At 60.5% G+C, this 57,671-nt stretch carries 49 protein-coding genes (1 of these 49 only partly in view); 16 read left to right on the top strand and 33 right to left on the bottom strand.

Features of this window, described 5'->3' with window-relative positions; genetic code table 11:
• The 3 genes in view from ACP7E0_RS17985 to ACP7E0_RS17975 are tightly spaced (at most 10 nt apart) and all read right to left on the bottom strand, a layout consistent with a single transcriptional unit that may run on beyond the window.
• Nucleotides 1-624: the start of an acyl CoA:acetate/3-ketoacid CoA transferase gene (locus ACP7E0_RS17985; RefSeq protein ID WP_426126508.1), read on the bottom strand. Its footprint begins 990 nt before the window's first position; the window shows 624 of its 1,614 coding nt (coding positions 1-624); the start codon lies at nucleotides 622-624; the stop codon falls past the left edge of the window.
• 10 nt (nucleotides 625-634) lie between these two features.
• A complete protein-coding gene (locus tag ACP7E0_RS17980; protein ID WP_426126506.1) occupies nucleotides 635-1,636 on the bottom strand; it encodes a Gfo/Idh/MocA family protein in 1,002 nt (333 codons plus the stop codon).
• Nucleotides 1,633-2,682, bottom strand: coding sequence for a LacI family DNA-binding transcriptional regulator (locus ACP7E0_RS17975; RefSeq protein WP_426126505.1), 1,050 nt, complete (start codon nucleotides 2,680-2,682; stop codon nucleotides 1,633-1,635). The genes ACP7E0_RS17980 and ACP7E0_RS17975 overlap by 4 nt, the downstream gene beginning before the upstream one ends.
• A gap of 332 nt (nucleotides 2,683-3,014) precedes the next feature.
• On the opposite strand from ACP7E0_RS17975, the gene ACP7E0_RS17970 reads away from it, so the two are divergent.
• Nucleotides 3,015-4,178, top strand: coding sequence for a dihydrodipicolinate synthase family protein (locus ACP7E0_RS17970; RefSeq protein WP_426126504.1), 1,164 nt, complete (start codon nucleotides 3,015-3,017; stop codon nucleotides 4,176-4,178).
• A 184-nt stretch (nucleotides 4,179-4,362) separates the two neighbouring features.
• On the opposite strand, the gene ACP7E0_RS17965 is transcribed toward ACP7E0_RS17970, so the two are convergent.
• From ACP7E0_RS17965 to ACP7E0_RS17925, 9 genes are all read right to left on the bottom strand, one after another.
• Complete coding sequence (locus ACP7E0_RS17965) at nucleotides 4,363-5,451, bottom strand: protein-glutamate methylesterase/protein-glutamine glutaminase (protein WP_426126503.1); 1,089 nt, start codon at nucleotides 5,449-5,451, stop codon at nucleotides 4,363-4,365.
• A 52-nt stretch (nucleotides 5,452-5,503) separates the two neighbouring features.
• Nucleotides 5,504-6,358, bottom strand: a complete 855-nt coding sequence (locus tag ACP7E0_RS17960) for a CheR family methyltransferase (protein WP_426126501.1) — start codon at nucleotides 6,356-6,358, stop codon at nucleotides 5,504-5,506.
• Nucleotides 6,359-6,368: 10 nt separating this feature from the next.
• Nucleotides 6,369-6,863, bottom strand: a complete 495-nt coding sequence (locus tag ACP7E0_RS17955; protein ID WP_426126498.1) for a chemotaxis protein CheW — start codon at nucleotides 6,861-6,863, stop codon at nucleotides 6,369-6,371.
• A 2-nt stretch (nucleotides 6,864-6,865) separates the two neighbouring features.
• A complete protein-coding gene (locus ACP7E0_RS17950; RefSeq protein WP_426126497.1) occupies nucleotides 6,866-8,686 on the bottom strand; it encodes a methyl-accepting chemotaxis protein in 1,821 nt (606 codons plus the stop codon).
• Between the two features lie 197 nt (nucleotides 8,687-8,883).
• Complete coding sequence (locus ACP7E0_RS17945; protein ID WP_426126495.1) at nucleotides 8,884-10,578, bottom strand: methyl-accepting chemotaxis protein; 1,695 nt, start codon at nucleotides 10,576-10,578, stop codon at nucleotides 8,884-8,886.
• Between the two features lie 55 nt (nucleotides 10,579-10,633).
• Nucleotides 10,634-11,140: a chemotaxis protein CheW gene (locus ACP7E0_RS17940; RefSeq protein ID WP_426126493.1), complete on the bottom strand. Its 507-nt coding sequence runs from the start codon at nucleotides 11,138-11,140 to the stop codon at nucleotides 10,634-10,636.
• Nucleotides 11,137-13,134: a chemotaxis protein CheA gene (locus ACP7E0_RS17935; protein ID WP_426126686.1), complete on the bottom strand. Its 1,998-nt coding sequence runs from the start codon at nucleotides 13,132-13,134 to the stop codon at nucleotides 11,137-11,139. The genes ACP7E0_RS17940 and ACP7E0_RS17935 overlap by 4 nt, the downstream gene beginning before the upstream one ends.
• A 56-nt stretch (nucleotides 13,135-13,190) precedes the next feature.
• On the bottom strand, nucleotides 13,191-13,559 hold the full coding sequence (locus ACP7E0_RS17930) for a response regulator (RefSeq protein WP_113312484.1): 369 nt from the start codon (nucleotides 13,557-13,559) through the stop codon (nucleotides 13,191-13,193).
• Nucleotides 13,556-13,885, bottom strand: coding sequence for an STAS domain-containing protein (locus ACP7E0_RS17925; RefSeq protein ID WP_426126491.1), 330 nt, complete (start codon nucleotides 13,883-13,885; stop codon nucleotides 13,556-13,558). The genes ACP7E0_RS17930 and ACP7E0_RS17925 overlap by 4 nt, the downstream gene beginning before the upstream one ends.
• 378 nt (nucleotides 13,886-14,263) lie before the next feature.
• Here ACP7E0_RS17925 and ACP7E0_RS17920 point away from each other — a divergent pair, with 378 nt between their 5' ends.
• Nucleotides 14,264-15,994 carry a chemotaxis protein gene (locus ACP7E0_RS17920; RefSeq protein ID WP_426126684.1) on the top strand — a complete coding sequence of 577 codons (1,731 nt, stop codon included), beginning with the start codon at nucleotides 14,264-14,266 and terminating at the stop codon, nucleotides 15,992-15,994.
• Nucleotides 15,995-16,027: 33 nt separating this feature from the next.
• On the opposite strand, the gene ACP7E0_RS17915 is transcribed toward ACP7E0_RS17920, so the two are convergent.
• The 17 genes from ACP7E0_RS17915 to ACP7E0_RS17835 form a co-directional block, all read right to left on the bottom strand.
• The gene (locus ACP7E0_RS17915) at nucleotides 16,028-16,888 is read right to left on the bottom strand and encodes a TIGR01459 family HAD-type hydrolase (RefSeq protein WP_426126490.1); all 861 of its coding nucleotides are present in this window, start codon (nucleotides 16,886-16,888) and stop codon (nucleotides 16,028-16,030) included.
• The gene (locus ACP7E0_RS17910) at nucleotides 16,885-18,174 is read right to left on the bottom strand and encodes an FGGY-family carbohydrate kinase (RefSeq protein WP_426126488.1); all 1,290 of its coding nucleotides are present in this window, start codon (nucleotides 18,172-18,174) and stop codon (nucleotides 16,885-16,887) included. The genes ACP7E0_RS17915 and ACP7E0_RS17910 overlap by 4 nt, the downstream gene beginning before the upstream one ends.
• Nucleotides 18,171-19,226: a class II aldolase/adducin family protein gene (locus tag ACP7E0_RS17905; RefSeq protein ID WP_426126486.1), complete on the bottom strand. Its 1,056-nt coding sequence runs from the start codon at nucleotides 19,224-19,226 to the stop codon at nucleotides 18,171-18,173. The genes ACP7E0_RS17910 and ACP7E0_RS17905 overlap by 4 nt, the downstream gene beginning before the upstream one ends.
• Nucleotides 19,227-19,241: 15 nt before the next feature.
• Nucleotides 19,242-20,756 carry a glycerol-3-phosphate dehydrogenase gene (locus tag ACP7E0_RS17900; RefSeq protein WP_426126484.1) on the bottom strand — a complete coding sequence of 505 codons (1,515 nt, stop codon included), beginning with the start codon at nucleotides 20,754-20,756 and terminating at the stop codon, nucleotides 19,242-19,244.
• 156 nt (nucleotides 20,757-20,912) lie between these two features.
• Nucleotides 20,913-21,584, bottom strand: a complete 672-nt coding sequence (locus ACP7E0_RS17895) for a class II aldolase/adducin family protein (RefSeq protein WP_426126482.1) — start codon at nucleotides 21,582-21,584, stop codon at nucleotides 20,913-20,915.
• 10 nt (nucleotides 21,585-21,594) lie between these two features.
• Nucleotides 21,595-22,632 (bottom strand): 2-hydroxyacid dehydrogenase, encoded by a 1,038-nt coding sequence (locus ACP7E0_RS17890; RefSeq protein ID WP_426126480.1) that lies wholly within the window; start codon nucleotides 22,630-22,632, stop codon nucleotides 21,595-21,597.
• Nucleotides 22,633-22,642: 10 nt separating this feature from the next.
• The gene (locus ACP7E0_RS17885; protein ID WP_426126478.1) at nucleotides 22,643-24,205 is read right to left on the bottom strand and encodes an FGGY-family carbohydrate kinase; all 1,563 of its coding nucleotides are present in this window, start codon (nucleotides 24,203-24,205) and stop codon (nucleotides 22,643-22,645) included.
• The gene (locus tag ACP7E0_RS17880) at nucleotides 24,205-25,329 is read right to left on the bottom strand and encodes an ABC transporter ATP-binding protein (RefSeq protein ID WP_426126476.1); all 1,125 of its coding nucleotides are present in this window, start codon (nucleotides 25,327-25,329) and stop codon (nucleotides 24,205-24,207) included. The genes ACP7E0_RS17885 and ACP7E0_RS17880 overlap by 1 nt, the downstream gene beginning before the upstream one ends.
• The gene (locus ACP7E0_RS17875) at nucleotides 25,326-26,444 is read right to left on the bottom strand and encodes an ABC transporter ATP-binding protein (RefSeq protein ID WP_426126474.1); all 1,119 of its coding nucleotides are present in this window, start codon (nucleotides 26,442-26,444) and stop codon (nucleotides 25,326-25,328) included. The genes ACP7E0_RS17880 and ACP7E0_RS17875 overlap by 4 nt, the downstream gene beginning before the upstream one ends.
• Nucleotides 26,445-26,447: 3 nt before the next feature.
• Nucleotides 26,448-27,305, bottom strand: a complete 858-nt coding sequence (locus ACP7E0_RS17870) for a carbohydrate ABC transporter permease (protein WP_113245064.1) — start codon at nucleotides 27,303-27,305, stop codon at nucleotides 26,448-26,450.
• A 10-nt stretch (nucleotides 27,306-27,315) separates the two neighbouring features.
• Nucleotides 27,316-28,239 (bottom strand): carbohydrate ABC transporter permease, encoded by a 924-nt coding sequence (locus ACP7E0_RS17865; RefSeq protein ID WP_426126472.1) that lies wholly within the window; start codon nucleotides 28,237-28,239, stop codon nucleotides 27,316-27,318.
• A gap of 154 nt (nucleotides 28,240-28,393) precedes the next feature.
• Nucleotides 28,394-29,830 (bottom strand): extracellular solute-binding protein, encoded by a 1,437-nt coding sequence (locus ACP7E0_RS17860; RefSeq protein ID WP_426126471.1) that lies wholly within the window; start codon nucleotides 29,828-29,830, stop codon nucleotides 28,394-28,396.
• A gap of 200 nt (nucleotides 29,831-30,030) precedes the next feature.
• Complete coding sequence (locus tag ACP7E0_RS17855; protein WP_426126469.1) at nucleotides 30,031-30,996, bottom strand: sugar-binding transcriptional regulator; 966 nt, start codon at nucleotides 30,994-30,996, stop codon at nucleotides 30,031-30,033.
• Between the two features lie 216 nt (nucleotides 30,997-31,212).
• The gene (locus ACP7E0_RS17850) at nucleotides 31,213-32,196 is read right to left on the bottom strand and encodes an ABC transporter permease (RefSeq protein ID WP_426126467.1); all 984 of its coding nucleotides are present in this window, start codon (nucleotides 32,194-32,196) and stop codon (nucleotides 31,213-31,215) included.
• A 6-nt stretch (nucleotides 32,197-32,202) separates the two neighbouring features.
• A complete protein-coding gene (locus ACP7E0_RS17845) occupies nucleotides 32,203-33,201 on the bottom strand; it encodes an ABC transporter permease (RefSeq protein ID WP_426126465.1) in 999 nt (332 codons plus the stop codon).
• Nucleotide 33,202: 1 nt separating this feature from the next.
• A complete protein-coding gene (locus tag ACP7E0_RS17840) occupies nucleotides 33,203-34,699 on the bottom strand; it encodes a sugar ABC transporter ATP-binding protein (protein ID WP_426126463.1) in 1,497 nt (498 codons plus the stop codon).
• An 84-nt stretch (nucleotides 34,700-34,783) separates the two neighbouring features.
• Complete coding sequence (locus ACP7E0_RS17835) at nucleotides 34,784-35,767, bottom strand: ABC transporter substrate-binding protein (protein WP_426126461.1); 984 nt, start codon at nucleotides 35,765-35,767, stop codon at nucleotides 34,784-34,786.
• A gap of 239 nt (nucleotides 35,768-36,006) precedes the next feature.
• Here ACP7E0_RS17835 and ACP7E0_RS17830 point away from each other — a divergent pair, with 239 nt between their 5' ends.
• Together ACP7E0_RS17830 and ACP7E0_RS17825 are read left to right on the top strand one after the other, a co-directional pair.
• Nucleotides 36,007-37,020, top strand: coding sequence for a LacI family DNA-binding transcriptional regulator (locus ACP7E0_RS17830; RefSeq protein WP_426126459.1), 1,014 nt, complete (start codon nucleotides 36,007-36,009; stop codon nucleotides 37,018-37,020).
• 83 nt (nucleotides 37,021-37,103) lie between these two features.
• Complete coding sequence (locus tag ACP7E0_RS17825; protein WP_426126457.1) at nucleotides 37,104-37,967, top strand: FkbM family methyltransferase; 864 nt, start codon at nucleotides 37,104-37,106, stop codon at nucleotides 37,965-37,967.
• Between the two features lie 38 nt (nucleotides 37,968-38,005).
• Here ACP7E0_RS17825 and ACP7E0_RS17820 read toward each other — a convergent pair whose 3' ends face one another.
• On the bottom strand, nucleotides 38,006-38,488 hold the full coding sequence (locus ACP7E0_RS17820) for a class I SAM-dependent methyltransferase (protein WP_426126456.1): 483 nt from the start codon (nucleotides 38,486-38,488) through the stop codon (nucleotides 38,006-38,008).
• Nucleotides 38,489-38,689: 201 nt separating this feature from the next.
• On the opposite strand from ACP7E0_RS17820, the gene ACP7E0_RS17815 reads away from it, so the two are divergent.
• On the top strand, nucleotides 38,690-39,868 hold the full coding sequence (locus tag ACP7E0_RS17815; RefSeq protein WP_426126454.1) for a DUF3095 domain-containing protein: 1,179 nt from the start codon (nucleotides 38,690-38,692) through the stop codon (nucleotides 39,866-39,868).
• Between the two features lie 6 nt (nucleotides 39,869-39,874).
• On the opposite strand, the gene ACP7E0_RS17810 is transcribed toward ACP7E0_RS17815, so the two are convergent.
• On the bottom strand, nucleotides 39,875-41,218 hold the full coding sequence (locus tag ACP7E0_RS17810) for a nucleotide sugar dehydrogenase (RefSeq protein WP_426126452.1): 1,344 nt from the start codon (nucleotides 41,216-41,218) through the stop codon (nucleotides 39,875-39,877).
• 264 nt (nucleotides 41,219-41,482) lie between these two features.
• On the opposite strand from ACP7E0_RS17810, the gene ACP7E0_RS17805 reads away from it, so the two are divergent.
• From ACP7E0_RS17805 to ACP7E0_RS17770, 8 genes are all read left to right on the top strand, one after another.
• A complete protein-coding gene (locus tag ACP7E0_RS17805; RefSeq protein ID WP_426126450.1) occupies nucleotides 41,483-42,832 on the top strand; it encodes an adenylate/guanylate cyclase domain-containing protein in 1,350 nt (449 codons plus the stop codon).
• 258 nt (nucleotides 42,833-43,090) lie between these two features.
• Nucleotides 43,091-44,992: an ABC transporter ATP-binding protein gene (locus tag ACP7E0_RS17800; protein ID WP_426126448.1), complete on the top strand. Its 1,902-nt coding sequence runs from the start codon at nucleotides 43,091-43,093 to the stop codon at nucleotides 44,990-44,992.
• Nucleotides 44,989-46,890 carry an ABC transporter substrate-binding protein gene (locus ACP7E0_RS17795; RefSeq protein ID WP_426126447.1) on the top strand — a complete coding sequence of 634 codons (1,902 nt, stop codon included), beginning with the start codon at nucleotides 44,989-44,991 and terminating at the stop codon, nucleotides 46,888-46,890. The genes ACP7E0_RS17800 and ACP7E0_RS17795 overlap by 4 nt, the downstream gene beginning before the upstream one ends.
• Before the next feature lie 2 nt (nucleotides 46,891-46,892).
• On the top strand, nucleotides 46,893-47,891 hold the full coding sequence (locus ACP7E0_RS17790) for an ABC transporter permease (protein ID WP_209855591.1): 999 nt from the start codon (nucleotides 46,893-46,895) through the stop codon (nucleotides 47,889-47,891).
• Nucleotides 47,888-49,063: an ABC transporter permease gene (locus ACP7E0_RS17785; protein ID WP_426126445.1), complete on the top strand. Its 1,176-nt coding sequence runs from the start codon at nucleotides 47,888-47,890 to the stop codon at nucleotides 49,061-49,063. Before ACP7E0_RS17790 ends, ACP7E0_RS17785 begins: the two co-directional genes overlap by 4 nt.
• Before the next feature lie 72 nt (nucleotides 49,064-49,135).
• Nucleotides 49,136-50,356 (top strand): glycosyltransferase family protein, encoded by a 1,221-nt coding sequence (locus ACP7E0_RS17780; RefSeq protein ID WP_426126444.1) that lies wholly within the window; start codon nucleotides 49,136-49,138, stop codon nucleotides 50,354-50,356.
• A complete protein-coding gene (locus ACP7E0_RS17775; protein WP_426126442.1) occupies nucleotides 50,353-51,600 on the top strand; it encodes a glycosyltransferase family 4 protein in 1,248 nt (415 codons plus the stop codon). The genes ACP7E0_RS17780 and ACP7E0_RS17775 overlap by 4 nt, the downstream gene beginning before the upstream one ends.
• Entirely contained in the window at nucleotides 51,597-52,742 is a 1,146-nt protein-coding gene (locus ACP7E0_RS17770; RefSeq protein ID WP_426126440.1) for a glycosyltransferase family protein, read from the top strand. The genes ACP7E0_RS17775 and ACP7E0_RS17770 overlap by 4 nt, the downstream gene beginning before the upstream one ends.
• A 7-nt stretch (nucleotides 52,743-52,749) precedes the next feature.
• Here ACP7E0_RS17770 and ACP7E0_RS17765 read toward each other — a convergent pair whose 3' ends face one another.
• Nucleotides 52,750-53,427: a class I SAM-dependent methyltransferase gene (locus ACP7E0_RS17765; RefSeq protein WP_426126438.1), complete on the bottom strand. Its 678-nt coding sequence runs from the start codon at nucleotides 53,425-53,427 to the stop codon at nucleotides 52,750-52,752.
• Nucleotides 53,428-53,465: 38 nt separating this feature from the next.
• Between ACP7E0_RS17765 and ACP7E0_RS17760 the strand changes: the two genes are divergently transcribed.
• The 3 genes from ACP7E0_RS17760 (at nucleotide 53,466) to ACP7E0_RS17750 (ending at nucleotide 57,391) form a co-directional block, all read left to right on the top strand.
• Entirely contained in the window at nucleotides 53,466-54,065 is a 600-nt protein-coding gene (locus ACP7E0_RS17760) for a hypothetical protein (RefSeq protein WP_426126436.1), read from the top strand.
• 8 nt (nucleotides 54,066-54,073) lie between these two features.
• Nucleotides 54,074-56,791: an ABC transporter transmembrane domain-containing protein gene (locus tag ACP7E0_RS17755; RefSeq protein WP_426126434.1), complete on the top strand. Its 2,718-nt coding sequence runs from the start codon at nucleotides 54,074-54,076 to the stop codon at nucleotides 56,789-56,791.
• Between the two features lie 123 nt (nucleotides 56,792-56,914).
• Complete coding sequence (locus ACP7E0_RS17750) at nucleotides 56,915-57,391, top strand: cyclic nucleotide-binding domain-containing protein (protein ID WP_426126682.1); 477 nt, start codon at nucleotides 56,915-56,917, stop codon at nucleotides 57,389-57,391.
• A 62-nt stretch (nucleotides 57,392-57,453) separates the two neighbouring features.
• Here the strand turns inward: ACP7E0_RS17750 and ACP7E0_RS17745 are convergent, their stop codons facing one another.
• Entirely contained in the window at nucleotides 57,454-57,624 is a 171-nt protein-coding gene (locus ACP7E0_RS17745) for a VOC family protein (protein ID WP_426126432.1), read from the bottom strand.
• Between the last annotated feature and the right edge of the window lie 47 nt (nucleotides 57,625-57,671).

Below are 57,671 nucleotides of genomic sequence, written 5' to 3'. Positions count from 1 at the left end.
TGCCTGATCGAGACCACCAAGAGTGGCGCCCTCGTGCTCATAGGTCAGGTTGCCGCGCTCGTCGGCGGTCGTCGCCCGGATGATCGCCACCTGCGGTACGATCGCCTTGAAATAGAGCCATTCCTCGCCCTCAAACTCCAACTTCTTGACGACCGGTTCGGCTGCGGCCGACGCGTTCATGGCGCAGCCTTGCCGGGCGGGATCGACGAATGTATCGAGGCCGATCTTGGTCAGTACGCCCGGACGCTTGGCGGCGGCTTCGCGGTGCATGTCGAACAGCACGCCAGACGGGATGTTGTAGGCGGCGACCTCGTTACTGCCGATCATCTGCCAGATCAGCGGCGGCTCGGATGTCGATGGGCCGGACGGGTAGGACCCGCCGATGATCTTTTTCAACAGCCCCTTCTTGGCGATGTAATCCACGCCCTTGATGCCGCTCATGTCGCCGGCGGCAATCGGATGCAGCGTCGTCAGGTGACGCGGATGGCCGGAGGCATCAAAACGCTCGCCGATCGCCTTCAGCATCAAATCCGGGCAGCCAAGTCCGCTCGACGACGACACGGAAACGATCGCGCCATCGGGGATCAGGGCGGCAGCCTCGGCCGGGGTGATATGCTTGCTCATGGAAATGCTCTCAAAGTCCGGTTTCAATCTTGACCGTGTCGCCGGTCTGCGCTGATTTCATCACCGCAAGCCCCGTGGCCAGCGACCAGATCCCGTCCTCGCCGCCGCAGAGCGGCTTGCCCTTGCCGGCGATCGCGTCGTCGAAGGCGATCAGCGTGTTTTCGTAGAGATTGCGGTGGTCGAGCGGCAACTCCGTTTCGCCATCGGCGTTGCGCAGGGTCACGGTACCAATCGCTTTCTGGGTCATGCAGTTGCGGGCGATCAACGATCCCTCCGAGCCGTGGACTTCAAAGCCGGTAACGGCATATTTGGTGGTAAAGCCATCATGGAACTGGGCAATCAAACCAGACTTGAAGCGCAGCACGCCCATCGCCGCATCCTCAAGCCCGGCCTTCGCCATGCCGCCATATTGACCAAGCGCCACCGCTTCGACCGGATCGTCGCCGAGCACGAAGCGCAGGGTATCGGTGTCGTGCACGGTGATATCGAGAATGACGCCGCCGCCCGCCTCCGGCCTGTCGAGGCGCCAGCCCTGCAGATGCGGCGGCAGATAACCGGCATGGCAGACGCGAGCCGCGAGCGGCTGGCCGATCCGGCCTGCGGCAATTGCATCGCGCATTGCCCGGTGGGACGCTGCGCCGCGCAGATGATGGTTGGTTGCCATGACAACGCCCGCGTCCCGGGCAGCCTTGACCATGATGCGCGCATCTTCCAGCGACATCGCCAACGGCTTCTCGCAGAGAATATGCTTGCCGGCCTTCGCCGCCGCGATCACCTGGTCGCGGTGCAATTCATTGGTGGTCGAGATATAGACAGCCTGAACGTCGGGATCGCCGACAAGCTCGGCAATACTGGTCACCGATTTGGCAATGCCATGATCGTTGGCATATTTGGCGCCGCGCTCGGCGCTGGTGCTCATCACCGAAACGATCTCGCCGCCGACAGCGCGGATCGCGTCGATCACCCATTCATGGGCAATCGTGCTTGCCCCGATCAAACCCCAACGTGTCATAACAAGGATAGCCTTTCGCGCTTATCGATGGCGGCGCCACAGCTTTGGCGCACGACCAGCCGCACCGAACTAACGATCGCTTCGGCGTCCGCCCGTCCGGCATTGATCTGTTTCAAAAGAAGCTGTGCTGCCCGGCGGCCCATGCCCTGCGGATCGACGGAAATCGTCGTCAGCGCCGGCACCGCCGTCTGCGCCTCGATCACATCGTCGAAACCGATTACGGCAAAATCCTCACCCGGATCGAGACGATGGGCGCGCAAGCCGTCGCAGACACCAAAGGCGACCGCATCGTTGAAGCAGACGGCGGCCGTCGGCCGCTCGCGCAACATGAGCGCCCGCTCGATGGCGGCAACGCCCCCTGCCCGGGATGGCGCCGAACTGATAACAAGCTCGTCATGCACGGCCAGGTCCATATCCGACAGCGCGTCGCGATAGCCCTGCATTCGCTCGTTGAACACGGCCGTATCGGGAAAACCGCCGAGAAAGGCAATGCGGTGATGGCCAAGCCCGGCCAGATGGCGGACCGCATCGCGCATGCCGGCATGATTATCGGATACCAGCGAAGAAACTTTTGCGCCGGCAACCTGCCGTACGACATTGACGACCGGGATGCCGCTTGCCACCAGCGGCTTCAGATCGGCCGCATCCGTACCGCGCGCCGGCGACAGGATCAGGCCGGAAATGCCGTGCTCGCGCATCGAGGCGATGACCTCGCGCTGGCGATCGACGCTTTCGGCGGTATTGGCGAGGAACTGCACGTAGCCGGCCGATTGCACGACCATATCGACGCCGACGGCAAGCTCGGCAAAGAAGCTGTTGGTCAGGTCGTTGACGACAATGCCGATAATTTTCGACTTGGAATTGGACTGGCGCAAGTTGGCCGCACCGCGATTATAGACATAGCCGAGATCGCGGATGACGGCGTTGACCTTGGCACGGGTGACCTCGTTGACGAGCGGACTTGCCTGCAGCACGAGCGACACGGTCGACTTCGACACGCCGGCGGCATGCGCAATATCGATGACCGTCACCCGTTCTTTACCCACATTTTCCTCCCGGCGAGGTCTTCGTGCCTCAGCGCTGCCTGCAAAATAATTGGAACGTTCCAATTTTGTCAAGCGGGTTTCGTAAAATATGCCGTGCCGAACTCATCGTGATCGGAAACCAAAGCACAGGGACAAAATCAAGAAAGTATAATATATTGATATTGAACGATATTTATCTGAATCGACATTAGAGAGAGATAGACGACGGGGCCTGATCCGTGCGTTAATGCCCTCTCCCAACGGCGCCGCAGTGAAACTTATCCACCAAATTATCTCTTGAAATTTGGAACGATCTAAATTATTCGGCTTGCAATACCCAAGGAGGAGCCCGCATGTCCGCCACCCTGTCGCTGCCGCGCACCGATGGTTCGCTTGAGATTTACCGCTTGACGGGGACGCCGATCGCGCGGCCGAAAACGGCCCCGGTCTTCAACCGTATCGCCTATGCGGCTGCCCACGTCGTCTCCGATCCCTTGCGCGATCTCGACCCATGGGGCTGCCCCGCGATCGACTGGGAACGGACGATGGCGTTCCGCCATCATCTCTGGGCGTTGGGCTTCAAAATCGCCGAGGCAATGGACACGTCGCAGCGGGGCATGGGGCTGGATTGGGTGGGAGCACAGGAACTGATCCGCCGGTCGCTGACTGAAGCCCGCAGCGTGCCGGGCGCCGATCTGGCCTGTGGCGCCGGCACCGATCATCTTTCACCCGCCGATACCCGCTCGCTCGACGACGTCATCCGGGCCTATGAAACCCAGGTCGGTTTCGTCGAACAGCAAGGCGGCCGGTCGATCATGATGGCAAGCCGGGCGCTCGCCCGCATCGCCGCATCGCCGGATGATTACCGCAAAGTCTATGGCCGCATCCTGTCACAGACCAAGGACAAGGTCGTGCTGCACTGGCTCGGCGACATGTTCGATCCGCAGTTGAAAGGCTATTGGGGTTCGGAGAATTTCGACACGGCACTCGAAACCGTCCTGTCGATCATCGAGGAGAACAAGGCGAAGGTCGAAGGCATCAAGATCTCGCTGCTCGACAATGCCTGCGAAGTCGCGCTGCGCAACCGCCTGCCGGACGATGTGCTGTGCTTCACCGGCGACGATTTCAATTATGCCGAACTGATCGAAGGCGACGGGCAGAAATACAGCCATGCCCTGCTCGGTATCTTCGACGCCGTCGCACCCTCCGCCTCAAAGGCGCTGGCCTCGCTGGCATCAAATGATGTCGCAACATTCCGCGCAGTGATCGAGCCGACCGTGCCCTTGTCACGAAAGATCTTCGAAACGCCGACGCAATATTACAAGGCGGGCGTCGTGTTCCTTGCCTGGCTGAACGGCCATCAACGGCATTTCACCATGCCGGCCGGCATGCAGTCGGCGCGCGGCGTGCTGCACTATGCCGATATCTTCCGCCTCGCCGACCACGCCAATGTTCTGGATATGCCGGATATGGCAGTAGAGCGGATGAAGGCGTTTCTGGTGACGCAGGGGATTTGAGGGGTACAAATCCCCTTGAGTTTGCGGGAGCGAACAACAAACTCCCTCTTCTCCCCAGCGGGGAGAAGTGCCGAGCTATGCGAGGCGATGAGGGGGCCGTTCGGCACATTCTGAGTTTGTGGCTCCCCCTCATCCGGCCCTTTGGGCCACCTTCTCCCCGCTGGGGAGAAGAGAGAGCGCACCGTCAAAACCGCGACTGCGCCATCAAGATCTCGCGGGCGATCTGGTCGAGCGGCACCACCCGATCGACGCCGCCGCGCGCAATCGCCTCTTTCGGCATACCGAAAACGATCGAGGTTGCCTCGTCCTGCGCCACCGTAAACGCGCCGGCCTGTTTCATTTCCTGCATGCCGCGCGCACCGTCATCACCCATGCCGGTCATGATGATGCCCATGGCATTGCCGCCGGCGGCGCGGGCGGCTGAGCGGAACAGCACATCGACCGACGGCCGATGGCGCGAGACCAGCGGACCGGTCTTGACCGAAACGTAGTAGCGCGCGCCCTGCCGCTCCAACAGCATGTGCTGGTCGCCCGGCGCAATCAGCACATGGCCGCGCAGCACCGGATCGCCATCGACTGCTTCCTTGACTTCGACTTCGCACAGGCTATTCAGCCGCTTGGCAAAGGCGGCACTAAACTTTTCCGGCATATGCTGGACAATGACGATACCCGGCGCATTGGCCGGCAATGCCTCGAGCATCTCCCTCAACGCCTCTGTTCCACCCGTGGACGCGCCGACGCAGACGACCATTTCGGTGGTCTTGGCCATCGCCCGGCCAGTCGGCGGTGGCAGCATGGCATCCGCTGTCAGCCGGGCGTTCGGATTGGACGCGCCTGCCTGGGCCGCCGATCGCCGAACGCCGGAAACCCGCGCCTGCGCTGCACTTTTCACCACCTCGCAAATGCGCATGCCGCTTTCCGCCAAATGGTCGGCGGCGCCAATCTTCGGCTTCAGAATGATGTCGACCGCCCCAGCTTCCAGCGCCTGCAGCAGCGTTTCCGATCCGGCCTCGGTCAGCGACGAGCACATCACCACCGGGATTGGATGTTGCGCCATCAGCTTGCGTAGGAAGGTAATGCCGTCCATGCGCGGCATTTCCACATCGAGCGTGATTACGTCGGGGATATCCTCAGCGATCTTGCGCGCCGCCATGAACGGATCGGATGCCACGCCCATCACCTCGATATCGGGATCCTGCTGCAGCACCGCCGTCAGTGCCTGGCGGACGCTGGCGCTGTCGTCGATGATCAGAACGCGGATTTTCTTTCCCATATCGGCCTGTCTTTTCAGAGGATGGACCGGAAGGCTGTTCCGGGATTGCGGATCACGTGCGTTGGAAGACTGTATTGGAGACCTGCTTCAGCGGCAAATCGATGCCGGTGATGGATTCGGAATGGCCGATGAACATGTAGCCGCCGGGCAAGAGGCAATCGCACAGCCGCGTCAGCACATCCGATTGCGTCGGCTTGTCGAAATAGATCAGCACGTTGCGGCAGAAGATGATGTGCATGGGATTGCCGACCGGATATTTGGCATCCATCAGGTTCATGCGGCCAAAGCCAACCCTCGAGCGCAGTTTTGAAACGATGCGAACCTCGCGGCGACCCTGCTCCTTGGCCGTCATCACATATTTCTTGCGCAAGGCGGCAGGCACCGGTGCCACGATATCGTCGGCATAGATCCCCTGGCGGGCAACCTGCAGAACCTCGGTGGAAAGGTCGGTGGCGAGGATCGAATAGTCGACATTCGATCGCCCTTCGGCAAACTCCGCCATCACCATGGCAATCGTATAGGGCTCGGCACCGGTCGAGCAGGCCGAACTCCAGACCCGCAGATTGTGGTGCCCCTTGTTGACCAGCGCTGGCAGGGACACATCGCGCATGAAATCGAAATGCTTGGATTCACGGAAGAAATCCGTCTTGTTCGTCGTCACGGCGTCGATCAGGTAGACGGCTTCCTGCTCGATCCCGTCCTCGTTGAACAGGAAATCGCAGTAATCGTCGAAACTGCCGATATTCGTTGCCCGAAGCCGCCGGCGAAGGCGGCCTTCAAGCATCGTCAGCTTGCTATGCGGCATCTTGATGCCGCTATAGTCATAGATGAACCGCGCGAGGCGATCGAAATTGCGCTTGCTGATTTGATCGGAAAGCGACTGGGTCTGACGGACGGCGACATTCATGCGGATAACCTCAGGCGGCGTGCCCTGCCGCACCCGGCGGGGTCAGCAAGGCCGTCTCTTCTCTCGAAAGCAGGCTGGCGAGGTCGATGATGACGACGAACCCGCCTTCCCGCGGCACAACACCAGCGATGTAGCCCGAGCGCCAGCGGATGCCGATATCGGGCGCCGCCTCGATCTGGTCACGCCTGAACGGCGTGACTTCGAAGACGCGGTCGGCAACGAGACCGAGGGAAAGGGTCCGGCTTTCCAGAGGAATATCCATCACCAACACCCGCGTATGGGGTGTTGGCACGGTTTTCGACAGGCCAAGCTTCAGCCTGAGATCGATGGTCGGCACGCCCTGCCCGCGCACGTCGCGCAGGCCGAGCAGATAGTCGGGGCCGTTCGGGATCTTGAAGGCTTCCTCATAGTCGAGGATTTCCCGGACCACCTCGACGGGGACGGCAAAGACCTCCTCGCCGAGGCTGAACGTGACGAATTGCGATTCAAGCGACGCTGTTGCCATGATCAAGCGCTTTCCCGGAAATCGGCATCGGCTGCATCCGGCCCGCCCATCGACAGGTCGAGAGCAAAGCCCTTGGCGCGTGCCTGCTGGGCGGAAATGCTGTTATGCGAAGCGGCCGGTGCCGGCGCCTTGCGGGCAGCGGTATGGCTAAAGCTACGGGCAGCAGGCTTCTGCGACTGCTTCTTGTTCCCGACGCGAACACCGGCGCCGTCGACCTTGAAGAAGGCAATCGAGGTCTGCAGTTCTTCAGCCTGGGCTGCCAGCTCTTCAGATGTTGACGACATCTGCTCGGAGGCACCGGCATTCTGCTGGGTCACCTTGTCGAGCTGCTGGATCGCTTCGTTGATCTGGCTGGCGCCGATATCCTGCTCGCGGCAGGCAGCCGAGATTTCAGAGACCAGTTCGGCGGTCTTGCGGATATCCGGAACCAGGCGGTTGAGCATATCACCGGCTTCGGCAGCAGCCTTGACGGTATCGCCGGACATCTGACCGATTTCAGCGGCAGCCGACTGGCTGCGTTCGGCAAGCTTGCGAACTTCGGAGGCAACGACGGCAAAGCCCTTGCCATGCTCGCCGGCACGGGCCGCTTCCACAGCCGCGTTCAGAGCGAGAAGGTCGGTCTGGCGGGCGATTTCCTGGACGATACCGATCTTTTCAGCGATCGTGCGCATGGCGCTGACAGCGCGGGCAACAGCTTCGCCGCTGGCTTCGGCATCCTTCGACGACTGGCGGGCGATCTTCTCGGTCTGGGCGGCATTATCGGCGTTCTGCTTGATATTGGCCGCCATCTCTTCCATCGAAGCGGAGGCTTCTTCGGCAGACGCCGCCTGTTCGGTCGCACCTTGGGAAATCTGCTCGGAGCTTGCCGACAGTTCCTGGCTACCGGCCGAAACATTGTCCGAGGCCGAAAGGGCATCGGCAACGACGCCGCGCAGGCGCTCGACCATGCGCTGCAGCGCCAGACCCAGCGTATCCTTTTCCGAAAGCGGTGCCGGCTCGACCGTCAGGTCGCCGTCGGCAACCTTGTCGGCAAGGCTCGCCGTGTTGCGCAGGTTGGCGGTCATGACCTGCATGGAATTGACCAGATCCTTGATCTCGTCATTGCTCTTGTGGGCGATTTCATAGTTGAGATCACCAATGCTGACGGCATCGGCAAGCTCGACGGCACGGCGCAGTCCGCGCGAGATGTTCAGCGAAATCCAGACAGCTGCAGCAAGCGAGAACAGCGTCAGCGCGATGGTCGCCGAGATCAGCAGCATGCGCGAGTTCAGATACTGAACATCGGTCGCCTCGTCGGTTTCCTGAACATTGCCGGTGACAACGATATTGACTTCGTCGATGACCTTCAGCGCCTTGTTCATGAAGTCGCGGCCAGCACCCATGGTCAAAGCTGATGCCTGACTGTTGGATTCCACTGTGTTCTGCAAAGCAAGATCTGCGACCCGCAGCTGAAGCGGCATATATTGGTCATAGATCGCTCGGATCTCGGTTGCCTTAGCCTGGACATCCGGATCTGCCGACTTTGAAAGTGTGGCGATAAAGCCATCCAGCTGTTGCTGGCGTTCCTTCATCGACTTGACGAATTCAGCGATCTCCACCGAATTTTGGTTGAGGATCGCGTTCTTTTCCGCGCGCACGGTTCCGTTGAAGGCACCGCTCAAATCGGCGACGGTCTTCATGTCGACGATCGGTCCAGTGACCATCTGCGTAATCGCGGCGTTCAGAGAGGAGAGATTGAAGACGGCCAAGGTGGCCATCCCGCCGGTCAATAGAATGATGACGGCAAATACTATTGCGAGTTTCAGTTTGATAGTTATGCGCACCGTAAGGGTCCTTACATTGGGGTCGGAAACACACGGGCATCCAGAACGGGTGCCCAATTGGAGGAGTGTCCGAGCCAGCAGGGCGGTGCGGTGAGTGATTCACGTCCGCGAAACCGGTAGTTTCGGAAAATTCCTACCCGCGCCTACACACGCGGACACTGCGGCGGCCCCTGTCAGGGGCGCCGGATTACGATCGGCTATGCGCTCTCGCGAAAGTTCTGGTCCTCGGCGTCCGGGCCGCCCATTGAGAGATCAAGAGCAAAGCCCTTGGCGCGTGCCTGCTGGGAGGCCACAGAATTTCCGGCGGCCGCCGGCCTGCGGTTTGCAACCGGCTTTGTCGTGGAAACCTTGGTTATCGCCTTCGGGGCAACAACCTTCCGGACGCTGGTGCCGTGGTTTGTGGCATCGACCTTGAAGAAGGCAATCGATGCCTGCAGTTCTTCCGCCTGCGCTGCCAGCTCTTCAGAGGTCGCGGACATCTGCTCGGATGCGCTGGCATTCTGCTGGGTCACCTTGTCGAGCTGCTGGATCGCCTCGTTGATCTGGCTCGAACCGATATCCTGCTCGCGGCAGGCAGCGGAGATTTCAGACACCAGTTCGGCGGTCTTGCGGATATCCGGAACCAGACGGTTGAGCATGTCACCGGCTTCGGCGGCGGCCTTGACGGTATCGCCGGACATCTGACCGATTTCGGCGGCTGCCGACTGGCTGCGTTCGGCTAACTTGCGAACTTCGGAGGCAACGACGGCAAAGCCCTTGCCATGCTCGCCGGCACGGGCTGCTTCCACAGCCGCGTTCAGAGCGAGAAGGTCGGTCTGGCGGGCGATTTCCTGGACGATGCCGATCTTTTCGGCGATCGTGCGCATGGCGCTGACAGCGCGGGCAACGGCCTCGCCGCTGGCTTCGGCATCCTTCGACGACTGGCGGGCGATCTTTTCGGTCTGCGCCGCATTGTCGGCGTTCTGCTTGATATTGGCAGCCATCTCTTCCATCGAAGCGGATGCTTCTTCGGCAGAGGCTGCCTGCTCGGTCGCGCCCTGACTGACCTGCTCGGAGCTTGCCGACAGTTCTTGGCTACCGGCCGAGACATTGTCGGAGGCCGACAGAGCATCGGCAACGACGCCGCGCAAGCGTTCTATCATGACATTGACGTTACCGAGAAGGGCACCAATCTCATCGCGATTGGTGATTTCAGCGAGCTTTGTCAGATCGCCATCGGCGACATCGGCAACGGCAGTCGTTGCACGGCGCAGGCCCTTGCTGATGGTCAGGGAAATCCAGATGGCGGCGGCAATCGCAATCAGCATGGCAAGACTTGCCGCTGCAGTCATCATCAACCGCGTGTCCTGATAAAGTGCATCGGCTTCCGCCTGCGCTTCCGTCAGACGCGTTTCTTCAAGCTTGACGATCTCTTCGAGAATTGCGTCCATATCATTGGCGCTCTGGCGCGCGGTAGTGACGGAAATGTTCTGGGCTGCCGGCGCATTGCCGGCATCGAGGAACTTGCGGATCTGGCTTTCAGCCTCGTTGGCTTGAACCGAGAGCGCCTGGAGTTTCACCCAGCGCGGCTTGCCCTGCTCGGTCGCCTTTGCCGCAGCTTCGGTCAGCGTCTCGTCGAAAAGCTTGCGATTGTGATCGCCCTTGATGCGCGCATCCATCGATTCCTTTTCCGATGTCGCAGCCAGAAGGTTCTTCTGCTGGCGGATCGCCTGCAGCTGGTAGATATTGATCTGCTGGGCGAGCTTCAACCGCTCGGCCGGGCCCTGCAGCACATCCTCGACCGTCAGGTTGAGGTTGCCGAGGCTTAGAATGCCGTAACCGGCCGTTCCGAGCAAAAGGGTTATGACGAACCCGAAAGCGATCGCCAGTTTGAACTTAATGGTAAATCGCATTGTCAAATTCCTTGAATATGAACCTGCGCACATGCCGTATGCAGCCTGCGCGGCGCTAGGTTTCTTTTCTGAATGAGAAAATCGCCTGCAGGTTGGGAAGGATGATAAATTGCCCTCCCCGCTTGACCAGGCAATTGATGTAGTCCGGCCGCCAACGCATTCCGACGCTGGGAGGCGCCTCACTGGATGCCTTGGCAAGCGTGGTGACTTCATTCACCTTGTCTGTTCGAAGGCCGACCAGTGTCGGCTCGCCTTGAAGATCGAGCTCGATCACGATGATGCGGCTGTCGATCGTGGTTTCCGCCGCTTCCATACCAAAAGCCAGCCGGATATCCGCAAGCGGGATGACCTTGCCGCGGAAATTGATGACGCTGCCGACAAAGGGCATGGCGCCTGGAACCATCGTTTCCGGTAACAGGTCGAGGATTTCCTGAACCATCGTCGCTTCGAGCGCAAACGTCTCGCCGTGAAGGTCGAATGTCAGCACCTCCAGTTCGCCGTCGCTGTTCCAGTGCGTGTCGGATTGCAGCTGTCTGTCGTTCGTCTGAACCGCTTCGATCATCCTGCCGCGCGCACCTGCGCCTCCTGTTGCTGACCGGCCGCCACCAGATGGGCGACATCGAGAATGAGAGCGACGCTGCCGTCGCCAAGAATGGTCGCACCCGAGAAGGTCGCGACGTCATGATGCAGCTTCGACATCGACTTGATCACCGTCTGGTGGTCGCCGATGATCTGGTCGACGACCATGCCGACGCGCTCGGTGCCGGTTGAAATGACCACCACCTTCTGATGCGCATCCGGCTTGGTGCCGGTGCGGAACAGATCACGCAGCCGCAGGAAAGGCACCAGGCTATCGCGCAGCGAGATGAAGCTGCGTCCACGCGAACGCAGATCCTCCTCGAGCGACAGTTCCAGGCACTCCTCCACCGCCGAAAGCGGGATGACATAGCGCCCCGTTCCGACACGGACCAAAAGGCCGTCGATGATCGCCAGTGTCAGCGGAATGCGCAGCGATACATCCGAGCCTTGACCGGCATAGCTGGTGATATCGATTGCACCGCGCAGGGTTTCGACCGTCTTCTTGACCACGTCCATGCCGACACCGCGGCCGGAAAGATTGGTGACCTGTGCCGCCGTCGAGAAACCGGGAGCAAAAATCAATTGCAGCAGGTCCTGATCCGAAAGGACCGCGCCGGGCTGGATGAGGCCGGAGGATTCCGCCTTGGCCCGCACCCGCTCGCGGTTAATGCCACGGCCGTCGTCCTTGATGGTGATGATCACTTCGCCACCGGCCTGGCGAGCCGACAGCATGATCTTGCCGGCTTCATTCTTGCCGGCTGCAAGGCGTTCTTCCGGGGTTTCGAGACCGTGGTCGATCGAGTTGCGCACCAGATGCACCAGCGGATCGGCCAGCCGTTCGATCACCGTCTTGTCGACTTCCGTGGTCTCGCCTTCGGTGACCAGCTCGATGACCTTGCCGGTTTCGCGGGCGAGATCATGTACCAGGCGCCGGAACCGCCCGAACAGACTGCCGACCGGCACCATGCGCAGAACCATCATCGTGTCGCGCAATTCGCCGGAGAGACGCTCGATTTCTTCGGAGACCGAGCGCAGCTGCAGATCCATGCTGGAGCTGGCAAGCTGCCGCAACCGCGATTGCGCGATCACCAGCTCCCCAACCCGGTCCATCAGCTCATCCAGACGTTCGGCGGGGACACGGACATTTTCCGCAGCCTTTGCCTGGCGCGTATCATTGGCGCTTGGCACTTCGCGCTCGATGGCCGGTACCAGCGGTGCGGAAACAGGCGCTGCCGACACTGCAGGAGCGACGGCCGCGACCGGCAGAGCGACCGGTGCAGGCTGTTCTGCCTGAACCGTTGGCTCAGCAGCGGTGGGGGCGCCATCCGTCAGCGTCTCGACGTCAAGCTGCATATCGTCGAGCACGAAGATAAAGACATCGTCGATCGCCGAACGCGGCTGATCGGTCGTCACCGTGACATCCCAGGACAGATGCAGGTCGGTCGGGACCAGCACATCCAGCGACGGCACGGCGGACGTATTCACGGCGATGCGGCATTCGCCGAGATCGCGCAACTCATCCAGCAGCCCCAGCGGATTGGTACCGTTGACCATCGCGTTGACCGGCAGGCTGAAACGGATACGCCAGGTATTGGCACCGCTTTTTGCAGCTGCAGCCGATGGTGCCGCTGGCACCGCCTGCGCGGCAGCTGGCACCGGCACATCGCCTTCGACCGCGCGCTGCAACTGGCTCAAATGAACGTCGCCGATATTGCCATGGTCGTCCGTCGGCCGGTCGACCAGCGCCCGCATATGATCCTGTGCTGCCAGAACGGCGGCAATCAGCTCGCTTGTCGCCGGCTTTTCGCCCTTGCGGACCCGGTCGAAGGCGGTTTCGCAGTGATGGGTAAAGGCCGCGAGCGCGTCGAAGCCGAACATCGCACCCGATCCCTTGAGTGTGTGAAGGCCGCGAAAGACGGCGTCGATCTGGTCCTTGTCGTCGAGGCGATGGGTCAGATCGAGCAGGCCGGCCTCGATCTGCTAAAACAGTTCCGCCGCTTCCATTCGAAACACTGCAATGGGATCGGTCATGCTCATCTTCCGACAACCTTCCTGACAATCTTCACCAGGTTTTCCGGGTCAAACGGTTTTGTCAGCCAACCGGTGGCACCGGCAGCCTTGGCCCGCGCCTTGAGGTCAGCATCGGATTCCGTTGTCAGGAAGATGATCGGCACGCCCGTGTGAGCGGGAAGCTTGCGCAGTTCCTCGATCATCGTCAGGCCGTCCATGACCGGCATGTTCAGGTCGGTGACGATCAGGTCAAACTGTCCCGATTTTGCCTTTTCCAGGCCTTCAGCGCCGTTGACGGCTTCGGTGATCTCGTAGCCCGCGTTGGACAAGGTAACCTTTGTCGTCAAACGGATGCTCGCCGAGTCATCGACGGTCAATATTCTCGCGGTCATTGTATTGCCTCTTCATGCAACCAGAATTTCTTGTCTTCGGGAGAGAAAGCTTCGCTGAACCCACCCCTTTTCAGGACGGAAAGAACAGATCCCTCTACCGGTTTAGACATGAGAACATGTGTACCGGACGATTTTGCTTGTATACGCGCGGACTCGATAAGCTGTATAAAGCTTAAATCGGCCTCTGCACCATCTGGTATGGAAATCAATATAGCTTTTCCGGATTTTATATTTTGGTGAAGCACCTCGTAAACATTAACTATATTTCTAATATTCAATTTATCCGGCAGAGTAACCGATTGATATTCATTAAATAATGCGGTCATTTCAGTCCTATGAAACGATGAATACTGTTGTCTCCTTCAATGGAATCTCATGCCAGCCTTAACATGGTGTAAAGACAAGTTGTAGGAACCTGCACTTATTACGAATCTGTTCACTATGAATTTTTACCCTGAAGATTTCATAGAAGGATCTAACTAGCCACTAAAATAAATTCAAAATCATATAGTTAGAGATAAATGCGGCACATTGGAAAATGCTTGCAAAGAGTGACTCGCGCTAAAAGTGCGACGAGGCGCAACGGCAACAGTGCAACGCAGGCGAGTCCCGCGTTTAACCAGACATTTCCATCCTTGCACTAAGGCTGTCGCCAAGATCGCACATGTTTCGAGTTGAGGGCTATTTTGACATACAGCACAGCTTTGGCCCACCAGACCGGCGCCCACCCAACCGGCGTTGCCACCGTCACCGATATCGGCCGCAAGCTGGAAGCGGCGCGAACCCAAGTCGAGAAGCGCTTTCTCGAGGGCGGCAGCGTTCTCCTCGCCGTCATGGACGTTCTCAACAGCCTGCTTGCGTCGCTGGATAATGTCACAAGGACGCTCGACGCCGGCGCTGCCACAGACACGACGGCCGACCTGCTCGCAACGGTGAAGAACCTTTCCGAGCTGCCGCAGCTTGAAAGCATGCGCCAGAGGAACCTCGACATTCTGTCCAGTTCCGGCGCCGGCCTGCGCACGCATGTGGCCGACATGCAGGAGACGATGCGCTATCTGCAGACCTTTGCCGTAACAGTGAAGATCACCGGAGCGGGCATTACCGAGTTTGCCGGTTTTGCCGAAGAAATCCTCGATCGCATCCGGTCCGGCACCAGCGAAGTAAACAATTTCGCCGGCCAGCTCAATTCACTGGAGAAAGAACTGAAGGTCGCCCAGACCTTCGGGTCCGGCATCGCGCAACGCTATGAGCAGACGGTACCGGCCGTGGTCGGCGCCCTGCAGCGGGATGCACAGACAATCAGCGGACACCGCAAGAAACTCGGCGAGATCGCCAAGCAGGTCGGCGTCCTCGCTCGTGGAGTTCAGGGAAAGGTCGCAACCACGCTTTCGGCGCTCCAGATCGGTGACATCACCCGCCAGCGCATCGAGCACGTGCAATCGACACTGACCATCCTGGATGAATTCCTGGGCAGTGACGAAGGCCGCACTCTTGATCGCGATGCGCAAGTGCGGTTGGAAAACCTCGTCCATCATCTCGCCGCCGCGCAGATGGTCGATATGGTGCACAACTTCCAGCGGGATTCCCGCAGCGTCGTCGAAACCATCGCCAGCTTCAGCCACGATACGCAGGACATTCTCAACCTGCGGGCCGAGATGCAGAGCGAGGACGATGCCAAGGGCGGCAATTTCATGCGGGCACTGGAGGAAAGCGTTTCAGCGGCGCACGCCATTGTCAAACAGGTCGAGACCGCCAGCCTGCAGGCCAACCATGTCAGCCAATCGACCACCGCGACCGCCGCCAACCTTTTGACGGGTATCGAGAATATCCGCGCCGTCAAGATGGACATCCACTATATGGCGCTCAACACCAACCTGCGCTGCAGCCGCATGGGCGAGGAAGGCCGGTCGATCAACGTGGTCACCGGCGAACTGCGCATCTTCGCCGCCAAGCTCGACGAATCCGCCGATGCGATCGTCAACGGGCTGACGGGTTTCGAAGATGCAGCATCCGCGATTGCCGCCACCGACAGTTCCGGCGGACCGGGTCTTGCCGAACGCCTGAGCGACGCCGTCGGCAATATCCGCGCGGCAGCCAACGCCATGGAAACCGAACTGACCATTCTCTCCGAACATGGCCGGGAAGTCGCCAGCAAGATTGGCGTGTCGATCAGCAAGTTGGATTTCCAGAACGATCTCGGCGAGGTACTCGCCACCTGTGCCGACGATCTCTGCGATCTCGCCGGTGACACAATGCCTGATATCAACGATCTCGGCGATGTTTTGGGCGGCCTTGGCCCGCGCATCTTCAAGCTCTACACGATGGCGCAGGAGCGTAACGTCCACCAGGCCATCATTCCAGCCGGTACCGTCGTCGCAACGCCGGTCGCTGCCGCTGCCAATGACGACGACCTCTTCGCCGACGCGCTGTTTTGAGCAGAAGCTCAGGCGGCGTGAACGCGGTAAGCCTTACCTCTCCGACCAGATGAATGACGGCAGAATGAAATCGGGCGTGGCGCCGTGCGCGGCAAACAGCGTCTGACGATCGGCATCTGTCGCGGTTTCCAGAATACCGGTCGTGACCAGGATCGATTTCAGCCCGGCACCCGCAGCGCCGGCGATATCGTGTTCGATACTGTCGCCGATACAGCAGATTTTTTCCGGCGCGATCGATCCGAGAAAGTCTCGCGCCGTCGCGTAGATATCGGGGAACGGCTTGCCGATCCAGCGCACCGTGCCCCCCAGTTCTTCGTAAAGCTCGGCGATGCGCCCTGCCCCGAAGGCTGTACCCTCCTTCGTCAGCATGATCTTGTCCGGATTGGTGCACAGGCATGGCACACCGCGCGCGGCCGCAGGCGCCAGCAACGCCTCGTAGAACGACAGCGGATGCACGTCACCTTCGCTGGCCGCCAGCAGGATGAAATCGGCGTCCTCACCACTTTCGGTCCGCGTCAGATCAAGCCCGTCCAATGGCGAGGTATCGCCGTCGCGGCTGATCAGCAGGCATTTGCGGGCAATGCCGCTGCTCAGCTGCCGGCTTTCGGCCTGAAGGATACGCCAGGCCACCTCGCCGGACGTCAAGAACCAGTCCCAGCTCTGCGGGTCGAAACCGAGTGCTGCAAGACGGCGGTCATTTTCTGCCGAGCGTTTTCCGGAGTTCGACAGGATGATGATCGTCTTGCCCGCCTGCTTCAGCCGGCGAAGCGTCTCTACAGCTTTCGGGTACGGTCCCTTGCCATCGCGCAGCACGCCGAACTGGTCGATCAGAAAGGCATCGAAACGCTCTTCGATCTCATTCAGTCCGGAAATCGTCAGTGGCCCATCCGTCATAACACACCCGCCGATTTCGCGCCGATCAGCGCGAGCCGCGCCGTCCCAGCCGCCGCCTCTTCCGAAGCCACCGGCAGAAAAGGAACTGCAATCTTCCGGCTGCGGATCGCCGTCCAGACCGCGTTCTTCGCACCGCCGCCCACCGTGCGGATGGACCGCAGCGCCGGACTACCAAGCGACACCAGCCGCTGATAGGCCAACGCCTCGACGCCCGCAATGCCCTCGAAGATCGCCTTCAGGAACTTGGCATCGCTCTCGGGCCGAGGCGCCATGCGCGGTTTCATCGCCGGGTCGTTGACGGGAAACCGCTCGCCGTCCTTGACCAGCGGGTAATAGTCGAGACCTGTATCGGTGGCGGGATCGATTTCGGCCGAAAGCGCAGTGATCCGCTCATTGTCGAAATGCGCCGACAACACCACTCCGCCTGTATTGGAGGCCCCGCCAGCCAGCCACATGTCGCCGATCCGGTGGCTGTAGAGACCATAGTCCGGCGCAAACAGCGGCCGGTCCGACAGCATCTTCACGGTCAGTGTGGTGCCGAGCGCGGAAACGGCATCGCCCGGCTGATCGGCGCCGGTGGCCAGAAACGAGGCGCAGCCATCCGTCGTGCCAGCGACGATGACGACATCATCCGCAAGGCCGAAGGCATCCGCTGCATCATCGGAGATTCCTGCAATCGGCGATCCTGCGGGCAAGACGTCCGGCAGCAGATCGAGCCGCGCGCCCGTTGCGGCGATCCAGTCCGGCCAGGAGCGTGACACCGGATCATAGCCGGTCTTCAGCGCGTTGTTTTCGTCGGAGACATCGTAGAACCCGGTGAAATGCCCGGCAAGCCAATCGGCTTGGTGAATGATCCGGAAGACACCCGGCACGGATTGATACAACAGCGCCTTCGCCAACCCTGACGTTGCCCCATGGGCCGCACTTTCCTTCGGCGCATGCGCCTTGATGCGCGCCAAGATATCCGCGTCCTCCACCGGATCGTTATACATCATCGGCACCGCCAGCGGCGCGCCGTCGGCGCTGACCGGCAGCATCGTGCCGGAGGTGCCATCGATCGCGATCGCCCGCACCTGTTTGCGGTCGATGACGTCAAGGACCTGCCCCAAGGCCGTCTGCACCGCCTGCCACCAGATGACCGGATCGCGATGATCGGTGGAAAAATCCGCCAGCTTCGACGATCCGGCGGCAACAACGTTGAAGTCCGCATCCATCGCCACCGCACGGGCGCCGGATGTGCCGATATCGATGCCGATCACCCACGGCCTGTTTGCGGCACTGGTCATTGCAGCGTCTTTCCGGCTCGGTTCAGTTCCTGCCGGTATTTTTCCGCGTCCCAGCCGAGAAGCTCGGCATTTTCTGCATCCGTCAAATAGCGAAGCCGCGCACCCTCGCCAATACGGCCAAGGACGTCCGAGAGGCAGCGCGCCATGGCAAGCGCTCCAGCCGTGATGTCTTTGGAAACCAGCACGCCCTTGCCCGGAAACAGCAGTGCCGGCGGCAACGACAATCCTTCAGCCCTATGCCGGTCCTCGATCAATGCTGCCGTATCACCGGGTGCCGCAACAAAGGAGCCGCGCCCGAGAAAGATAACGTGATCCGGATAGAGACTGCCACCGGCAGCAATGCGGCAGCTGGCCAGATCGGTGGCGACATCGTGTAAAACGCTTTCCTCTGGCAGGGTAAACTGACTGCCGACCGCCTGCCGCGACAACGCCGGAACATCCGCATCCGGCGCCTTGCGGCGCGGCAAGGCAAGCCTTTTAGAAACCTCAGCCAGAAGAAGTTCCGCCTCCGCCACCGTCTCAGCAGCCACCGCAAGCCCGTGATTGCCGAGGATCAGCACGCTGGTATCCGGCCGGATCCGCGCGGCAATCGCCTTGGCGAGCGGCAGGCCCGGGCGCGCATAGGGCACGAACACATGCGGAATACCGGCAAGCTTCGATGCGGCGATGGTTTCGCCGTTGATCTGCACGGCGGTCGCGATCGTCTCGACGCAATGAACGTGGATCACCACCTTCTGCGGCATCAGTGCGTGCACGGTCGTCTCGATCGACGGCCGCAAACCGGACGGGTTGCGATCCTTGATGACGAAATCCTGTGCCTTTTCTATCGACGGATCGTCACGCTCAAGCGCATCCAACAACGCATCGAGCGCCACCGGCACCATTACGTCCCGTTGCCGGGCCTGCATCAGCCAGAGGCCGGACGCCTTGATCCAGAGCGTGCCGCCTTCCTTGATAGAGGTATTGCCACCGGCCGCCTGCACCAGCGCCGGGTCGGCACCGACCCGGGCCGAGACATCCAGAAGGGCTTCGAATTCAGAACTTTTCACCATTGTCTCCGATATCTCTCAAGCCGCCTGCGACTGCTGCAGACACCAGGACGCCAAAGCCTCGCGCTCCGCCAGTGTCATGTGCAATCCGTGTTTTGTACGGCGTTCCAGAATGTCCTGCGGCGTCTGCGCCCATTCGGTTTCGATCAGGAACCGCGCCTCGCGTTCGCGCAACAGCTTGCCGAAGGAGGCGCCGAGATCGTCGAGCGACACCGCATTGCCAAGCAGGTCATGCGCGCGCGTACCGTAAAGCCTTGCATAATGTTTGGCGAGATCGAGCGGCAGCCAGCGGTATCTGGCTCGAAGATCCCCGAGGAACTGGTCGAAATCCGCGTTTGGCATATCGCCACCCGGCAGGACGCCCTTGGAGGTCCAGCCCGGCTTCATCGCCGGGAAGAACGGCCTGATCTTTTCCAGCGCGTGTTCCGAAAGCTTGCGGAACGTGGTGATCTTGCCGCCGAACACGGACAGCAGCGGCGCCTTGCCATTCAACGCATCAACTTCGAAAATATAGTCGCGCGTCACGGCGGATGGGTTTTCGGCATTGTCGTCATAAAGCGGCCGCACGCCGGAGAAGCTGTGGACGATATCGCTTTGCGCAAGCTGCTGCTTGAAATAGCGGTTCACCGATTGGATCAGGTAATCGAACTCGCTGCCATCGGCCTTCACGTCTTCCGGACGCCCCTCATAGGGAATATCGGTGGTGCCGATCAGCGCCAGGTCGTTTTCGTAGGGGTTGATGAAGATCACCCGCTTGTCCGGGTTCTGCACCAGATAGGCCTGCCGCCCCTCCCAGAATTTCGGCACGATGATATGGCTGCCCTTGACGAGGCGGACATTGCGGCGGGAATTCAGCCCGGCAACGCGGCCGATGACATCGTTGACCCATGGCCCGGCGGTATTGACCACGCACCGCGCCTTCAGTTCCATTTTGCGGCCCGTGCCGCTCTCGGTCATGTCGATATCCCAGAGATCGCCATTGCGGCGCACCGAGGTGCAGGCGGTGCGGGTATGGATCGTCGCGCCGCGCTGCTTGGCATCGAGCGCGTTGAGCAGCACCAGGCGGGCATCATCCACCCAGCAATCGGAATATTCGAACGCCTTGCGGTACTCCGCCTTGATCGGGGCCCCTTCCGGCGCCGTTCGCAGATCAAGCGTGCGCGTGCCCGGCAGCCGCTTGCGGCCGCCAAGATGATCGTAGAGAAACAGGCCGAGCCGCACCAGCCAGGCCGGCCGGTCGGACGCGCTGTGCGGCAGCACGAACCGCATCGGCCAGATGATATGCGGCGCGGATTCCAATAGCACTTCGCGCTCGATCAGCGCCTCACGCACCAGCCGGAATTCGTAATATTCGAGGTAGCGCAAGCCGCCATGCACGAGCTTGCCGGAGCGCGAGCTGGTACCCTCAGCCAGATCGTCCTTCTCGCACAGAACAACCGACATGCCCCGCCCGGCCGCATCGCGGGCAATACCCGCACCGTTGACGCCGCCGCCGATGATGAACAGGTCGATCACGCCGGTTTCAGCACTCACGATTGTTTCTCCTGTCGAAGCTGCACTGCTTCTCTCTCGAACACCCGTCCGCCGGTTCCGTTTCTCTCCGTCATCCTCCCTCGCGTTTAACCCGAGGACGAGGGCCGCGGATCCAGCGGCACCGCGTCTGCGGTGCCAAAGAAACCCTCCAAGCGATCATCCGTTCGCAGCCTTCTTCGCGCCATCCTGCAATCCATAGCTCGCAAAACCCTTCCGGACTCCGGCGATCTCCTCAGCAGACAGCACCACGGCGCCGCCGATCAAGAGTGCATGGTAATATTGCTTGGCAATGGTCTCCAGCTCGACCGCCGCCCACATCGCCTTTTCGAGGCTGGCTCCGGTGGCGAGCATGCCGTGATTGGCCATCAGGCAGGCAGTGCGGCCCTCCATCGCCTTGAGGATATTGTCCGAAAGCTCCTTGGTGCCGTAGCGCGCATAGTCGCAGACCTTCACATCGTCGCCACCAAAGGCGGCGATCATGTAGTGGCAGGCCGGGATCGGCTTGTGGGCGATGGCAAGGATGGTCGAATAGATCGCATGCGTGTGGATGACCGCGTGAACCTCGGGCCGGCTTCTCATGATATCGAGATGGAAGCGCCATTCCGTCGAAGGTTTGCGCGGGCCGTCCCAGGCGCCGTACTCGCCTTCCAGCGGCAGCGAAGCGATCATATCAGGCGTCATCTCGTCATAGGGTGCGGCTGACGGGGTGATCAGCATCCGGTCTTCGTAGCGGGCGCTGATATTGCCGGATGTGCCCTGGTTGATACCGAGCGCATTCATCTTGCGGCAATGGTCGATGATCGACTGGCGAACGTAATTCTCCGTCATTCTCCTGCCCTCAGCACGGATTAACCGGCGGCAGACCGGCGATGTAGCGGCGCACCTCTTCGGCCGCCATCTCGGCCGCATAAGTCACGGTGCGAACCGAGGCCCCGGCAATGTGCGGCGTCAGCGTCACGTTCGGCAATTGCAGCAGCGGCCAGTCGGCGGGAACCGGCTCGACGGCGAAGGTTTCCAGCATGGCAGACCCGAGCGGACCGTTCTCCAGGGCTTCATACAACGCATCGTAATCGCAGAGTGGTCCGCGCGCCGTGTTCACGAAGATTGCCCCCGGCTTCATCTTGGCGAAGCTCTCGGCATTCATCATATGCCGTGTCTCTTCCGATACCCGCGCATGTAGCGTCACGACATCGGAGCGCGACAGCAGATCGTCGAAGCTGACATGCTCGACACCGGCATTGCGGTCGTCGGCGGAAAGCTGGACATAGGGATCGTAGACCACAACCTTGGTTCCGAACGCCCGCAGCAAGCGCACCACCTTGGTACCGATATTGCCGTAGCCGACGACGCCGACGGTCATTTCCGACAGCTCGCGGCCGGTCTTGTCGGCACGGTAGAGCTCGCCGCGCCATTCGCCCTTGCGCAGGGATTCGTGACCGGAACGGATCAGCCGGGTTTCGGCAAGGATGGCGCCGAGCGTGAATTCGGCAACCGCGCTGGCATTGCGGCCGGGCGTGTTGACCACCAGCACGCCGGCGTCGCGGGCGGCCTTCATATCGACATTGACGGGTCCGCCACGCGAAACGGCGATGAACTTCAAGCCGGGCAGCTGGGAAAACATGCTGCGGGAAAACGGCGCCAGCTGGGTGATCACCAGTTCGGCGTCGCCGACGAACGCGATGATATCGTCGGCCTTGCCGACATATTCCTTCAGGCCATCCATGCCCTCGACGGCATAGCCATGCTCCATCGGCTCATCCGGCCAGGGTTGTTCGAGGAGACGGATATCATGCCCGTCGCCACAGGCTTCCACGACCTTGTCGCGAAAGACCGTCGGCAGCATGAACCGGTCTCCGATTATGGCGATTTTCTTCATTTCAGTCTTCCTATTCAGATGCCGGGGCGAAGCCGTGGGAAAGGGCGTGCCAGACCGGACGAAGGGACAGGCGCGATTGCCTGTAGAGTGGAAACGCCGCATCAAAACGCGCCGCCATGGCTTTGTCGGCCGGTTCCGCCGGCCGCTGGTAGGGGGTAACCCATTCCTTGACGCAATCTTCCATCGAACCGTAGATGCCGAGCGACACGGCAGCGATCATCGCCGTGCCGGCAGCCCCCGCCTCCTCGCGCTCGCTGGTCTGTACAGAGCACCCGAGCGCCCCGCCGAGAATGCGCCGCAAGGATGCACTGCGCGCAGCACCGCCGGTGAGCCGCACCCGTGACGGAAGCGGCCCCATCTCGACGTAACAATCGCGCGACGCCATCGCCAGTCCATTGAACACAGCGCGGACCATGTCGGCAAAGCCATGGTTCAAATCAAGCCCGATAAAGGATGCCCGCGCCGAAGCATCGACGAACGGACCGCGCTCGCCGGCCTCGGAAATATAGGGGTGGAACAGCAGCGAAGTTTCCTTGGCCTCGGACAGCCAGCCCTCGACATGACCGAGCAGCTCGGGCTTGCTCTTCTCGATCCCCATGCCCTTGAGCACGCTGCCCGCCAGAGACAGTATCCAGTCGATGTTCAGGGTCGCTGCCATGTTCGACTGCATCTGTGCATAATGGCCTGATATCGGCAGGCACATGGTGTAGCCGGTCAGGTCCCTGTTGAGCTGAACATCATCTGCGCTTTTCGCCAGCCGCATATGCATGCCGGTCGATCCGATGATCGAGCAGCCGGTATCGGTGCCCGGCTCGTACAGCCCGGCTCCGAGCGAGGTACAGACGACATCGACATAGCCCAGCACCACCGGCGTTCCGGCCAGAAGCCCGGTCAAGGCTGCGGCCACGTCGTTGAGCGAATGCCGGGTGACGGCGCCGTCGACGATCTCCGGCAACAGGTAGCGCTGTTTCCTGAGATCAAGGAAATCGATGACATCCTCGGAATATTGCCGCGTGCGAAAATCTCCGAAGGTGAAATTGGCCTCGGAGGGATCGGTGGCCCGCTGGCCGGTCAGCTTGAAATAGAGCCAGTCCTTGCAGTGAAACCCGGTCGTCGCGCCGTCGATCATTTCCGGCGCATTTTCCAGTATCCACCGGAGCTGCGAACCCATCTGGCAGGCGGCAAGGCCGGAGCCGGTATGGGAAAAGCGGGCGGCATCGCCGCTATCGCGCCGCAGCCGTTCGACGGTGTCACCGGCGCGGGCGTCGAGCCAGAGCCAGCCCTTGCCGACGGGATCGCCGTTTTTATCGATCAGCCAGGTGCCGTCGCCCTGACCGGTCACCGAGATCGCCGCAACCCGGCTGGCGAGGTTTTCGACTTTACCGGCGAGATCGGCGAGCGTCTTGGCGGTATCGGCCCAGGTGCGGTCGAGGTCCTGGACGACGCCCCGGCCACCCTCGCTTTCATAGCTGTTCGGAATGGCTGAAAACGCGATCTGCTTGCCGCCAAGGTCGAAGGCGACCGACTTGATAACGGAGGTTCCCGCATCGATCCCGATCAGGATATCGCGCATCAGGCAAGCTCCTGCCCATGGCTGATGGCCCGGCCGCTGTCGCCGTCGAAGACATGCAGGCTTCCCGGATCGAGACGGATACCGACATTCTCGCCGATCGCCAGGTTGGTGCGGTCATGCTCGACCAGCACCATCGTGCCGCCGGCAAAATCGGTGGCGATATGGGTCTGGTCGCCCAGCCACTGGTTGACTGCCACTTTCGCGCCGACGCCGCCTTCGCTGCGGCGAACGGCATAGGGCCGGATGCCGAGCACGACCTTGCTGCGCTTCATCAGTTCGGCCCGCACCTCATGCGAGAAATCCGACGCCTTGTAGTCGAGCCTCACGCCCTCGTTCAGACCGAAGGATACGGTATCGCCCGAGCCGGAAATCCCCGCCGAAAACACGTTCATCGGCGGCTCGCCGACGAAGGTGCCGGTAAAGAGGTTGGCCGGGCGTTCCTTGATCATCTGCGGCGTATCGAACTGCTGCAGCACCCCGCCTTCCATGACGGCGATCCGGTCGGCCAGCGCATTGGCCTCTGTCTGGTCGTGGGTGACGAGAATGGCGGTGAGGCCGCGTTCCTTGATGAAATGCTTGATGCGGCCGCGCAGAAGGGTGCGCAGCTGCGGCTCCAGCTGCCCCATCGGCTCATCGAGCAGGTGCAGGTCGGCATTGCGGATCAGCGCCCGGCCAAGCGACGCACGCTGCTGCTGGCCGCCCGAGATCGAGCTCGGATAGCGGCCCATGATATCCTCGATCTCCAACAGCTTGGCGATATTGGCGACTTTCTCATCGACAACGCTCTGGGAAAGCTTGGCGGCTTTCAGCGCAAATGCGATGTTTTCGCGCACCGTCAAAGGCGGATAAAGCGAATAACCTTCGAACGCCATGGCGACATTGCGCTTGACCGGCGCAAAGGTCTGCACCTCCCTGCCCTTCATCGAGATCGTCCCGCGCGACACGGCCTCGAAACCGGCGACCATGCGCAAGGTCGAGGTCTTGCCGCAGCCGGACGAGCCGAGAAGCGCGATGATCTCGCCCTTCTTCACATCCATGCTGAGCTGTTTGACGGCATGGACGCCATGATCGATCGGGCCATAAAACTTGTCGATGCCCTTGATGAACAGTGCGGTCTCGCTCATGCCGCTTCTCCATTGCGTGTCATCGGGATGGCGGCAGACCGGATCAGCCCGCCACTCTCCTTGTCGAACAGGAAGGCCGCCTGGCCGTTGACGGCAATATGGGCGGGGCCGGACACGGGGCCTGGCGTTCCCGCCGGCCGCGACACCAGAATTTCCCGGCCACGCGCAGTCAGAACCAGCGTCACCGTCTTTTCGTTGAGTGGCGTTTCGGCCTCCACCGTCACCGGAATAGCGCCCGGCGCCCCGGCATCGGTAAAGGCGATAGTCTCAGGCCGCAGACCGATGACGCAGGTCTTTCCGACGACACCAGATGGCATGCCCGGCAGTGCCACCTTCACATTCGAAAGCTCTACATAAACGCCCTCCGGCCCGGATTTCGGTGTGACGTCCAGAAGATTGATCGTCGGATCGCCGAACAGACGGGCGATCTCGATATCCGCCGGTGCATTGTAGATATCCTCCGGCGTGCCAATCTGGCGGATACGCCCTTGCGACATCACGGCGATCCGGTCGCCGAGCGCCATGGCTTCCTTGTAGTCTTGCGTCACATAGACGACCGTTGCGCCTTGCGCGGCGAGCAGACGCGGCAGCTCCAGACGCATCTCGAAACGCAGTTTTGCATCGACATTGCGCAAGGGATCGTCGAGCAAAAGCAGCGGCGGCGAACCGGCGAGCGCCCGGGCCAGCGCCGTGCGCTGTTTCTGGCCGTTCGAAAGAGCCTTCGGGTGATGCGACAGAACATGGTCGATCTTCAAAAGCTTGGCAACCTTGTGCACACCTGCCGAGATCGCATCCTTCGTCGCATTCGTCGCCGTCAGCGGACTGGCGATATTGTCGAATGCGCTCATATGCGGGAACAGGGCAAAATTCTGGAAGGCCATGCCGATGCCGCGATGTTCGGCGTCGATATCGGCAACATCCTCGCCACCGATCAGGATCTGTCCTTCTTCGGGATCGATCACACCGGCGACCAGCCGGAGCAGCACGGTCTTGCCCGCCCCCGATGGGCCGAACAGGACCAGCGTTTCGCCATCGGCCACATCCAGCGACAGGTTGTCGAGAACCGTGTTGGTCTTGTAGCGTTTGACGATGTTTTTAAGCTGAAGTGTCGTCATGATTTATCCCTTCACCGCGCCGAGCGACAGGCCTTCGACAAGGTAGCGCTGGGCGTAGAGTGCAAGTGCAAGCGTCGGCGTCACCGAAAGCACGATGGCCGAGGCAATCTGGCCATACTGGATGCCGGACGAGGTGACGAAGGCAAGCGCCCCGACGGTCACCGGCTGTTTGTCGGCCGAGGCCAGCACCAGCGCGAAAACGAAGTTGTTCCAGGCGAAGATGAAGGCAAGCAGGCCGGCAGCGGCGATCCCGGGGCCTGCCAGCGGCAGGGCGATCTTGCGGAAGGTGGCAAACCAGGAATGACCGGCGATGCGATAGGCATATTCCACGTCAGCCGAAATATCCTCGAAATAGCCGCGCACGATCCACAGGATCAGCGGCAGGCAGATCAGCTGGTAGACCCAGATCAGGCCGAAATATGTGTCGGACAGTCCAAGCCACTGGAAATACTGGGTCAGCGGCAAAAGCACGAGCAGCGGCGGCGCAAACCGGAAGGACAGGAGTGTGAAGGCGATGTCTTCGGAACCCTTGAACTTGTGACGGGCAAAAGCATAGGCGGCCGGCACGCCAAGCACGAGCGCCAGCGCAACCGATGTCACAGACAGGAAGATCGAGTTGCCGAGATTGCGCATGAAGGCGATGTCGAGCGTACCGGCCGCCGTCGTCAGCTTGCCGGTGATCAACGCTGCATAGTTGGACAGCGTCGGCGTGAAGATGATCGATGGAGGTATCGTCAGGATCGTTTCATTGGTCTGGAACGACATCAGGAAGATCCAGAAGATCGGGAACATGAAGAAGATGACGACCAGCGTCAGCGCGATCAGCCGCAGTGTCTTTTCGAGCGTGGATGTGGTTTCCATGGTGTTCCCCTCACGCTTCGCCACGGGCGCGTTCGCGCAGCCGCAGCCAGTTCTTGATGAAGATGTTCGACAGGAAGTAGGTGATCGCCCAGAGGATGACCATCAAAGCTGCCGAGCGTCCGACATTGGTCGACTGGAAGAAATTGAGATAGGCCTCCACCTGGAAGACGGTCAGTGTATTGCCCGGCCCGCCTTGCGTCATCGCATAGATGATATCGAACTGCTGGATTGAGTCGAGCAACCGGAACAGCGTCGCCGTCAGGATGTAGGGCGTCAGCATCGGCAGGGTGATGCGGAAGAACACGAAGGTTCTCGGCACGCCATCAAGCGCCGCCGCTTCGAACGGCTGGGTCGGCAGCGAGCGCAGGCCGGCAAGCAGCAGAATCATGATGAAGGGCGTATAGACCCAGATATCGACGAGAACGACGGTCAACAGCGCCGTGCTCGGCGACGATGCCCAGCGGAAATCATGCAGCCCAATCAGGCTGGCGAGGTAGCTGAGAATACCGAAGCTCGGATTGGTCATCAGCTTCCACATCAGCGCGGCCAGCGCCGGCGCGATCATCAGTGGCAGTAGCAGCATGATCGAGATGAAATTGTTGACGGTCGAGCGGCGCTGTAACAGCAGAGCGATACCGAGGCCGAGCAGCAGCTCCAGCGTCACGGTGATCCCGGCGTAGAGCAGCGACACTTTCAGCGTGTTCCAGAAGGCCGGGTCGGTGAAGAAGTTGAGGTAGTTCTCACCCCAGTTGAATTGCCGTGCCCAGGGCTGGCTCAACCGGTAGCGCTGGAAGGAATAGATCACCGCCGTGAAGAAGGGGATCAGAATACCGATGCAGACGAGCAATGCCGGCAGGCTCAGCACATAGGGCAGCATCTTCCGGCTGATGCGGAAACCTGAAGCCGGCTTGCGGAGGGGGGCTGTTGAAGCCATGTCGAGCTCCGTTCTTTGTCTTTGAAGAAAGCGCGCGGCACGCGGATCATCCCGCGCCAGTCCATCGGCATCTCAGGTTGTCTCAAGGCGGCAATCGGCCGGTGTGCGGGTGCCCGGCGCTCTTTCAAGCGCCGGGCTCTGCTTGGGAGGGAGATCAGCCGAGGCCGGCTTCCTTCAGCTGGCGATCGATGCTCTCGACCAGCTGGTCGAGACCTTCGTCGACAGGCACTTCCTTGGCGACCATCTTCTGCAACGTCGCCGCCCATTCGGTGGTGACGTCAAAGAACAACGGTTGCGGTGTGAACTTGATTGAAGCGCCGGCGGCGGACGCGTCGAACATGTCGACATAGCCGGGATACTTGTCGAGCTTGGTGCGGAAGGCTTCATCCTTCCAGACCGACTGGCGGACCGGATCGACGAAGTCCATCTTGGTGGCGCCGAAGATCGCGTGCTCCGGACCGGATGCCCATTGCAGGAAGTACCAGGTAGCGTCCTTGTCCTTGGAGAAGTTGGACATGGCCAGTGACCAGATCCAGATGTTCGGCGTCGAGGCCGTCGCATCCGGATTGGCGGTGAAGGCGGCATAGGACAGCTGACCGGCCATCTTGTTGTCGCCGCCGTTCATGAAGTAGCCCAGGCAATCGGCGTCGAAGATCATCGCCGAGGCGCCGGCGCCCAGATCGGTACCGACCTGGTACCAGGTATAGGTCGACCAGTCCTTCGGTCCGCTTTCCTGGATCATCTGCACCCATTTGGCGTGGAAGGCCTTGGAGCCGGCCGTACCCATCGCTGCCGACAGCTTGCCGTCGGTGACGTTCAGGTCCTTTTCGTTGAAGTTAGAATAGGCCGACAGGAAGCCCGGGTGGATCGTCGCCCAGGAGCGCGAACCGCGCACGCCGACCCCGTAGATACCACCGACATCCTTCTGCAGCTTGGCGGCAACGGAGATCATGTCGTCGAGGTTCTTCGGCACGGAAACGCCGGCCTTGTCGAACATCGCCTTGTTATAGGTGATGTTGTTCTGCTCGAACGCCCACGGAATGCACCACTGCTTGGCATCGTCGGAACCGAGCGCGCCGCCGGGCTGGCCGTTCCAGGCGCAGGAATTCTTCACACCGGGGAGGAAATCGTCCCAGGCATAGTTCGGATTGGTTTTTTCCGGATCGTTGATCCATTCCTTCAGGTCGGTGATCCAGCCGGCCGGACCATAGGTCCAGGTCATGTAGGCGCCGGTCATGAACGCATCATACTCGGTGGAGCCGGACGACAGGGCTGCGGTCACCTTGTCGAAATAGACGTCTTCCGGGAACACGTCATATTTGACGTCCATGCCCGTCAGATCCTTGAAGGCCTGCAGGTTGGCAATCATCGCATCGGCATAGGGATGCTTGTTGAGCAGCAGCTTGACGGTCTTGCCGGAGTGCTTCTTCCAGTCGAAATCGGCAGCCATCGCCTTGGTCGACATCATGTTGAGCAGCGTGCCGGCAGCACCGGCCGTGACGCCCATGGCGCCCAGGCCCTTCAGCATTCCGCGGCGGTCCACCTCTCCACGCAGGAATGCACTGATCAGGTCTTTTTCTTTCTCATGCATTGGTCTTCTCCTCCTTCACGGGCAAAACATGCTCAATCGATTGAGCCGTACCGGCTTACCCGACCGGTATTTCCTCCAGATCGCAGTGCTTGCACCCCTCGGCCTGACTGGCCGGCATGCAGTTGCCGCGACAGGCTTGAACCGAACCACTCCCAGGATCGGTCTTCAGCCCTCATTCCCGATGCCGGGACAGCGCCGTTTCAGGCGGCATCCTCCATCAATGTCTGCGCCGTCTTCTCGTCGGTGATCAGACCGCTGAGAAACCGGCTTTCCAGCACGGCGCGGATGGCGCGGGCTTTGACCTTGCCACCGGCAACCGCGACCGTGCGACGGTTTTTCAAAGCCTCGCGGCTCAGCGTAAACGTGCGGTTGGACAGCGAGGTCTCGATCGGCTGGCCCTTGTCGTCGAAGAAATGGCCCAGCAATTCGCCGGCACCGCCGCCCCTCTTGATTTCTTCAAGCTCGCCCTTCTCGATCATGCCGGTCGCCACCAGCGAGGCTTCCCGCTCGACGGTACCGATACCGACGAGCAGCAGATCGGCGCTACCGGCGAGATCGAAAATCTCCCGGACCCCGCGCTGGTTGAACAGCACGTCGCGATCCTCGATCGAATTGGCGAAGAACGGCACCGGCATCACGTAGGCTTCGGCGCCGGTGCGCTCGGCCAGCCGGTGGATAACGTCATGCGGATTGGCGGAGAACCGCCGCGTCAGGCCACCGAGCAGCGAGACGAAGCGGACATTCTTGTTGGAGGTGCGCGGCAGATATTCGACGCACGCGGCCAGCGTCCGCCCATGGCCCATGCCGATCAGCAGGGAGCCGTCCTTCTCGATCTGACGCTTGAGGAACTGCGCGCCGGAAATACCGAGCGCCTTCAGCGGCAACTCCTCCGGATCGAAATCCGGAACGACTTCGCAATAGTCGAGGCCGTAGCGAGCGGAAAGCTTCTGCTCCAGTTCGACGCATTCGGAGACTTCGCCGTCGATATAGACCTTTACCAGGCCTTCCTGATTGGCCCTGGTGATCAGGCGGTGGGCTTTGAGAGAGGTCAGGCCGAGACGTTTGGCAACTTCCGACTGGGTCAGCCCGCCGGCGTAATGCAGCCATGCCGCACGCGTTGCCATGCTCGACTCGTCGTCCCGAAGTGAACCTCCGCCCAGAACCATGTCTCCGCCCTCGCCTCTGCCATTTTTTTCACAGCATGATATTTTTATCTATTGCTGAAAGAATTTTCATAGCCTGAAAAATTTGTCAAGCAGGTTCGATGCGGCGGCGCAGCAATTCGATATGCGCTTGCGACAGCACAGGCTTCCATGTGGACAAACGCAAAACGCGCCCGGTTGCCCGGACGCGCTTGGCGTTGAGACGGATGGAGGAGAGGTTTAAGCCACGGTCTTGTTCATCAACCGGGCCTGCAGTACCACAACGACCAGAAGGAAGGCGCCGCGGATGACGGACTGCCAATAGGCCGAGAGCGAAATCCAGCCGAGGCCGTTTTCGAAGTTGAGGATGTTGAAGACCATCGCGAGCAGCAACGCACCCGCCAGCGTCGCACCAACCGAGCCGGAGCCGCCGGTCAAGAGCGTACCGCCGACCACGACGGAAGCGATAGCAAACAGCTCCCAACCCACGCCTTCCGTCGGCTGCCCTGCCCCGAACTGCGAGGCGAGGATGACGCCGGCAAGACCTGCAAGCAGCCCGGACAGCGCATAGACGGCAAACAACGTCTTCTCAACCTTCAGCCCCATCAGATTGGCCGTCGCCTCCCCGTCACCGATCGCCAAGACGTGGCGTCCTGCCGGATGCCGCTCAAGAAAGATCCAGCCGAGCACATAGGCGAACGCCGCGATCCAGGCCGGGATCGGGAAGCCGAGAAAATCGTCCTGCCCGATCGTGGTGAAGCCGGTGTCGTAGGACACCGACACTGACTGGTTGTTGGCCAGAAGCAGCGCCGTGCCGTAGGCCGCCAGCATCATCGCCAGCGTCGCGATAAACGGCTGGATACGCATCCTTGTGATGATCAGGCCATTGATCGAACCGGCAATCAGCCCGGCGATCATGCCGCCAGCAAGCCCCGGAATCCAGCCATAGGGCGACAGATAGGCGGCAACGACGCTCGCCATCGCCGCGACGCCGCCAACCGAAAGGTCGATGCCGCCGGTGATGATGACGAACGCCATGCCGAGTGCGATCAGTGCGAACATCGAGTTGTAGCGCAGGAAGCTGAGAATATTGAACTGCGAGATGAAATTGTCGTAGCGCAGGGCGCCGAACAGGATCAGGCCGGCCAGCGCCAGAAGCACGCCGAGACGGGCGAAATCGCCGGAGGATTTAGGGATAAAGAGCCGCGAAAGGGTTTTGATCATGGTCTGTTACCCCTTGGCACGTTGCTGGATGAACACGGCGATGATGATCAGCCCCGCCTTGACGATCAGCGCCGCCGCATCCGGCACGCCATTGGCAAGAAGTGTGTAGCGCACCAACTGAATGACGAAGGCGCCGAGCACCGTACCAATAATGTTAGCCCGGCCGCCGGTCAGAAGCGACCCGCCGACCGCGACGGCGGCGATCGCATCGAGCTCCATGCCGAGCCCGACCAGATTGGCGTCGCTCGCCGAATTGCGGGCGACCACGATCAAGCCTGCAACACCGGCAAGGGCGCCACTAATGACGTAGACGAAGGTCTTGACCCGCCGCACCGGAATGCCGGTCAGCCGCGCCGCCTTCTCGTTGCCACCAACGGCGATGATCTGGCGGCCGATGACGGTATAGCGGATCAGGCAATGGGCAAGCACCGCGACGATGATCATGATGATCACCTGCGCCGGAACACCGGCAATGCGGCCCATGGCGATGAACTGGAAATCCGGGTTCTTGAACACCTGCAGATTGCCGTTGGTGGCGACTTGGGCAATCCCCCGTCCGGCGATGAACAGCACCAGCGTGGCGATGATCGGCTGGATCGAAAACCGCGTCACCAGCATCCCGTTGAACCATCCGAACGCCATGACCAGCAAGACCGGCAGGATGAACGAGAGAATAATCAGGATGCCCATGTTCTCGATGGGGAGCAGCTGCCCCATGAAGATCATCGGCGCTGCAGTGCCGGCGATCGCCATCAGCGAGCCGACCGACAGGTCGATGCCGCCCGTTGCGATCACCAATGTCATGCCGACGGCAACGATGACGATGGTTGCGACCTGGGTGAGATTGACGTTGAGCGTCTGCCAGGAGAGGAAATTCGGCGTGGCGATCAGGTTGAAAACAACGAGCAGGATGAAGGCCGCAAATGTGCCATAGCGGCTGAGAAACTGCGCCATGTTCGGGCGGGCGGCACGCTCGCCCGGAGCGGATGTGTCGATCGTCGTCATATCAATTCACCTGATGGGCCATGGCGGAAAGAAGCGCCGTCTCACTGAGTTCGTTGCGCTTCAGGACGGCAACGGACCGGCCGTCGCTCAACACCGTGACGCGGTCTGCCGCAGCCAGAAGCTCCTCCAGTTCGGAGGAGATCATCAGGACGCTCAAGCCCTCATCGGCCAACCTGCGCAGCAGCTTGAGGATTTCCGCCTTGGCGCCGATGTCGATGCCGCGCGTCGGCTCGTCGACGATCAGGATGCGCGGATCGGTGCAAAGCCAGCGGGCGAGAAGAACCTTCTGCTGATTGCCGCCCGACAGTTCCCTGATCGGCTGATCCGGCGAGGCGCATTTGACGCCGAGCGCCTTGATGTAGCGCATGACGATCTCCTGCTGGCGGGCGCGATCGACAATGCCGGCCTTCTTCAGTTTCGGCAGCAGCGCCAGCGTCATGTTCTCGCGTATGCTCATCTCGGGAATGATGCCGTCGATCTTGCGATCCTCGGAGACCAGCCCGATGCCATCGGCGATCGCGTCGGCCGGCTCGGAATAGTTGCGCGCCTTGCCGTCGATGCGGATCGACCCTTTTTCCAGCTTGTCGACACCGAAGATGATCCGCGCGGTTTCCGTGCGGCCGGAGCCGAGCAGACCGGCAAGCCCGGAAATCTCGCCTTCGCGCACGGTGACGCTGACATCGCGGACGCGGACACCGGACCCGGCGCTTTCGACCGAAAGACGCACGGGTTTTGCCTCGTCGTCACCGATGTCGCGGGCAATCGCCTGAAAGGCGGCGAGTTCCTTGCCGAGCATGTGGCGGACAAGCTCCATCTTCGGCATGTCGGCCATGGCGCTCTGCGCCACCGTCTGGCCATCGCGCATGATGGTGACGCGGTCGCAGATCTCATAGAGCTCGTCGAGCCGGTGGCCAATGAACAGCACGGCGACGCCATTCCTTTTCAACGTGCGGATCGTCTCGAACAGAATGCTAACCTCGCGTTCGTCCAGCGACGATGTCGGCTCGTCCATGATCACCAGCCGCGCCTTTTGCGTTACCGCACGGGCAATGGCGATCATCTGCCGGGTCGCGGCACTGAAATGACCGACAGGCATGTCAACGTCGATATCGAGATTGAAGGTCTTGAGCACAGCAGCGGCACCGTCGCGCATCGCCCGCCGGTCGAGCAGCCCAAGCCCCGTTCGCGGCTCGCGCGACAGATAGATATTCTCGGCCACCGAACGCTGCGGCGCCAGATTGATTTCCTGATAGATCGTCGCGATGCCTTTGGCCTGGCTGGCGCCGGGCGTTGCAAAGACAACGTCCTCATCTTCGAAACGGATCACCCCTGTATCGCGCTGATAGGCCCCGGTCAAAATCTTGATCAGCGTCGACTTTCCGGCGCCGTTCTGGCCGACCAGCGCCATGACCTCGCCGGCAGCGATCTCAAGCGAGGCCGAGCGCAGAGCAGCGACGCCGGAAAACGCCTTGGAAATATCCTGCATGGACAGCAGCATGTTCCATCCATCCTCAATAAGCAGACATGAAAAGCCGGCCGGAATGGCGATGCCACCCCGGCCGGAAGCGACAGTCTTGGGAAATCAATAGGCGGTTGCCAATTCCGCGGCGGCGTTGGACGAATCGTACAACTTGTCGTCGTTGATTACCTTGGGCTCGATTTTTTCACCCGCGGCGTACTTCTGCATGATCTCGAAACCCTTCGGTCCGAAGCGCGGATTGCATTCTACCACGACCGCGATTGTCCCGTCGATCACAGCCTGCACGGCTTCCTTGCCTCCGTCGATCGAGAGCACGAGAATATCCTTGCCCGGAACTTTGCCGGCTGCCTCGATGGCGGCAATCGCACCGATCGCCATTTCGTCGTTGTGCGCATAGACGATATCCGCGTCCGGATGCGCCTGTAGGAGCGCTTCGGCAACTTGGCGGCCCTTGTCGCGGGCAAAGTCGCCGGTCTGGGACGCCAGGATTTCGAAACCGCCTGCAGCCGCAATGGCTTCGTCAAAACCCTTCTTGCGATCGTTCGCCGGCGAGGAACCGGTCGTGCCTTCGAGTTCGATGATCTTCGACTTGCCGTTGGCGTTCTTGGCCAGCCATTCAGCGACGCGCTTGCCTTCCGCGATGAAGTCTGAACCGATGAATGTCACGTAGTCTTCGCCGGCCTTGGCGAGCGACTGATCGACGTTGCGGTCAAGCAGGATGACAGGGATGCCGGCCTTCTTCGCAGCCATGACGGCGGGGATCAGCGGCTTTTCTTCGCGTGGCGCGAGGAAGATGACATCGACGCCCTGTGCGATCATCGAGTTGACGTCGGCCACCTGCTTCGCAGCGGAACCAGCAGCATCGGTATAGACCAGCTGGTAGCCGAGCTTTTCAGCCTCTGACTTCATGCTGTTGGTCTGGGCGATGCGCCAGGGATTGTTGGATTCGGTCTGCGCGAAGCCGACCTTGTAGGTGTCTTTCTTGGCCAAAGCCGGAAGCTCCGCATAGGCAATGGAGCCGGCAAGCGCGATGGCGCCCATGGCCGTTGCGGCAGCCAGGAACGTGCGACGTGAAATCGTGGACATCGGTATTTTCTCCTCCGAAATTTACCGGTACTCCTCTACCGGGCAGTGAGCATTTTCCGCTTCACATACGCAAATCTTGCGCTAATAATATTATCAGTCAAGCGCTAATTTATTAGCATGCGCACAAAAATAATTCTGCATCGCAGCAGAAACCGGGATGGAAGCGAGACGGGACGATGGCAAGAGCAAGTGGGCGGAACAGCGCCTCCGAGAAGCAGGGGGACACAGGCCGGCCCACCATGACGGACGTGGCCAGGATTGCCGGCGTGTCACAATCGAGCGTCTCTCTGATTCTCAACGAGATGTCTGGAGCCCGCATTTCGGCCGAGACCCAAATGCGCGTGCGTGAAGCTGCTCATAAAATTGGTTATAAATTACCAATGACACGAAACGAGGTGGACACGACCCCGCATGTCGAGAAGGACACCATCGCCTTCATCGTCGACGAAATCTCCACCAGCCCGCATCCGGTCGTCAGCCTCGACGGCATCCGCGACTATGCGTTCGAACAGGGGCTTCTGGTGTCGGCGCACGCGACCCGCTCCAACCCGGACCTGCAGGATGCGGTGCTGCGCTCGATCTTGCGCGACCGCTCCATCGCCGGCGTCATCTATGCGACGATCTTCACCCGGAAGGTCACCGTGCCGCCGCAGCTGAAGGGCATCCCGACCGTCTTGCTCAACTGCTATTCCGAGCCACGCCAGCATATGGCCATCGTGCCCGGAGAAGTCGCCGGCGGCTTTACGGCAACCGCGCATCTGACCAGCCTTGGCCACAGGCGCATCGGTTTCATCAATGGCGAGCCCTGGATGGATGCGGCGATGGATCGCCTCAAAGGCTACAAGCAGGCGCTCGCCACCGCCGATATCGCCTTTGATGAAACACTGGTCCGCGACGGCGACTGGCTGCCGCTGCGCGGCTACGAAGCAGGGCTCGATCTTCTGTCCATGCCCAATCCGCCCTCGGCGATCCTCTGCGGCAACGACCTCATGGCGATCGGCGTCATGGAGGCGGCGGCGGAAAGAGGCCTGCGGGTACCGGAGGACCTGTCCGTCATGGGCTATGACGACCAGGAACTGGCCCGCTACACCCACCCGCCCCTCTCCACCCTCGTCTTGCCCAATTACGAGATGGGCCAAAAGGCCGCGGAAATCCTCATCGACATGGCGATCCACGGCAAGCAGCCACGGCCGATGACCATCAAGGTCGATGGCCCGCTGGTGCGGCGCGGCACGACGGGGAAACCGGCTTAGGCCGCCGTTTTCGCAGAAACGCCTTCATTTCCCGCTCAATCTCGTGTTGAAGAAGATCAGCACATGATGGAGACGGGCAAGGCATGCAAGTGACGAAATCCTGGAAGCGCCGGCTGCGCAAATGGCGCAATCGCATGGCAAAACGCCTGCTCGCCACCCGCATCGGCCGCGAAATGCTCGTCAACGCCGTCAGCCCGAAAATCGTGTCTATGACCGCCGATTGCGGCGACCATCTGATGACCTTTTCCCCGCATGACTACATCGGCCGGAAAATCTACCGCAAGGGCCATTTCCAGCGCGAGAATGTCGAGCGGCTGCTGTCCGTCCTGCGGCAAAGAAGTCTGCTGCAACCCGAAAAAATCCTTCTCGAACTCGGCGGCAATATCGGCACCCAGACCGTCTATTTCGCGCTGAGCAAGGCCTTTCGCCATATCGTTACGGTGGAACCGGATCCACGCAACTTCAAGCTTCTGCGCACCAACATCGACCAGAACGGCCTGAACAAGCGGATCACCGCGATCAACACGGCTGCCGGTGAGAGCGACGGCACGCTCGATTTCTTCATGCACAGGGACAATCACGGCAAAAGCAGCGCCCTACGCCAGAGCGACCGGGATATCGAGATCAAGGTTCCGGTAAAACCGGTGACCGCTATGCTGACAGAGACAGGCGTGGCAGCCGATGACATCGGGCTGATCTGGATGGACATCGAGGGCTATGAGCCGGTGGCCGCCCGCTCGATGCTACCGCTGCTGCAACGCCGCATACCGTTCTACGTGGAATTCTCCCCGGTCTTCTACGGACCGGCCGGATCGCAGGCCTTCGTCGATTATCTGGCTGGCTTCTACGAGGATTGCATCGTCTTTTACGAAGACAGCCAGGTCGAGATGAAGGTTACTGCCCTGCCGATCGGGCAGGATCAGTTCGACGTCCTGCTCCTGCCCTGACCATCACCCGCCAACAAAGCGGGCGATCGGCAAGCCGTTCAGCGTTTCCTGTAAAAATAGGTCCGGCCCGGATCGGCGCCGGCCGGCAGCGGTAATGGCTCGAGTTCGGGATGGTCGAGCGGCAACCCGCTTGCGGCAACACCGCCGCTCTTCAGCGCAGCGACAATCGATTGCGGCAGCCAGGTCAGGGTCTTGGCATCCTTTTCTGGATAGGCCGTGCCGATATCGGCATGCGCAAACGCGACGCCCCTGCCGGAAAACTGGGCAATCGTCTCTTTGATATCGCCAAGAATGAGATCCGCCTCCGGCGGCGTCGAATCGGGATGCGACCCGATAGCCCGGTCGAAAACGATGACCCGGTTGTTCGGAAACAGTTCGCGGATGTGATCGTAGGTCCGCCCGTTGCCAAGCCCGATTTCCAGGATCACGCCATCCGGCGCGATCATCGAAGCCTCCTTGATATGGTTGAGAACAGCACGCTGCGAGTGCATGCGGGAGATAAAACCATCAAGGCGACTCATCTATTTCTATCCATTCATTCAAATCATGCTGGTTGCATCGCTTAACACGAGACGCATCGATGGGTCGACCGCGCGCGCGGGAAATTTGCTCCAAACTCCCATCTGTGATGGAAAGGGATGGGTCTGTTTCCGCCATGCTTTTCCTAACACCGGGCGTCAAACCACTTCGCCTGCCCTGCGCGAATATGTTAGCCTCGAAGAATGAGCCAGCTTTCTAGCGAAACATTCTTCAGCGCGCTTCCGGTCTTCGTCGAATTCGAAGGCGTCGCCAACAGCGACAACTATCGGGCATTGCCCCCCGATTGGGCGCTGGCCACCGCCGACATCGTCGATTCCACCGGCGCGATCGAGGCCGGCCGCTACAAGGCGGTCAACATGGCCGGCGCCAGTGTCATCTCGGCCATTCTGAATGCGCTGGGCAATAACGACCTGCCCTTCGTCTTCGGCGGCGATGGCGCGATGGTGGCAGTGCCGCCGTCCGGCGTAGAGAAAGCACGGAACGCACTTTCGGCGGTGCAAAGCTGGGTCGGTGAAGAGTTACAGCTGACGCTGCGTGCCGCTCTTGTACCCGTGGCCGACGTCATCGCAGCAGGCCTCACCGTTCGTGTCGCCCGCTTTCAGGTCAACCCCGATGTTTCCTACGCGATGTTTGCCGGTGGCGGTTCGAGTTGGGCGGAAGCGCGGATGAAGGAAGGCTTGTTTGCCATACCACCTGCACCTTCGGGTGCACGGCCGGACCTTGCCGGACTATCCTGCCGATGGAACCCGATCCAGTCCCGGCATGGCGACATCGTCTCTATCATCGCAATTCCTGTCGGATCAGAGAACATCGCCGCATTTCAGGCCCTGGTCGCCGACATCGTCGCGCTTGCCGCCGGAGAAGAACGGGAGGGGCATCCGGTCGCAGCGGAGGGGCCGCAGATCGGACTGTCGGCTGTAGGCCTGTCGGCGGAAACAAAAACGGCACCCAAGGGGAAACGCTTCACCCATCGGCTTTTCATCCTGGCGCAATATCTGCTGACGGTCGGTCTCTATCGCCTCGGCCTGACGCTCGGCCGTTTCGATCCGAAGGCATACCGGCAGGATGTTGCCCGCAACACGGATTTTCGCAAATTCGATGACGGCCTCAAAATGACCATCGACGTCGATCCGGACAGGTTTCGCCAGATCGAGGCCCGGCTTGAGGCTGCGGCAAGTGCCGGCATCTGCCGTTTCGGCCTGCACCGTCAGGATACGGCACTGATGACCTGCATCGTGCCGACGCCGCTCAGCCGCGATCACATGCATTTCATTGACGGCGCGTCCGGCGGTTATGCCATGGCCGCCAGCCGGATGAAGAAGCATATGTCCGCCGCTACCGCCATCGCTGCGGCGCCCTGAGACCAATCAGGCTTTAAGGATCGTGCCGCCTTCGATGCCTCGCCGGGCAAAGGCGTTGCGCGTATCGACGATCAGCGGCGCCCAGCGGGCAATCGCGGCATAATCGACTGCATCATGATCGGTGGCGATCAAAACAGCATCGAAGCCTTTGACCGATTGCTCATCCAGCGGCACTGACATGCGCCCCTTCAACGTCATATATTCGCGTGTCTTCGGAATTTCGGTGACATGCGGATCGTGATAGTCAGCCCGCCCGCCCCGCTCCTCGATCAGTTCGATCAGTTTTAGCGACGGGCTTTCGCGGATATCCGGTACGTTTTTCTTGTAGGCAAGACCGATCACCAGGACCTTCGACCGGCTGAGCGCCTTGCCAAGACGGATATCAAGCGCTTCGGCAAGCCGCCCGACCACATGCTTAGGCATAGCCGAGTTGATTTCACCGGCAAGCTCGATGAAGCGGGTCGGCAATTCGTATTCGCGCGACTTCCAGGTCAGATAAAACGGATCGATCGGGATGCAGTGACCACCGAGACCGGGGCCGGGATAGAACGGCATATAGCCGAACGGCTTGGTCTTGGCCGCGTCGATCACTTCCCATATGTCGATGCCCATCGCCTCGTAGACAACTTTCAACTCATTGACGAGGGCGATGTTAACGGCGCGAAAAATGTTCTCGGTCAGCTTCACCGCTTCGGCCGTCGCCGGTGACGACACCGGCACGACCGTCTGGACGACGGCGCCGTAAAAAGCCTTCATCAGGTCCGCAGCCGCCTCTCCGTCCCCGGCCACCACCTTCGGGATACTCGATGTATGGAAATCACGATTGCCCGGATCTTCACGCTCCGGCGAGAAGCCAAGGAAGAAATCCTGCGCCGATTTAAGGCCGGTCTTTTCCAGGATTGGCCGGACGACCTCGTCCGTCGTGCCGGGATAGGTGGTCGATTCCAGAACGATCAACTGGCCGGGTTTCAGCGTCTCGGCAATACGGTCGCAGGTGCGGGTGATGAACGACAGATCCGGGTCGCGGTGCTTCGTCAAAGGGGTGGGAACGCAGATGACGATGATGTCGCAGGCGGAAAGCTGGCGGAAATCGGTTGTCGCATGAAAACGGCCTTCCGCCGTCTCCGTTGCCAAAACAGCATCCGGAACCGCGTCGATATAGGAGCGTCCAGCCTCGATGGCGACGATCTTCTGCGGGTCGATATCAAAGCCGGTGACGGTAAAGCCGTTGCGGGCAGCGGTGATCGCCAGCGGCAGGCCGACATAGCCGAGCCCGATCACACCCGCACGGGCGCTACGGTCTGCGATCTTCGAAAGGAGAGCCTCGCTTACGGAAGAATGGACGGTCAAATGCGTGTTCTCGACTGATCGTGACGCGCTGAAGCGCCTTTGCGGATGCGGGTCAGTTGAGGATAAATTGGCCTGAAGTCAAGGACCGCACCGATCACGCACCTCGCGGCCGCCGGAACAAATCTCCAATTTTTGTCGGCCCTGAATCTGGTTTTGCCATTTTCACCCCTTATATGCAGAGGGTGCAAACGCCTGATCTATCGAGACGCAGACCGGACATCCGGCCATCGCCGGGATTTCGTTGAGAAAGCGACACGCCACGCGATGAATATCCATAAAACCACGGTTTCCACCCACCTGCTGGACCGCGTATCGAACTGGCTGCAGCAGGCCGCCCTCAACGGCGAAACGCTTGAGACGGTCGTTACCGGCTTTTGCGAAAGGCTGGCTGCGTCCGGCCTGCCGCTCAATCGAGTCCATTTGAGCTTTTCGATGCTGCATCCGCTCTACGACGCGCTGGGTTTCACCTGGCTGCGCGGCCAGGGCGTCACCGTCGAAGGGTATCGCGTCGATCCGACCGACGACAAGCCGGACCGGTTTCTGCTCAGCCCATACTATTATCTCCTGAGCAACAATCTCGAACATATGCGCCGGCAGATCGATCCATCGATGCGCTCGGAATTTCCGATTTTCGACGAACTGAAAGAGATGGGCGTCACCGACTATCTCGCCTTCGTCCAGTCTTTCGGCGAAACCTCCGGCCAGGGCATGATCGGCTCCTGGTCCACGGATGCCCATGGTGGCTTCAGCGACAATGTCATCGAGGCACTGCTGCGCATCCAGAACAATCTGGCCGTCGCGGCCAAGATGGCCGTCCTCGGCAAGCTTGCCGACAATATGCTGACCACCTATCTCGGCGCCAATGCCGGCAAGCGGGTACTGTCCGGCCAGACGCGGCGCGGCGATGGCGAAACCATCCGGGCAGCCTTGGTGATGGCCGATATGCGCCAGTCAACCGTGCTTGCGGAAAAGGAGGGCCGACAGGTCTATATCGACACGCTCAACCAGTTCTTCGATGCGATCGCCACCCCATTCAGCCGCAATGGCGGCGAAATCCTGAGTTTTGTCGGCGACGGTTTCCTTGCCGTCTATCCCTGTGGCCGCCATCGCGAGCCGTCGCAGGTCGCAGCCCTTGCCGCAATGGCTGCCGTCCGCCAGGCATCAGCGCACATGGCCGAACTCAATGCCAGCCGTCAAAAGCAGGACTTACCGGAGGTCCGATACGGCATCGGATTGCACGTCGGCAATGTCATGTTCGGCAATGTCGGCCTCAACGACCGCCTGACCTTCTCCGCCTTCGGCGCTGCAGTCAACGAGGTGGAACGGCTGCAGGGACTGACGAAGAAATACACCCAGCCGATCGTCGCAAGCCAGGCGTTTGCCACCTATTGCGGCGGCGACTGGGTAACACTCGGTCAGGAAAAACTGCGTGGCGTCGGTCAGAAGATCACTGTGCTTCTACCGGGGGAAGACAATATGAAGCTCGACGACGGCGAAACTATTCGCAACAACGCAATGGAGACACGATCCGAGGCCGAGCAGGTCATGCTGCTCTATCGCAACAGCAAGAAACCGCAGCCGCGCGATCCGCTCTGGAACAAGCTGCTGCAGTAAAGATCACCCTGCGGACGCATATCCGCAGCGATTGATAGGCGGGATAGAGAACAGAACCATCCCGCTCGAATGATTGACATTTCTCCATCGCGCCGGCCGGCCGCCGTTGCGAGTATATCCGTGCAAACTTTACCAGCCGAAGGTCATGGACACGTCAATTTCCGTGAGATAGTCTCCTTTTTTCGAGGAACCGGGCGTCAACCCGGAGGCGCGCTCCGCACGATCGCGGGCCGCCATGAAACAAGGACACTTGCTGGCATGAAATCAGGCGCGGACCTGCTGCGGATCGAGAATTTGAGTATCTCGTTCGCGATGCTCGGCGGGCAGATCGATGCCGTCCGCAATGCCAGCCTGCGCGTCCTGCCAGGCAAGGTGACTGCGCTGGTCGGCGAGTCCGGCTCCGGAAAATCCGTCATCAGCCAGGCGGTGATGGGCATCCTGCCGAAGACGGCAGCATGTAGCGGCCGCATTCTCTTTTGCGATCCAGCCCACGGAGAACAGCCGGTTGATCTTCTGTCCATGCCGCGCGACGGGCAGGAAATCCGCAATCTGCGCGGCAACCGCATCGGCAAGATCTTCCAGGAACCGATGACCTCGCTGTCGCCGTTGCACACGATCGGCAACCAGATCAGCGAATCCCTGAAAATCCATACCCCCATGTCCAGCCGCGAGCGGCGCGATCGCACCGAGGAAATGCTCGGCCTCGTCGGCTTCCAAAAGCCGGCGCGCGCCTACGACATGTACCCGTTCGAGCTGTCGGGCGGCATGCGGCAGCGCGCCATGATCGCTATGGCGCTGATCTGCAACCCCTCGCTTCTGATCGCCGACGAGCCGACGACCGCACTTGACGTGACCATCCAGGCGCAGATCCTGCAATTGCTGCGCGGATTGCAGACCAAGCTGAATATGGCGATGCTGCTGATCACCCACGATCTCGGCGTCGTCGCCAATGTCGCAGACGAGGTTGTCGTCATCTATCACGGCGAGGTCATGGAGGCCGGCCCGGTCGAGACGATTTTCCGCAATCCCTCGCATCCCTATCTCAAGGGCCTGATGGCCGCCGTTCCGCATTTCGACATGAAGCCCGGCGAGCGCTTGAAGGCTCTGCGCGAAGTCCCCGTCAATACCAGCAGTCTCCTGGGCAAAAAGCACGTCATCGCGGCTGACGAAGCCTTGAAGCCGGAAGTCCTGTTGTCGGTGCGCAATGTCAGCAAGACCTTCACCACCCGCAAATCGAGCTGGCTGACCAAGGACACCTCCCCCGCGACCAAGGCGGTCGATGGGGTCAGCTTCGACATCATGCGCGGCGAATGTCTCGGGCTGGTGGGCGAAAGCGGCTGCGGCAAGACAACGCTCAGCAAGATCCTGATGCGCGCCGTCACGCCGGACACGGGTACGGTGATGCTCAACAGCAGCGGTGGACCGATCGACGTGCTGAAGGCGGAAGGTTCCGCATTGCAGGATCTGCGTACCAAGGTCCAGATGGTGTTCCAGGACCCCGTCTCCTCGCTGTCGCCACGCATGACGGTGCAGAATATTCTCAGCGAACCGCTGGAAATCCATGGACGTGGCAACGGCAAGTCCCGTGTCGAGACAGTGACGGCCCTGCTCAAGGCCATCGGCCTCAACGAACGCCACCTCAATCGCTATCCGCACAGTTTTTCCGGCGGCCAGCGCCAGCGCATCGGTATTGCCAGAGCACTGGCACTCGGGCCTGACCTTTTGATCTGCGACGAACCCGTCTCGGCACTCGATGTGTCGGTTCAGGCGCAGATCCTCAACTTGCTCAAGGATCTGCAGAAGGAGCTGGGGCTTACCTACTTGTTCATCTCGCACAACCTGGCCGTCGTCGATTACATGGCCGACCGGATCGCAGTGATGTGCGGCGGCCGCATCGTCGAGATCGCCCCGCGCGAAGCGCTGATGGAAGCACCCGTTCACCCCTACACGAAATCGCTGCTCGCCGCCGTGCCCTTCCCCGATCTCGACCGGCCGCTTAATTTTTCCATGCTCAACCCAAGCGGCGCTGCCGACAAGCGAAGCTGGGGCAAGCATTTTTCCGATGATGGCGAGACAGATGTGCTGGGAACGGCAGACCTCGGCAACGGCCATCTTGTTCTGGCGCGAAAAACTGCCGATGTTAGGGAGCTCGTATCATGATCACGCGACGCACTACCCTTGGCCTGCTTGCCACCGCTCTCGTACCCGGTATCGCCCGAGCGACCCCCGAGCCACCCTTCCTGCGGCCCTATCTGCGGGCTCAGGCCCTGCCTGACCTGCCTGATCGCCTGCCGAAAAACCCACGGCGCGTCAATCTGGCCGCCATGGGCCGGCAGCCCGGAAAGTACGGCGGCACCGTCCGCATGCTGATCGGCAGCCAGAAGGACATCCGGATGATGACGATCAACGGCTATGCCCGTCTGGTCGGCTATACGGAGGACCTGAAGTTCCAGCCCGATATCCTGGAAAGCTTCGACGTTCAGGAAGGCCGGATTTTCACCTTCAAGATCCGCGATGGCCACCGCTGGTCGAACGGCAGCTACCTGACATCCGAGGATTTCCGCTATACCTGGGAAGACGTGATCCTCAACAAGGACCTGCGCAAGGGTGGCATCCAGCGCGAGCTTCTCGCCGACGGCGAAGGGCCGGCATTCGAGATCATCGACGAACTGACCGTCCGCTACACCTGGAAATCTCCCAATCCGGACTTCCTTCCGGGCCTTGCCGCCGCCTCTCCGGTGGTCATCCTGATGCCGTCGGCCTATATGCGGCACTTCCACAAGAAGTATCAGGACGATTTCCGCCTGTCGGCGCTGATGAAACAGTATCGCGTCAAGAAATGGGCCGATCTGCACATCAAGATGTCGCGCCAGTACCGTCCTGAAAATCCCGACCTGCCATCGCTGGACCCGTGGATTCCGCGCACCGCGCCGCCGGCCGAACAGTTCGTGTTCGAGCGCAATCCATTCTTCCACCGGGTCGATGAAAACGGCCTGCAGCTGCCCTATATCGACCGCTGGCTGCTCAATATCAGCTCGTCGGAGATCATCGCCGCCAAGACCGGCGCCGGCGAAACCGACCTGCAGTCGACCGGCGTCGATTTTTCCGATTACGCCTTCTTCAAGGATGCCGAAAAGCGCTATCCGGTGAAGGTTAATCTCTGGAAAAGGACACAAGGCTCTCGCCTCGCCCTTTTGCCCAACCTCAATTGCAGCGACAAGGTATGGCGCGACCTGTTCTGGGACGTGCGGGTCCGTCGCGCGCTATCGCTGGCGATCGACCGGCACGAAATCAACATGGTCAGCTTCTACGGGCTTGCCAAGGAAAGCGCGGACACAATCCTGGAGGAGAGCCCGCTGTTCAAGCCGGAATATGCGGCCGCTTGGGCAAGCCACGATCCCGATCAGGCCAACAGGCTGCTTGACGAGGTCGGACTGACACAACGCAACAGCGATGGCATACGGCTCCTACCCGACGGGCGGGAAACCCAGATCGTCGTCGAGACCTCTGGCGAGAGTACGCTCGAGACCGACGTGCTGGAACTCGTCAAGGACCATTGGGCGAAAATTGGTTTGGCGCTTTTTATCAAGACCTCGCAACGCGACGTTTTCAGTAGCCGCACGATGAGTGGCGAGATTATGATGTCCATGTGGTCGGGCATCGAAAATGGGGTGCCCACAGCCGATATGAACCCCGGCGATCTTGCACCGAGCAGAGACGACCAGTTTCAATGGCCGGCTTGGGGCATGTATTATCTGTCCATCGGACAAAACGGAGCTGCGCCGGAATTGCCCGAAGCGATCAAGCTGATCGATCTGGTGAAGCAATGGCGAAAGACGGTCGATACAGCGGAACGGACACGCATCTGGCACGAAATGCTGGCAATCTATACGCAGAACGTCTTTTCGATCGGCATCGTCAACGCAACATTGCAGCCGGTCATGCATTCTGCCCATATCCAAAACATTCCCGAAAAAGGCCTCTACGGCTTCGACCCGACCTGCTATCTCGGGGTCTACATGCCAGATACGTTCTGGTACAGCGAAGAGGTTAGCTGAGCATGGTGCGTTACATTTTCTGGCGTATCCTGGCGATGATCCCGACGCTCGTGATCATCTCCGCGCTGGTGTTCACGATCATCGAATTGCCGCCTGGCGATTACTTCGAGAGCTACATAGCCGAACTTCGCGCCCAGGGCGAAGCTGTGGACACCGCTGAGATCGACGCGTTGCGCAAGGAGTACGGCTTCGATCAGCCGCCGGTGATACGCTACTTCCATTGGGCCGCAGGCCTGGTGCAGGGAGACTATGGCTATTCCTTCGAGTATCAGCTGCCGGTAAACGAAGTCGTCGGCGACCGGCTCTGGCTGACGGTGCTGGTCTCCTTCGTCACCATCCTGTTCACGTGGCTGATCGCCTTCCCGATCGGCATCTATTCCGCCACCCATCAATACAGCTGGGGTGACTATGGCCTGACGTTTGTCGGCCTGATCGGCATCGCCATTCCGAACTTCATGTTCGCGCTGATCCTGATGTATTTCGCCAATATCTGGTTCGGCACCTCGATCGGCCATCTGATGGACCAGAAATATCTGGCCGAACCGATGAGCTGGGAGAAGGCGAAGTCGATCCTCGAACACCTGTGGATCCCCGTGCTGATCGTCGGCACGGCGGGCACCGCCGGCATGATCCGCCGCCTGCGCGCCAATCTGCTCGACGAGCTGCAGAAACAATATGTCGTGACCGCCCGCGCCAAGGGCTTGCATCCGTTCCGGGCCCTGGTCAAATATCCGCTTCGCATGGCACTCAACTTCTTCATCTCGGATATCGGCTCGATCCTGCCGGCCATCATTTCCGGGGCCGAGATCACGGCTATCGTGCTTTCGCTGGAAACGACGGGACCGATGCTGATAAAGGCGTTGCAAAGTCAGGATATGTATCTGGCCGGTTCGTTCTTAATGTTCCTGGCATTCCTCACCGTGATCGGCGTGCTGATTTCAGATATCGCGCTCGCATTCCTCGACCCGCGCATCAGACTGCAAGGCGGTAGCACCAAGTGACGGTATCCCTTCCCCAATCCGGCGAACCGCTTTCGCATTACGTCTCGACGGCACCGTTCGATCCGCATTCCGTCGATGTGATGACGGAGGAGCAGTCGCGGATCTATCAGGCCTCGCAACTGCGGCTGATGTGGTGGAAATTCAAGAAACACCGGCTTGCCCTGTTTTCCTTGTTTTTCCTCGTCTTCCTCTACGCGACCATTGCCATCGTCGAGTTCCTGGCGCCCTACAATCTGCATACCCGCAACGTCGATTTCATCCATTCGCCACCGCAAAGCGTCCATCTGTTCCACGACGGAAAATTTGTCGGACCGTTTGTCTATGGCCGCGAGATGACACTCGACATGGATACACTGCGCCGGATCTACACCGACAAGCCGGATAAGGTCGAACCGATCCGCTTCTTCTGCCGCGGCGACGGCTACAAATTTTGGGGCCTTGTGCAGACCAATGTCCATCTGGCCTGCCCCGCCGAGGACGGACAGCTGTTTCTGCTGGGCAGTGACCGCCTCGGCCGCGACGTGCTGTCACGTATCCTTTATGGAGCCCGGATATCCTTGACCATCGGCCTGCTCGGCATCACCATGAGCTTCGTGCTGGGCATTACCATTGGCGGACTTGCGGGTTATCACGGCGGCGTCTTTGATCTGATTACCCAGCGTATTATCGAGGTGCTGCAATCGATACCGAGTATTCCGCTCTGGATGGCGCTGGCTGCGATCATGCCGGTCACATGGAGCCCGATCCTGATCTATCTGGGGATTACCGCCATTCTTGGCCTGCTCGACTGGACAGGGCTTGCGCGCGCCGTCCGGTCGAAGCTGCTTGCGTTGCGCGAAGAGGATTACGTTCTGGCAGCGCAACTGATGGGCGCCGGTTCAGGCCGCATCATCGGCCGTCACCTGGTGCCGGGCTTCATGTCGCACCTGATCGCCACGGCAACGCTGGCAATCCCCGGCATGATCCTTGGCGAGACGGCGCTGAGCTTCCTTGGCCTTGGTCTTCGCCCGCCGATCACCAGCTGGGGCATTCTTTTGACCGAAGCTCGCAGCGTCAGCGTCATTGCTTTTTATCCCTGGCTGTTGTTTCCAACCATTCCGGTCATTCTCGTGATTCTGGCGTTCAATTTTCTGGGCGATGGACTGCGCGATGCTGCCGATCCGTATAAGTGAAGTGGATACCGATATGCTAAGGACACTCCTTGTGGAGATTGGCAGCGCCATGGGAGATAAGAGGCTCTGCTCATGACCCGCCGGATCGAAGACGCCCGCATCCTGATGTATAGCCACGATACGTTCGGCCTGGGACATCTCAGACGCTGCCGCACCATTGCGCATTCGCTGGTCGAGGATTATCGCGGCGTCAATATCCTGATCATTTCAGGCGCAACGATCGCCGGTGCCTTTGACTACCGTGCCCGCGTCGATTTCGTCAAAATCCCCAGCGTCATCAAGCTGCGCAACGGCGAATATACCTCGATGGACCGGCATATCGACCTGCACGAGACGCTGAAGATGCGCAGGTCGATCATCCGCCACACGGCAGAAACCTTTCAGCCGGATATCTTCATCGTCGACAAGGAGCCGATGGGGCTCCATGGCGAAGTCGAGGAAACGCTCGCCTATCTGAAGAAGCAGGGAACGACCCTGGTTCTCGGCCTGCGCGAAGTCATGGACGCGCCGCATCTGCTCGATGCGGAATGGAAGCGCAACGACGTGATGCGCAAGATCGGCCAGTTTTACGACAGCGTCTGGGTCTATGGCCCACCGGATTTCTATGATCCCCTCGTCGGCCTCGACGTCCCCCCGGCCGTGCGCGCCAAGATGGATTTCGTCGGCTTCCTGCAGAGAAGCGTCTCGCAGGATGTCGAATCTGAACACAAGCCGAAGGGCGACTATATTCTGATCACCACGGGCGGCGGCGGCGACGGCTCCGACCTGATCCACGATGTGATCGATGCCTATCAGGAAGATCCGACGCTGACGCATAAGTCGCTGATCGTGCTCGGCCCCTATATGCCGGTCAAGCAGCGCCACAAACTGCTGCTGAAATGTGCGAAGATCCCCTATCTCGAGGTGATCGAATTCGACAACCGCATGGAAGAACTGATCGCCGGGGCAAAGGCCGTGGTCGCGATGGGCGGCTACAATACCTATTGCGAAATCCTGTCCTTCGACAAGCCTGCGCTGATTGTCCCGAGGGTCATGCCGCGCGAAGAGCAGCTCATCCGTGCCAGCCGCGCCGCAGAGCTTGGACTGATCGATATGCTCCTGCCCGAGGAAGCAGCCGACCCCATGCGCTTTGCTGCCGCACTCAAGGCACTGCCGGATCGCGATCCGCCCTCCAAGAGCGCTAAGGGCATGACGCTCGAAGGCCTGGCGAACATATCGCAGATCGTCGGAGAATGGCTCGGACGCCGCGACCGCGAGCATTTGACGGTCGTCAAAGGATCGAGCCAGAATTGACTGAGCGCCGCAAGATCGTCGTGGTGCTGAAGGGATATCCGCGTCTGTCGGAAACCTTCATCGCCCAGGAATTGCTTGGACTGGAGCGGGCAGGTTTCGACCTCGAACTGGTGGCGCTACGCAAGCCGACGGACAAGAAGCGTCACCCGATCCATGACGAAATCAAAGCGCCGGTCCGCTACCTTCCGGAATATCTGCACGAGGAGCCGGCGCGGGTCTCCCGTGCGCTTTTCCGCTGTCTGCCAAAACCCGGTTTCTGGCGCGCCTTGCCTGCGTTCTTCAGCGACCTCTGGCGCGACCGGACGCGCAACCGGGTTCGCCGCTTCGGCCAGGCGATGGTGCTATCGACCGAATGGCCAAAGGGCGGCGAATGGCTGCATGCGCATTTCATCCACACCCCGGCCTCCGTCGCCCGCTATGCCAGCATGATCACCGGCATCGGCTGGACCTGCTCGGCTCATGCCAAGGACATCTGGACCTCACCGGAATGGGAATTGGCCGGAAAACTCGACAGCACCCGCTGGACCGTGACCTGCACGCAGACCGGATTTGAGCACTTGCGTCACCTTGCCGGCGGCAAGCCGCACGTGCACCTCAGTTATCATGGCCTCGATCTCAGCCGTTTCGGTCCGTTTGAAGGCACCCGCCCAACCCATGACGGGTCCGATCCGGCCCATCCGGTCACGATCGTCAGCGTTGGCCGGGCGGTCGAAAAGAAGGGTTTCGATATCCTGCTGCGGGCGCTGAGCCGCCTGCCCGCCGATCTCCACTGGCGGTTCGTGCATATCGGCGGGGGCGATCTCTTGAAAAAGCTGCAGGTACTGGCATCCGAACTCGGCATCGACCAGAAGGTTGTCTGGCACGGCTCACTGTCGCAAACCGAAGTGCTGCAGCAGTATCGCGACGCCGATATCTTTGCGCTGGCCTGCCGCATCACCGCCGATGGTGACCGTGATGGATTGCCAAACGTGATTGTCGAGGCGTCGAGCCAGGCGCTGGTCTGCATATCGACGAATATTTCCGGGATACCCGAACTTCTCGTCAATGGTGAAAACGGTTTTGTCGTACCGCCGGAAGACCCGCGGGCGCTGGCCGCAGCGCTTGAAAAAGCGATCCGCGATCCGGCGCTGCGTAAGCGGCTCGGGCAAGCGGCCGAACGCAAGGTGCGAGGCCACTTCGATCATCAAACCAGCATCCGTCAGCTGAAAGACCTGTTCGAGATTGAATGGCGGAGTGTGCAATGATCGATAGTAAGCCAAGAGCCCCCCGCGCCTTTTTCTACGTCCAGCACCTGCTCGGCATCGGCCATCTTGCCCGGGCAAGCCGCATCGCCCGGGCGCTGGCTGAGGATGATTTCGACGTGACAGTCGTCACCGGCGGAACACCCGTCAGCGGATTTCCCGGACCGCTGGTTCATCATGTCGCCCTACCGCCGATCACCGCGGGAGATGCCGGGTTTTCGGGGCTGGCCGATATCGAAGGCAATCCGGTCGATGATGCGTTCAAAGACAATCGCAAGGAACGGCTGCTTGCTGCTTTTCACCAAAGTCAGCCCGATATTGTCATCATCGAAGCCTTCCCCTTCGGCCGCCGTCAGGTCCGTTTCGAACTTTTGCCGCTGCTTGAGGCGATTGCGGCGATGGATAACAAGCCGCTGGTTGTCACCTCGCTACGCGATATCCTGCAGGAGCGCTCCAAGCCCGGCCGCGACGAGGAAACGGTCGCGCTGGTAAAGGAATATTTCGACCGGGTGCTGGTTCATGGCGACCCGGCCTTTGCCCGGCTGGAAGATACGTTTCCGCTGGCGGCCGATATCACTGACAAGGTGATCTATACCGGGCTGGTGGCAGCCCCCGCCCCTGTGCAGCCAACCGAACGCTTCGACGTCATCGTTTCCGCCGGTGGTGGCGCCGTCGGCAATGCCTTGATCCGTGCGGCGCTGGAAGCAGCAAAGTCGATCGCCAAGCCACTATCCTGGGCTCTGATCACCGGTCCCAATCTGCCACAGTCCGATTTCGATGCAATTTCGGCCGATGCGCCCGCCCATGTCAACGTCACCCGCTTCCGCCCCGACTTCGCGAGCCTTCTGGCCGGCACGAAGCTGTCCGTTTCGCAGGCGGGCTACAACACGGTTTGCGACATCCTGCGCGCCGGATGCCATGCTCTATTCATCCCCTTCACCGCCGGTGGTGAGACGGAACAGACGGTCAGGGCCGAACGTCTCGAAAAGCTTGGACTGGCGCATGTTCTGACCGAAGACGATCTTTCGGCCGGCAGCATGACGCGGGCAATCGAAACAGCGCTTGCAGCAACGGACCGTCCGCCCCATAACCTCGATCTCGACGGAGCCCATCGCACCGCCGAAATCTTGCGCGGGCTGTTATAGCCGCCGGTCAAACCGTGCCGATCACCATGAAACGGGTGTATTTCTTCATCTTCAGCGATCCGGCAAAAGCAAGATGGCTGAGCGATGTCTGCTCCTTGAAGGCTTCCAGCGACGGCACGCAGTTGATGTGGGTCGGCTCGGCGAAATAATCGTTCGACTGCAGCAGAACCTGTGTCCCGCGCGGCAACAGCGAAAGCCATCCCGGCAGATCGGCAATGTGCTCGCAGCTGGTGTTGATGAGGAGATCGGCACCGCGGGTGATGTAATCCAGCGCATACATATCCTGCGTCACCGTACGAAAATGGTCGCCGGCCTTGGCATTCAGCGTTTTGGCGATTTCTGCGACCTCAGGGTCGATGTCGATGCTCTCGAACAGTTCGATGTCGAAGCGGCTGTCATCGAAACACATGGCCGGAAGCACGCCGTACCAGCCGCCGAGCAGGACGATGTGTCTAAATTTTCCGCCAAGGCTTTCAAACAGCTTTTCGCGTGCCCATATCTTGCTTCCAACCTGCTTGTGGTTGAAGGCCGTGCCGAGGTCCGCATCCGGATATTTGGCGATCACTTTCGCAAGGCCTTCTATCAGAGAGCTTCCCGTATAGGCGGACAGACCGCGGATGATATCGAAGGCACTCTCGTGCCAATCTGTTGTGTTTGCTTCGTTTGCTCGGGTGGTTTTCGTCATGCGCGTGTTGTAGTCTGGACTTTTCTGGAGTGCAAGGAATGCAAGTCAACCTGAAGGATGCCGCCTCCGGCTCCCCGCCCATGGAGGCGGGAAAGGACATACCGCATCTGGCAGGGTTGGGGGCAACCATGCGGCAGGTCTTTGCCGCCCACTTCATGCGCGACTGCCCGCACATCCTGGAAATCGGTGGCCATATCCGGCCAATCACCCCTTATCTGACCCACCATCCGCTATCGGTCACCTCCGTCGATCCAAAAACCGAGGCCTATGAGGCAAATGAGCTGAACGGACAGCAATGCCATGTGCGGCATATCGCAGCCAAGTTCCAGCAGATCGACTATCATTATCAGCCTGGAAGCTACGGGCTCGTTCTGCTCGGCTATTCGCTGAAACCCTTCGGCCGCAAGGATCCACTCGGCGACCTGCTGTTTTCGCTGATCGAGAACGCCAAAACCGTCGTGATCGAATACGCACCGGAACTCGAACGCGCCGCCTCCCAGGTCCCGCATATCGTCAGCCGTCCGGCCGTGACGATCCGTGGACAGTTCGATCTTCATCTGCACGACCCGGAGATCGCCGGCACGCCCTACGCTGCCCGGCGCTTCTACGTCCTTGACACCCGCTACACGGCCAGTTGAATCTCCCCATGGAAAAAAGCATAGCCCGCTACATCTGGACGCACACGAGAGGCCAGCAGCTCTGGATCCTCCTGGTTGTCGCCGTCTCGATGATCCCCTATTTCCTGTCGTTCGACCTGCCCAAGCAGATCGTCAATGGGCCGATCCAGGGCCAGGGGTTCGACCAGCCGGGCGCCACCCAAACCTTCATGAACATCAGTTTCGACCTGCCATGGCTCGGAACCGTGACGCTGTTTGACGGGGTTGATCTGACCCGCATGCAGACCCTGTTTGCGCTCAGCATGGTTTTCCTGCTGCTGGTGATCATCAACGGCCTCTTCAAGTTCTATATCAACACCTACAAGGGCCGGCTCGGAGAGCGCCTGTTGCGCCGCATCCGCTTCGAACTCGTCGACCGGATCCTGCGTTTCCCGCCCGGCCAGTTCAAGCGCATGAAGGGCGCGGAAGTCTCCAGCATGGTCAAGGATGAGGTCGAGCCTCTCGGCGGCTTCACCGGTGATGCTTTCGTCCAGCCGGCGCTGCTCGGCGGGCAGGCCTTGACGGCGCTATTCTTCATCTTCATGCAGAATACCTGGCTCGGCCTGATCGCCGCCGTCATGGTCGGTGTCCAGGCAATCATCATTCCGCGCATGCGCCGGCGCCTGCTGGTGCTCGGCCGCGAACGCCAGATCACCGCCCGCGAACTGGCCGGCCGGGTCAGCGAGATCGTCGATGGCATCGGCACGATCCACGCCTATGACACCTCCAACTTTGAGCGCGCCGATATCGCCTCCCGCCTCGGCCGCATCTTCAAGATCCGCTACGACCTTTACCAGTGGAAATTCCTGGTCAAGTTCATCAACAACTTCCTCGCCCAGTTAACCCCCTTCCTGTTCTATTGCATCGGCGGTTATCTGGCGCTGCAGGGACGTCTAGATATCGGTCAGCTGATCGCCGTGATCAGCGCCTACAAGGACTTGCCCGGCCCGCTGAAGGACCTGATCGACTGGGACCAGACCCGCCAGGACGTCCAGGTGAAATATGTCCAGGTGGTCGAGCAGTTCAGCGTCGACAACACCATCGACCCGGCCATCCAGGCGATCGCCATCAAGAACGCGGGGTCGCTGAAACATCCCTTGGCTGCGGTCAATCTGTCGCTTGCCGACGATAGCGGTGCCAAGCTTCTGGAGCGCGTGTCGGTGCAGATCCATCCCGGCGAGACCGTTGCCATCGTCGGCGGCGCTGCCGGCGGCGGCGACATGCTGGCGGAAGCATTTGCACGCCTCACATGGCCGGAGAGCGGCAAGGTAACGGCAGGCGGCGACGATCTTCTGGAGCTGCCGGAATCGGTGACCGGACGTGCCATCTCCTATGTTTCCTCCGACGCCTACTTCTTCTACGGCAGCCTGCGGGACAACCTGCTTTACGGCCTCAAACATGCGCCGCTGAAGGATGCCGTGTATGAGGGCAGCGGTGCCACGCATCGCAAATGGCAAATCAACGAGGCGAAACTGGCCGGAAACCCGGACTTTGACGTCAACAGTGACTGGATCGACTACGACGCTGCCAATGCGACGAACAGCGACGATCTCTTCGCGCCGGTTCTCTCGGTGCTCGATACGGTTCAATTGTCGAAGGACATTCTCGATCTTGCCCTGCGCAGCACCGTGTCTCCGAACGAGTATCCGGGTCTGACCGAGGGCATCGTGGAGATGCGTCACGCCCTTCGCGAGGAATTGGAAGAAGCGGGCCTTAGCAGCCTCGTCGTTTCGTTCGAGCCGGGTGCCTACAATACCGAGGCGACGGTCGGCGAAAACCTGTTGTTCGGCACGGCAACCGGGCCGGCGCTGATCGGCAAGGCCATCGGCAAGAATGCCTATTTCCGATCCGTCGTCGGTCGCTCCGGTCTCGATCGCATCCTGTTCGACATGGGTTACAGCATCGCGGAGAACGCGGTCGAACTGTTCGCCGATCTGCCGCCGGATCATCCGTTCTTCCAGCAACTGACCTTCATGACGGCAGATGACATTCCCGATTACCAGCTGCTGCTGCAGAAGCTGAAGGGCAAGGGATTTGACGCGGCATCGGAAGATGACCGCGGACAGATCATTCGCCTGAGTTTCCGCTATATCGAGCCGCGGCATCGTTTCGGTCTTTTGACCGACGAACTGATGGCCAAGATCGTCGATGTCCGCCGCCAGTTCCATGACGGGCTGCCGGACAACATGCGTGGCGATATCGAGCGCTACGACCCGGAACACTATCTGGCGTCGGCAAGCCTGATGGACAACATTCTGTTTGGCCGCATCAGCCACAAGCATACCGACGGATCCAAGCGCATTCGCTCCATCGTTACCTCGCTGCTGAATTCGCTCGGCCTGCTCGAGCGGGTCATCGATATCGGGCTTGATTTCAATCTCGGTGCCGGCGGCAAGCGCTTGACGGCGGTGCAGCGCCAGAAACTCAACCTGGCACGCGCCCTGATCCGGCGTTCGGAATATTATATCTTCAACAGGCCGCTGCCTGGCCTCGACCATCGCTTGCAGGACGAGATCGTCCGCGATGTGCTGAAACTCGTGCGCAGGGATGGACGCGATCCGGCAGTGGTCTGGGTCCTGTCCAATACCGGCCTCGCAAGCCTGTTCGACCGTGTGCTTGTCTTCGACAGGGGCTTGCTTGTGGAGGAAGGCACACATGCGGCACTGGTCGAGAATAACGGTATCTTTAAAGAGCTTGTGTCATCATAATGTCAGTGGAGAAGTCCATGCGTGCGACGGGGATGCAGGCAGGGGCAATCTTCCCGATGACAGTATTGGTGACCATCACCAGTGGATGATGCGGGAGGAGGAAAATGGGGAATGGGCACGATTATGCTTCTGAAGGATGAAGTTCAAATGCTGCGGCGCGTGCCGCTGTTTTCGAATGTCGAACCGGGCAAGCTGAAGCTTCTCGCGTTCACGTCCGACCGTGTCAGCTACGATCCGGGCGAAGCCATCTTCCACCAGGGGGACGCTGGCGACGCGGCCTATGTCGTCTTGGCCGGCAAGGCGGATATCCTGGTTGCTTCCTCGACCGGCCCGATCAAGATCGCCGAAGTCGAAACCAACTCCATCGTCGGCGAGATCGCCATCCTCTGCGACGTGTCGCGAACCGCCACGGTGCAGACGACGACGCCGCTGGAAGCCCTGCGCATCCGCAAGGAACACTTCCTCAAGCTGCTCACCGACTTTCCAGAAATCACAATCGAGATCATGCGGGTGCTGGCCGACCGCCTCAGCCACACGACAAGCGAACTGTCCGAAGCCCGCAGCCGCGAACGCAAGGACGTCGATCCGGACCTGCACTGAGCACCTGCCTTCTAAGCGGGTTGTCGCAGGTTCGAGCCCGCAATAGCAGGCAACCGACCTCTTCACCCTGCGGGAGGCTCCCACAGTTCGATCGCATTGCCTTCGGGATCATGGATACGGGCAAACCGCCCGATCCCGCCGCTGTCCCATTCAGCCTTCGTTATGACATCCACGCCAGCGGCGTGAAAAGAGGCAATCATTCCATTGAGATCGTCGACGCGCAGGTTGAGCATCCAGGATTTTTCAGGCGCGAAAAGTCGGTGTCCTTTGCGAAAGGTTC

It is taken from the genome of Pararhizobium sp. PWRC1-1 (assembly GCF_049897905.1).
Lineage (GTDB): Bacteria > Pseudomonadota > Alphaproteobacteria > Rhizobiales > Rhizobiaceae > Pararhizobium.
The sequence above is the reverse complement of the archived record's forward strand: the minus strand, read 5'-3'. Positions and strand labels throughout refer to the sequence as shown.

Bases quoted from the DNA above. Each gene is read 5' to 3' on its own strand.
- ACP7E0_RS17980 (WP_426126506.1), bottom strand. From the start codon at position 1,636: ATGACACGTTGGGGTTTGATCGGGGCAAGCACGATTGCCCATGAATGG.
- ACP7E0_RS17970 (WP_426126504.1), top strand. From the start codon at position 3,015: ATGTCCGCCACCCTGTCGCTGCCGCGCACCGATGGTTCGCTTGAGATT.
- ACP7E0_RS17965 (WP_426126503.1), bottom strand. From the start codon at position 5,451: ATGGGAAAGAAAATCCGCGTTCTGATCATCGACGACAGCGCCAGCGTC.
- ACP7E0_RS17960 (WP_426126501.1), bottom strand. From the start codon at position 6,358: ATGAATGTCGCCGTCCGTCAGACCCAGTCGCTTTCCGATCAAATCAGC.
- ACP7E0_RS17955 (WP_426126498.1), bottom strand. From the start codon at position 6,863: ATGGCAACAGCGTCGCTTGAATCGCAATTCGTCACGTTCAGCCTCGGC.
- ACP7E0_RS17945 (WP_426126495.1), bottom strand. From the start codon at position 10,578: ATGCGATTTACCATTAAGTTCAAACTGGCGATCGCTTTCGGGTTCGTC.
- ACP7E0_RS17940 (WP_426126493.1), bottom strand. From the start codon at position 11,140: ATGATCGAAGCGGTTCAGACGAACGACAGACAGCTGCAATCCGACACG.
- ACP7E0_RS17930 (WP_113312484.1), bottom strand. From the start codon at position 13,559: ATGACCGCGAGAATATTGACCGTCGATGACTCGGCGAGCATCCGTTTG.
- ACP7E0_RS17925 (WP_426126491.1), bottom strand. From the start codon at position 13,885: ATGACCGCATTATTTAATGAATATCAATCGGTTACTCTGCCGGATAAA.
- ACP7E0_RS17915 (WP_426126490.1), bottom strand. From the start codon at position 16,888: ATGACGGATGGGCCACTGACGATTTCCGGACTGAATGAGATCGAAGAG.
- ACP7E0_RS17910 (WP_426126488.1), bottom strand. From the start codon at position 18,174: ATGACCAGTGCCGCAAACAGGCCGTGGGTGATCGGCATCGATATCGGC.
- ACP7E0_RS17905 (WP_426126486.1), bottom strand. From the start codon at position 19,226: ATGGTGAAAAGTTCTGAATTCGAAGCCCTTCTGGATGTCTCGGCCCGG.
- ACP7E0_RS17895 (WP_426126482.1), bottom strand. From the start codon at position 21,584: ATGACGGAGAATTACGTTCGCCAGTCGATCATCGACCATTGCCGCAAG.
- ACP7E0_RS17890 (WP_426126480.1), bottom strand. From the start codon at position 22,632: ATGAAGAAAATCGCCATAATCGGAGACCGGTTCATGCTGCCGACGGTC.
- ACP7E0_RS17885 (WP_426126478.1), bottom strand. From the start codon at position 24,205: ATGCGCGATATCCTGATCGGGATCGATGCGGGAACCTCCGTTATCAAG.
- ACP7E0_RS17880 (WP_426126476.1), bottom strand. From the start codon at position 25,329: ATGAGCGAGACCGCACTGTTCATCAAGGGCATCGACAAGTTTTATGGC.
- ACP7E0_RS17875 (WP_426126474.1), bottom strand. From the start codon at position 26,444: ATGACGACACTTCAGCTTAAAAACATCGTCAAACGCTACAAGACCAAC.
- ACP7E0_RS17870 (WP_113245064.1), bottom strand. From the start codon at position 27,305: ATGGAAACCACATCCACGCTCGAAAAGACACTGCGGCTGATCGCGCTG.
- ACP7E0_RS17865 (WP_426126472.1), bottom strand. From the start codon at position 28,239: ATGGCTTCAACAGCCCCCCTCCGCAAGCCGGCTTCAGGTTTCCGCATC.
- ACP7E0_RS17860 (WP_426126471.1), bottom strand. From the start codon at position 29,830: ATGCATGAGAAAGAAAAAGACCTGATCAGTGCATTCCTGCGTGGAGAG.
- ACP7E0_RS17855 (WP_426126469.1), bottom strand. From the start codon at position 30,996: ATGGTTCTGGGCGGAGGTTCACTTCGGGACGACGAGTCGAGCATGGCA.
- ACP7E0_RS17850 (WP_426126467.1), bottom strand. From the start codon at position 32,196: ATGATCAAAACCCTTTCGCGGCTCTTTATCCCTAAATCCTCCGGCGAT.
- ACP7E0_RS17845 (WP_426126465.1), bottom strand. From the start codon at position 33,201: ATGACGACGATCGACACATCCGCTCCGGGCGAGCGTGCCGCCCGCCCG.
- ACP7E0_RS17840 (WP_426126463.1), bottom strand. From the start codon at position 34,699: ATGCTGCTGTCCATGCAGGATATTTCCAAGGCGTTTTCCGGCGTCGCT.
- ACP7E0_RS17835 (WP_426126461.1), bottom strand. From the start codon at position 35,767: ATGTCCACGATTTCACGTCGCACGTTCCTGGCTGCCGCAACGGCCATG.
- ACP7E0_RS17830 (WP_426126459.1), top strand. From the start codon at position 36,007: ATGACGGACGTGGCCAGGATTGCCGGCGTGTCACAATCGAGCGTCTCT.
- ACP7E0_RS17825 (WP_426126457.1), top strand. From the start codon at position 37,104: ATGCAAGTGACGAAATCCTGGAAGCGCCGGCTGCGCAAATGGCGCAAT.
- ACP7E0_RS17820 (WP_426126456.1), bottom strand. From the start codon at position 38,488: ATGAGTCGCCTTGATGGTTTTATCTCCCGCATGCACTCGCAGCGTGCT.
- ACP7E0_RS17815 (WP_426126454.1), top strand. From the start codon at position 38,690: ATGAGCCAGCTTTCTAGCGAAACATTCTTCAGCGCGCTTCCGGTCTTC.
- ACP7E0_RS17805 (WP_426126450.1), top strand. From the start codon at position 41,483: ATGAATATCCATAAAACCACGGTTTCCACCCACCTGCTGGACCGCGTA.
- ACP7E0_RS17800 (WP_426126448.1), top strand. From the start codon at position 43,091: ATGAAATCAGGCGCGGACCTGCTGCGGATCGAGAATTTGAGTATCTCG.
- ACP7E0_RS17795 (WP_426126447.1), top strand. From the start codon at position 44,989: ATGATCACGCGACGCACTACCCTTGGCCTGCTTGCCACCGCTCTCGTA.
- ACP7E0_RS17790 (WP_209855591.1), top strand. From the start codon at position 46,893: ATGGTGCGTTACATTTTCTGGCGTATCCTGGCGATGATCCCGACGCTC.
- ACP7E0_RS17780 (WP_426126444.1), top strand. From the start codon at position 49,136: ATGACCCGCCGGATCGAAGACGCCCGCATCCTGATGTATAGCCACGAT.
- ACP7E0_RS17770 (WP_426126440.1), top strand. From the start codon at position 51,597: ATGATCGATAGTAAGCCAAGAGCCCCCCGCGCCTTTTTCTACGTCCAG.
- ACP7E0_RS17765 (WP_426126438.1), bottom strand. From the start codon at position 53,427: ATGACGAAAACCACCCGAGCAAACGAAGCAAACACAACAGATTGGCAC.
- ACP7E0_RS17760 (WP_426126436.1), top strand. From the start codon at position 53,466: ATGCAAGTCAACCTGAAGGATGCCGCCTCCGGCTCCCCGCCCATGGAG.
- ACP7E0_RS17755 (WP_426126434.1), top strand. From the start codon at position 54,074: ATGGAAAAAAGCATAGCCCGCTACATCTGGACGCACACGAGAGGCCAG.
- ACP7E0_RS17750 (WP_426126682.1), top strand. From the start codon at position 56,915: ATGCTTCTGAAGGATGAAGTTCAAATGCTGCGGCGCGTGCCGCTGTTT.
- ACP7E0_RS17745 (WP_426126432.1), bottom strand. From the start codon at position 57,624: ATGCTCAACCTGCGCGTCGACGATCTCAATGGAATGATTGCCTCTTTT.